Consider the following 56,278-nt stretch of genomic DNA (forward strand, 5'->3'; position numbering starts at 1 on the left):
GGCTGCTGCCCGTACCGCCCATCGCCGAGGGCACCCGACTCGAACGGCCGGGCCGGCGACTCGGCGGCCGGGACGGCCGGACCGGTGCCGGAGACGACCGGTGGGACCGGGCGCGGAGAAGGCTGCTGCCCGTACCGCCCATCGCCGAGGGCACCCGACTCGAACGGCCGGGCCGGCGACTCGGCGGCCGGGACGGCCGGACCGGTGCCGGAGACCACCGGTGGGACCGGGCGCGGAGAAGGCTGCTGCCCGTACGGCCCGTCGCCGGGCGCACCCGACTCGAACGGCCGGACCGGCGACTCGGCAGCCGGGACGGCCGGACCGGTGCCGGAGACCACCGGTGGGACCGGGCGCGGAGAAGGCTGCTGCCCGTACCGCCCATCGCCGAGGGCACCCGACTCGAACGGCCGGACCGGCGACGCGGCGGCCGGGACGGCCGGACCGGTGCCGGAGACCACCGGTGGGGTCGCGGACGGCGCCGGCCGGTGGGCGGAATCCGGGGCGGCCGACAAGGGCTGCGGACCATCGGCGGAGAGCGGCGGACGGCTGCCCGCCCCCGACAGCGCGGGAACCGGCGGTTCAGCGGACGACGGCACGTCGGAACCGCCCGGCACGGCCGCCCCGGGAGCATGCGCCGCACCTGACCGCGCCTCCCGCGCGGGTCGCGGCACGCTCGACCGCTCCCCGCCCGACGGCCCGGACACCTCCGTCGGCCCGGTCAGGCTCTCGGCGGACGCGCGCCGCGCGCCGGCGGTCTCCGGCTCGGCCGTGTCCAGCCGGCCCCCGGCCGCACCCGGTGCGCGGCGGGCGGTGCCGTCGTCGGCCGCCGCCCACCAGTCCGTGTCGCTCCAGCCGAGGGCGGCACCCGGCGCGTCCGCCGGGGCGAGGCGGAAGGCGTCGCGGAGCGCGGGGTCGAGCTGGCGGAGCATGTCCTCGGCCAGCAGGCGCAGCCGTGCTCCGCCGTCCGGGGTCCGGCGGTCGTAGAGGATCGCCGCCCGTCCCGGCGCCGCCGCCACACGGCGCACCCGGTCCCCGTCCGCGGGCTCGGCGGGGGGACGCAGCCACAGCCCGCTCTGCACCACCTCCAGGACGGTGTCCGGGGTGTAGTCGTACACCCCGGGCGAGGTCTGCGCCGCTCCCGGCACCGGTGCCCGCAGGCCCAGGAGGATGGGCGGCGAGGGGGTGCCGCCGGTGCCCGGCACGTACAGGACCTCGGTGACGAAGGGCTGCCACGCGGCCGTACCGTCGTGGTTGGGGACTTCGATGCGCAGGCCGTCGCCCGCGTGCGGCGGCAGGGCGGGCACGCCCGCGTAGAAGACGACCCGTTCGCCGACGGCGTCGGCCAGGCCCTGGCCGCAGGAGTCCACGTTGCCGGGCAGGGTGACCGGCCCGAGCTGGAGGAACCTCAACCACGCCCGGGCCGAGGGCAGCACGCTGTGCCACAGCCGCACGGTGGCGGCGAGACTGACCGGGGCCGTGCCGGGACTGCCCAGGACGACCGTCAGCGTGTCGGGTCCGGCGGGGATGCGGTCGACCAGCCAGTGCCGGGCGCCGATGCCCCGTTCGTCCTCGGTGCTGCGCAGCCAGATCCCGCCGGCGATGGGTTCCACGACGGTCCCCGGTTCGGGACTCCACGGCTCGTCCGCCGCGGCGAACTCCCACTGGGGTTTGGGGAACCGGCGGGAGTCCGGCGCGGGCGGCCGTCCCGGCTGGAAGCGCAGCCAGCCCGCGCCCTGGTCCCGCGGGACGAAGAGGCCGCCCCCGGCGAGCATGCGGGGCGTGCCGTCCGCGGCCAGTACCGCGGCTCCCGTGGTCTCCGCGACGGCCTGGCCGATGCGCCGGGTGTCGTACGACGCCGCGTGCGCGAAGACCAGGCGGATGCCGTCGGTCCGGCCGGCGAGCAGCCGGCCGGCCGCCTGCCAGTCAGCGAGCGGTGCGTCGGCGGGCAGGTCGGCGACGACGACGCGGTGGTGGGTGTCCGCCGCGATGCCCTCGGCCAGGGCGAGAGCGGCCGGGTCCGGTCCGCCCTTGCGGTGCACCAGCAGGGTGTGACCGCTCTGGCGCAGCCGCAGACCACTGCGCAGACGTGCGGCCAGCGTGCCGTCGAGTCGCACGCTCACTTCTCCTTCACGGTGGCCGTGGCGGCGTCCGGGGACAGCAGGGGGCCGTCCGGCAGCAGCTTCAGCACCCGCGTGGGCATCGCGGTGGTGGGGCCGCTGAGCCGGAGGTCCTGGGCTGCCCTGCCGGAGAGCCGGAAGAGGGTGCCCTGGTCGTCGATGAGATAGGTGCGCGGCGAGGCGACGCGTGCGCGCAGCTCGTCCTGGTCGACGACGAGGACGCCGTGCGCGGGAGCCACCAGCGCCGGGCGCTCGGTGGTGAGCACGCCGCCCCGCTCCTGTACCAGGCTGTTGGTGGTGCGGACGCCGGCCGTCGTCTGGCGCAGGCACAGCAGCGCGCCGTCCGCGCCGGGCAACGGGGCCCCGCGCAGGTCGGGGAGGGTCGAGGCGGGCCAGTGCGGGGCCACGGGCGCGGCGGCGAGCGAGGCGGCGTCGACGGTCGTCGGTGCCGGCGCTCCCGGCCGCGCGGCCAGCAGAGCGGCCTCGGTGGCCGTCACCTTCGTGATGCCGTCCTTGAGCATGACGTAGGCGGGTTCCTGGCCGGCGGAGGTGCGCAGCACTTGGCCCACCCGCACCGGGCGGCCGCCGATCCGGCCGGCCGGGTCGCCTTCGTGCGGGACGGCCGGGGCCCGCAGCGGCGCGCCGGAGGGCACCTCGGCCAGCCAGTCGTCGGGGGCGGTCACCGGCCGCCCGCCGTCCAGGCCGAGCGCGATGAGGGTGCTGTCCGTGGGCACCGGGTACTTGACGCCGCGCCACAGCACGAACCGGTGGCCCGCACGGTCGGCGACGACGGCGGCGGTGCCGGCGGACACCGGTGTCGTCCCGGCCGGCGTCAGGTCGAGAACCTCACCGGCCGGCAGATCGGGGCGCAGACAGCGGGTCCAGCCGCCGGAAACCACGTTGCCGGGGGCGGGCAGCGAGTCCGGGGCCCCGTCGATACCGATGGGCGAACCGTGCGGTACGGCCTTCAGGGCGTCCTGGGACGCCGTGCGGACGGTGCCGGAGAGCCCGGTCAGCAGCAACGCGGACGCGTAGTTGCGTACCGGCCGCAGGGTGCCGTCGAGCAGCAGGTAGCGCGTGCCCGTCTCCTTCTCGACGATGATCGATCCGGGCTGGCGCCAGGTGTCCTTCTCGACCGGGTCGATCAGGCCCCACACCGCGAAGCCCGCACAGAGCAGCAGGACGAGGACGAAGCCGAAGAAGGTGCCGACCGAGCCGCGCCGGTAGGGGCTGCCGCCGTTGCCGGGCTGTCCCGTCACCAGTGCCGCGGCCAGACGGCCCATCGCGAACTGGTAGGCCTGGAGGTGGTCCCGTTGTGTCTGCACGCCGCTCCCTCAGCTTGCCAGGTAGCGGAACTGACCGTACGTGTGCACCAGTTGCAGCAGCAGCGGCAGCAGTGCGATGGAGCAGACCCACTCGGCGATGTCGCCGGCGTGCCCCCACACGGGCAGGAGCCGCCCGCCGGGCAGCCGCTGCGCCGTCCACAGCAGCAGTACCGCGGCGAGGAGCAGTGCCGCCAGTTCCGCCGCCCACGCCCCGGTGCCGTGGCGTGTTCCCAGGGCGAGTCCGACCGCGACGGGGGCCGTGGCGCCGCCGAGAGTGGTCGCGATCCGCTGGACCACACCGGTCAGGGCGCGGGCGCGCAGCAGCAACGCGGCCCCGAAGACCAGCGGCAGCGTCCAGTCGATCCAGCCCTCGTCCAGGGACAGCAGCCACCAGGCGGCGGTGCAGATCACCGCGGCGGTGAGGGCCAGGACGTCCAGCAGCAGGACCGCCACGACGGTCCGGCGCTGGACGTCCTCCTCCGCTTCCGGCTCGATGTCCTGCTGCAACTGCTCGGCGTCGTGCGGCAGATGAGGAACGCGCAGGCGGGCGGTGCGCAGCGCGACGCGCGGAGCGAGATGGCCGAGCACGAACAGGGCCCCCGCCACCAGGGTGGTGGCCTGCGCGGTCGAGCAGCCCGCGGCACGGACCGCGCACACGGCGGCCGTGGTGACCGCGAGGGCGAGGGCCGTGGCCGGTACCAGCGGCGGCAGGGTGCGCAGCGCGAGGAGCCCACCGGACAGGACGACGAGCCAGGCGGCGGCGAGCAGCAGCCCGGTGGTGCCCGGTGCCGGGGTGAAGACGACTCCGGTGAGCAGGCCGAGGGCCAGGGCTCCGCAGCCGGCGACGGCGACGACGGCCCGGTCCGCCCGGCCGCGCTGCGCGACGACGGCGGCGGTGCCCAGGGCCAGGGCCGCCAGGCCGGCGCCGGCGGCCGTGGTGCCGCCCGGGGCGGCCAGCAGTACGGCGACCGCGGCGGCGGCGACGGCGAGGCAGGCCGTGACGAGGGCCAGCCACCGGGTCGCCCCTGGCGACCAGCGACCGGGACGGCCTTCGACGACGTGCGCCACACCGTCCGCGACGTCGTCGAAGACCAGCGGCGGCAGGGCTTCCGCCTCGGGGCGGAGGTACAGCACCTCGCCGTGCCGCAGGCCGAGGGTCTGCGGGGTGCCGTCGAGGTCCAGCGGTTCCTCGCCGAACCGCTGGAGTGTCCAGGAGGCTCCGTCACCGGACGGTTTCCCGGCCTGCCGCAACAGCACCGGCAGCAGCGCGGCCAGTGGCATGGTGACCGGTACGGCGAGGTCGGCCCGGCCCGCGAGGCCCTCGACCGTGAGACGGCACAGGTCGGGGACGGCCGGGGTCAGCGGGGGTGGGGTGGTCATGGGGTTACTCCGCTGCGGGAAGGGGTGACGGGAACGGGTTCGGGCGGGTGGCGGTCACGAGGAGGTCACCAGTCCCAGGTGCACCAGGCCGATCGAGCGCCGGGTGACCAGCTGGGCGCGACCGGGCGGCAGCAGGCGCGGCCGGGCCTCGCCGATGAACTTGCCCTCTTCCTTGGGGTAGGACAGGAGCAGGGCCGGGTTGCCCAGTTCCCACACCCGCCGCAGCAGGGGGTCCATCATGGCGCGGGCGGCGCCGGAGGAGCTGCGGGCGACGATCAGGTGCAGGCCGATGTGCTGGCCCTGGGCAAGCAGGTCCACCAGCGGTGAGGTGGGTGAGGTCATGCCGGGGCTGCTGGAGAACAGGTCGTAGTCGTCGATCACGACGAACAGCCGGGGTCCGTGCCACCAGTCGCGCCGGGGCAGCTGTTCGGGGCTGATCTCCGGCCCGGGAACGCGTTTGCCGAGCGACACCGCGGCGGACTTCATCAGTTCCGTGAGGGCGGGTCCGTCGACCGCGTAGCCGACCCGGTAGGCCTCGGGGATGTCCCGGAGCAGGCCGCGTCCGGGGTCGGCGGCCAGGATGCGCGCCTCGTCGGCGGTGTAGCGGGCGAGGACGGCACGGATGGCCAGGCGCAGGGCGTTGGTCTTCCCGGTCTCACCGTCGCCGAACACCATCAGGTGGGGTGTCGTACCGAAGTCGTGCCAGGCGGGCGCGAGACGCTGCTCGTCCAGGCCGAGGCACAGCCGTAGTTCCTCTCTGTCGGCGGGCGGCGGCGGCAGCTGGCCGGCCGGCAGCCGGGCGGGCAGCAGCCGGACCTCGGGGGCCGGGCGTCCGGTCCAGAAGGTGTTGATCTCGGCGGCGGCCGACCGGGTCGCCGTGGTCAGGTCCTCGGTCTCGGCGGAGCCGTCGATCCGGGGCAGCGCGGACAGGAAGTGGTGGCCGGACGCCACCAGGCCGCGGCCCGGCTGGTGGGGGACGGTGGCGGCGATCCGCGAACCCACCTCCGACTCCACCGAGTCGCCGAGCCGCAGCTCCAGCTTGGTCCCCATCAGGTCGCGCAGCCGTGGCCTGAACTCGGACCAGCGCACGGCGGAGCCGACGAGATGGAGCCCGAAGGCGAGGCCGCGCGCGGCCAGGTCCATCAGGACGGTTTCCGCGTCCTCGTACTCGGCGCGCAGTGTGGCCCAGCCGTCGACCACCACGAAGACGTCGCCGTAGGGGTCGTCGACGGCGCCCTCGGCACGCAGCGCCCGGTATGCGGCCATCGATTCGAGGCCGCGTTCGGCGAAGGTCCGTTCACGCCGTTCCAGCAGCTGGGTCATCTCGGCGACGGTGCGCAGCACGCGGTCGCGGTCGAGCCGGCCGGCGACGGAACCGACGTGCGGCAGACCGCCGACCGAGGCCAGGCCGCCGCCGAAGTCGAGGCAGTAGAACTGCACGTCCTGGGGGGTGTGGGTGAGGGCGAGCGACATCATCAGGGTGCGCAGCAACGTCGACTTGCCCGTCTGCGGGGCGCCGACGACACCGATGTGCCCGTTGGCACCGGACAGGTCGGTGGTGAGCAGTTCGCGCGCCTGCTCGTAGGGGTGGTCGACCATGCCGAGCGGCACCCGGGTGAGGGCGGGGGCGGAGTGTCCCTTCGCGGTCATGCCCCGCCGCGGGTCGGGCTCGATGCCCGGCAGGAGTTCGTCCAGGCTGGGCGAGACGTTCAGGGGCGGCAGCCACACCTGGCGGGCCGGCGGGCCGCTGTCCTCCAGCCGGTGTACCAGCACCTCCAGCAGGCTCTCGCCGCTCTCCTCCGGCTCCTCGGGGCCGGTCGCGGCGGCCTCGGCCCGGGACGGCACGGGGAGGGGCTCGGGTTCGGCGGCGTCCAGGCGCTCCAGCCCGAACAGGGCTATCTCCTGGGCGGGTTCGGCGGTCCCGCCCGTGGGGTCCTCGGCCGAGCGGGGGGCGGGGGCGGGCCCGGAGACGTAGGCGGCCTTGAAGCGGACCAGGTTGGTGGTGTCGATCTTCAGGTAGCCGTTGCCGGGAGCCGAGGGGAGTTCGTAGGCGGAGGAGACGCCGATGACGCTGCGGGACTCCATGGAGGAGAAGGTGCGCAGCGCGATGCGGTACGACAGATGGCCCTCGACCTTGTGCACCCGGCCCTCGTCCAGCCGCTGCGAGGCGAGCAGCAGATGCACGCCGAGGCTGCGCCCGAGCCGGCCGATCGACACGAACAGGTCCACGAACTCCGGTTTGCTGGCCAGGAGTTCGGAGAACTCGTCGACGATGACGAGCAGTGACGGCAGCGGGCTGAGCCAGCTCGCCCCGGACAGCCGGGCCTTCTCGTACTCGAACAGCGAGGAGTAGCCGGCGTCGCGCAGCAGCTGCTGGCGGCGGGTCAGCTCGCCGTTGATGGAGTCCCGCATCCGGTCGACCAGGTGGATCTCGTCGGCGAGGTTGGTGATGACGGCCGACGTGTGCGGCAGGCGGTCCATGTTGAGGAAGGTCGCCCCGCCCTTGAAGTCGACCAGGACGAGATTGAGCACCTCGGAGGAGTGGGTGGTGACCAGGCCCATCACGAGGGTGCGCAGCAGTTCGCTCTTGCCCGAACCGGTGGCGCCGATCAGCAGTCCGTGCGGGCCCATGCCGCCCTGCGCGGACTCCTTGAGGTCCAGTTCGACGACCTCGCCGTGCTCGGTGACGCCGAGCGGCACCTTCAGCCTCGCCGACTGGGCCTGCCGGGCCCGCCAGGTCGCGGCGACGTCGAAGGTGTGCGGGTCGCGCAGCCCGAGCAGCGCGGTCAGTTCGAAGTCCGCCTCCAGCGAGCTGTCGGACAGGTCGATGGCACCGCTGGGGCGCATCGGGGCCAGGGACCGGGCGAGGAGTTCGGCCCGTACCCGGCTGAGCGAGTCGGCCCGGATCCGTGCGGTGGTGTCGCCGGAGGGGTACTCGGCGTGTCCGTCGCGCACCGTCAGCCGCAGGACGCGCTCGCCGCCCGGCAGCGCGCCGGTGGCGTCCAGCAGCACCAGGTTGCGGATGCCGCCGCCCAGCAGCCTGGACGACTCGGGAACGCGGATGTCCTGGGCCACGACGACCACGAACGGCTCGGCGGTGCTCGGGGACGCGTCCGGGTCGTGGTCGGGCCGGTCCCGCACCTCCGGCCCCAGCAGCTCCATCAAGGCGTCGTGGTCGTCGGCGGCCAGGCGCACGGGGCCGGCCGCGTCGGTCTCCTCGGGGTGCTGGTTGTGGGGCAGCCATTTCAGCCACTCCCATTCCGTGGCCGCCATGCCGCGGCCGAGCAGGGCGATCCGCAGATCGTTCGGCGCGTGCAGTACGGCCAGCTGACCGACCATGGCCCGCATCAACGCCAGCACCTCGGCACCGGACCCGGCGAACTCCACGCTGGTGAAGCGGCGCAGGGCCACGGGGACCGGCAGGTGCGGCACGCGCTGGTGGGCCCGGGTGAAGCGGCGCAGCGACATCGCCGTGAGCGGTTCCAGGTCCTCCACCGGCCGGGTCTGCGGCGGCAGGAACTCCAACGCCGCCCGGCGCGAGCCGGTGCCGATGCGGATCCGGGCGAAGTCGTCGTGGTTGGGCCGGCGTTCCCACAGCCGGCTTCCCTCGGCGAGCACGGGCAGCGCGGCCGGGTCGGGGTTGTTCCACAGCAGGGCCTTGCGCTGCTGTTCGGCGGCCTCCCGGGCCTGCTGGCGCTTCTGCGCCAGGTAGCGCAGGTAGTCGCGGCGCTCGGCGCGCATCTTGCGGCGCCGTTCGCTGCCGGAGCGGCCCAGCTGGGTCAGGGCCATGCCGGCGACCGAGGCACCCATCATGCCGGACATGAGATAGGTCGTCGGTCCGGGTCTGCCCTGGGTGAACATCAGCATCATCGCCCCGCTGCCCAGCCCCATCGGGATGTACATGAGGGCGGAGGACATGTCCGTCACCACGGGTTCGCCGAGCACCGGTGGTTCGGCGAGTTCCACCTGGCCCTCGGGCATGGCGGGGCCCTCCTCGCGCGGGGCCCGCTTGGCTACGGTGGTGCTCAAGACCTGGGTTTCCTTTCGCGGGCAGGGCCGGCGGCGCGTGCGCACGGGCCGCCCTACCGTGCCTCGTACGGGCGGTCAGATGAGGCCGGAGCGGATGGCGAAGGAGACGGCGTGGGAGCGGTTGCGCAGCCGGTGCCGTTTGATGACGCCGTAGAGCACGTTCTTGATGGTGCGCTCCGAGTAGCCGAGCTGATTGCCTATGTCCTGCAACTCATGGCCTTCGGCGACGAGTTGCAGCACCTTCGCCTCCCGTTCGGTGAGTCCGCCCGGGGTGAGCCCGCGGGGGACGAGCACCTCCTGGTAGGTGTACTGCATCTGGTCCATCAGCCGGCCCTGGAGCGCCGGCGGCAGGTCCGCGTGGCCCGCGCGCACCTGCCGCAGGGTCTGGGTGAACGCCTCCCAGGTGAAACCGCTGCGCGGGAGAACGGCCCGCACTCCGAGGACGACGGCCTGGTGCAGGTTGGCGCGCCATTCCCCGCCGACCACGAGCACCAGCGACACCCGCTCCCCCACCTGCTTGCGCAGCCGGGCCACGGCCGGGGTGTCCGGGCTGTGCAGAGCCGCCACGACGACGTCGGCCGTGTTTCTGTCCGCGGTCCACAGCAGGTGCGGGCACTGCCTGACGAAGTTCTCCAGGGCGAGTTCCGAGATGGGGTCGCCGGTCGGCAGCACGCCGACCACCGGCCGTCCCGTCGCGGTCCGTCCGTGCCCTCCCGCCACAGCGGGTTCGGGCTCCGCCTGCCCGCGCTGCTCCGCCGGTCCTAAAGAATGCTCACCAGCCGCGTCGCTTGCCCCTGAACGGTGGTGGGACGGGCGTGCGCTCTCCGCCTCGTCCGCCGGGTACGGGCTTCCGGCTCTGCGGGCCACTCGGTGTGTCCGGCTGTGCGCACCGAGTCCGTGGACGGCATCGATCTCACGCGCGTGGGGTCCAGACATGGGGTCCTCCCTTCTGCAATGGCCCGGGAACCGTTCCGGCCGCACGCCCGCACGGCCTTGCCGCCGCGTGCCCGGAGCACGGTGGCGGAAGGGACGTGCTGCGGGGCCGGACCGGCCCTACGGGACCTGAGGCCGTCGGCCGCGGCGCTCAGTCTCCGGTGGGCGCGGAGGCCGGCCGGACGTTGTGGTTGCGGCGGAAGACGTTGGCCGGGTCCCAGCGCCGCTTGGCCGCCGCGAGCCGCTCATAGCGCTCGGCGCCGTACAGCCGCCGGACTTCCGCCTCGGACACGGCCTCGTCCGGGGCGACGAAGTTCACCACGTTGCGGGGGTCGGCCCACGGGGACAGGGCCGCCGCGTACTTCGCCAGGTGTTCGTCCATGAAGGGCAGGTCGGGGGGTGCGGCGACGCCGAAGGCGAAGGTGACGTACGGCAGTCCGCGCGAGGGTACCGCGTTGGGCGTCTCGGGCTCCCGGTCGAGGGCGCCGCCGAGGGCCCGCACCTCCACGGTCACCAGCGGGCAGTCGGAGCCGGGGCCGACCGCCTCCACCAGCGCGGCCAGCGCCTCGGCGGAGAACTCGCGCAGGCCGAAGCCGGTCTCGACGTACGGCAGCGGGTCGACCGGGTCGACGTGGATGGCGCCGATGTCCGGGACCGGGCGCGGGGCGATCGAGTCGAGGACGGGGGTGCCGGCGGCCCGCAGGGGGGCGAGGAGTTCCTCGGCCTCGCCGGCCTCACCGAGGTACGAGAAGCGCACGTGCAGCACGAAGGCGCCGCGCAGCGGGCCGGGCAGGGCGTCGTCCTGGGGCAGCCGCTGGACCGCGAAGGAGGTGCTCGCCGTCTCGGGCAGGGTCGGCGCCCAGGTGCGCCAGACCTCCAGCACCTCGGCCATGTCCTCGCCGGGGAACCAGAGTCCGCCGCCGTAGAAGACGGTCAGCTCGACGGCGGTGAACTCGATGCGGGTGACGACGCCGAAGTTGCCCTTGCCGCCCAGCAGGGCCCAGAACAGCTCCGGTTCGTCGTCCGGGGTGACGGTGCGGATGACTCCGTCGGCGGTGACGACCTCGATCCACCGCACGTGGTCGGCCGCGTAGCCGTGGGCCCGGCCCAGCAGCGGGCTGAGGCCGCCGCCGAGGGTGTAGCCCACCACTCCGACCGTGGGGGTGGAGCCGGCCAGCGGGGCGAGGCCGGCCTTGGCCGCGGCGGCGAGCGCCTCGCTCCAGCGCACGCCCGCGCCGACGCGCAGGGTGCGCGCGGACTCGTCCACCTCCACGCCGGTCAGGCGGGTGGTGGTGATCAGCAGCGTGTTCTGACCGACCGACGGCACCACCTGGTGGCCGGCGTTCTTGACGGCGACCGCGAGGCCGTGCCGGGTGGCGAAGGTGACGGCGTGAGCCACGTCCTCGGCGCTGGTGGCGCCGACGACGACGGCGGGCGCCGTGGGCTGCGCGAGATTGTAGGTGGCGCACTCGGTCGCGTAGGCGGCGTCCGCCGGCTCCAGTACGGGACCGGTGACAGCCGCGCGCAGACCCGCCACGTCGTCGGGCGTGAAGAGACCGTCCGCCGCGGCGGCAGCATTCTGGGACATCGCATCCATCTCGATTGTGGGGGTGGGCGGCGTGACGCCTACGGGGAAGTGGACCACACCGTCCCCTTGGACCTTAGACGCTTGGGGTCACTTCATGGGTGACCGCAAGACATCCACTTACTCAATTGATACCTGAGTCCACGTCAAGTACTGGCAAAGAGGAGACACATGCATGTAGCAAGTGAGTCAACACGCGTCGAATCGTTTCGTATGTAACTCTTGTTTCCACGCGGAGCTAACTTCGCATGTCTACGAAGGAGTACTCATGGTGGACAATCCTCGCCGACTGCCCGCTGCGGCTCTGCTGGCCGGTACCGCCGCGCTGGCGGCACTACTGACAGCCTGCGGCAACGGCGGAAGCAACCCGTCGGCGTCGCCCGCGACGGACACGGCGACGGCCACCGCCACCGCCACCGCCTCCGGCCCCCCGACGCGGACGCCCTCAGCGGGTGAACCGTCCGTGTCCGGCGGTGCGGAGTCGTCAGCCCCCGGCAACGGGGCCGAAGGTGGCCGGTGTCACACCTCCGAGCTGCGTGCCTCGCTCGGCGGAGACGATCCGGGGGCCGGCCAGGAGAACTTCCCCGTCGTGCTGACGAACACTTCCGGCCGCACCTGCACCGTGACCGGGTATCCCGGAGCCGCGTTCACCGACGCCTCCGGTCGGCAGCTGGGCCCCGATCCGGCCCGCACGCCCGGCCGGGCGACGCCGGTCACCCTCGCTCCGGGACAGAGCGCGTGGTCGGGGCTGTCCTTCACCAACCCGGGGGTGAGCGGAGCCAAGTCGGCGAAGCCCGCCTGGCTCCTCGTCACTCCGCCCAACGAACGGGACTCCCTGCGCGTCGCGTGGACGGGCGGCGCGGTACCGGTGTCCGGAACCGCCTCCCAGGCGTCCCTCACCGTCCTCGCCCCCGGCACCGGGGCTTGAAGAGACCGGTCTCCGCGCGGCGCCGGGCCCCACAGAGGGCTACGGCCGTGCCGCCCGGGCGGGCCGATGCGGCACGGCCCGGCACGGCACTGCGCGGCGTGCGGGCGGCAGGGACCGGTGCACGCCCCTTGCCGCCCGCGCCGGCACCACCGGCCCTGACCACCGGACAGGGACCGCTGGACGGGGAGCACCGGCACGGCACTCACACGGCGACACGGCGAACACCTACTGACGACGCGGCGAACACGACCTGACAACACAGGAAACATCGCCTGACTGCACGACGCTCGCCCCGGCCAGGCGGCGCTCATCCCTGCCCGGAACGGCCGCCGTTCACCGCATAGCCCCGCAGGAAGTGCGCCTCGGCCACGGCCAGCCGGCGTAGTTCGTCGACGCTGACGCTCTCGTCGGCGGCGTGGATGTTGGCCTCCGGCTCGCTCAGGCCGATCAGCAGGATCTCGGCCCACGGATACAGCTCGGCCAGCGCGCCGCACAGCGGGATGCCGCCCCCGAAGCCGCCGAGCCGCATGGTCTGCCCCGGGTACGCCGTGCTCAGGGCCTGGGCCATGGCCGTGTACGCCGGTCCCGAGGCGTCGGCCTGGAACGGCTCCCCCTGTCCCAGCGGCTCGATCGAGACACGGGCGCCCCAGGGGGTGTGCTTCTCGATGTGCGCCACCAGCAGCGAGGTCGCCGTCCGCGCGTCCTGGCCCGGCGGGATGCGCAGACTGAGCGCGGCCCGTGCCGTCGCGTGGATCGTCGGGGTGGCGCCCTCGACGGCCGGGCAGTCGATGCCCATCACGCCGACGGACGGGCGGGCCCACAGCCGGTCGCCGACGCTGCCCGCGCCGGTCAGGCGCACGCCGTCGAGCAGGCCCGCGTCCGCGCGGAAGTCCGCCTCGGGGTAGTCCAGCCCCGGCCAGTGGCCGTCCGCCGGCAGCCCGTCCACGCGGGCCGTACCGTCCTCGTCGGTCAGGGAGGCGAGGATCTTCAGCAGTGCCGTCAGGGCGTCGGGCGCCGGGCCGCCGAACTGCCCGGAGTGCAGGTTCGCGCGCAGCGTGTCGACCCGGACGCGCAGCATCGTGATACCGCGCAGGGCCGCCGTCACGGTCGGCACCCCCCGCCGGAAGTTGCCCGCGTCCGCGACCAGCACGGCGTCCGCCGCCAGCAGGTCGGGGTGGGCGCGGGCGTACTGTTCGAGGCCGCCCGTGCCCTGCTCCTCGGAGCCCTCCACGATCACCTTCACGTTCACCGGCACCCCGCCGTGCGCCTTGAGCGCGCGCAGTGCGAGCAGATGCATGACGACGGCGCCCTTGCAGTCGGCGGTACCGCGCCCGTACCAGCGGCCGTCCCGTTCGGTCAGTTCGAAGGGCGGGCTGGTCCAGGCGGTCTCGTCCAGCGCGGGCTGCACGTCGAAGTGGGCGTAGAGCAGGACGGTCGGCGCGTCCGGCGGCCCGGGCAGGAAGCCGTACACGGACTGCCGGCCGTCGGGCATGTCGAGGACGGTGACGTCCTCGAACTCCTCGGCGCGCAGGGCGGTGGCGATCCACTCCGCGGCCTTCTCCGACTCGCCGCGCGGGCTGACCTCCGGGTCCGCGACGGAGCGGAAGGCCACCAACTCGGTGAGTTCCGTCCGTGCCGCCGGGATCATCGCGGCGATCGTCCCGGCGATCGGGTCCTGGTCCACGGGGACTCCTCTCGGGCTGATGACTGGCACCGGTGAGACATTACGTCAGTCACTCATGTCATAAATGTTCAGGTCCGAACAGGTCCGAACTCAGGGGTGAGTTAGTTTTGCTCCATGACTCTGTTGATGACCTGGCCGGACACCGGTCCCGCGAGGCTCGTCCGTCGCACGTCCGATCCCGCGCGGATCGCCGCGGCCCTCGACGCGCTCGGCGTGCGCTTCGAGCGGTGGCCGGTCCTCGATGGCGTGCCGGCCGACGCGGACAGCGCGGCCGTGTTCGCCGCGTACGGCCCGCGGATCGACCGGCTGACCGCCGAGGAGGGCTTCACCACCGTCGACGTCCTCGGCCTCCACCCGGGCGACGACCCCGAGTACCCGGCGAAGGCCGAGGCCGCCCGCGCGAAGTTCCTCCAGGAGCACACGCACGACGATGACGAGATCCGCTTCTTCGTCTCCGGCTCCGGCGTCTTCTACCTGCACATCGGCAGCGAGGTGCACGCGGTGCTCTGCGAGCGGGGCGACCTGCTGGGCGTGCCGCGCGGCACCACGCACTGGTTCGACATGGGCACCCGTCCGGCGTTCACCGCGATCCGCTTCTTCCACAAGCAGGACGGCTGGACCGGCACCTTCACCGGCTCCTCCATCGCCGCCCGCTTCCCGGACCACGACACCATCGTCGCGGGGGAGGCGGTCACCCGGTCACGAACCGTGTGACGGCCTCCGCGAAGCGCTGGGGCTCCTCCAGGTGGGCGAAGTGGCCGCTGTGTTCGAAGACGACCAGTTCGGACCCTGCGATCAGCTTGTGCAGCTCCTCCGCCCAGCGCACGGAGCAGATGACATCGTGGCGGCCGACCAGGACCAGCGCGGGCAGGGCGAGCCGTGGCAGGGCCTCGCGGTCGTCGATGACGTCCGGCTCGCCGTTGTCGTCCAGGCCGGAGACGTAGACCCCGCCGGTGCTCCGCCGGAAGGCGTCGAACTCCGCCTCACGGTTCCAGTAGTCGGCGAAGTAGGCGGGCAGGAGGCCGCGGAGCGCCGCCGTGATGCCCGCGTCGTCACGGGCCGCCGGCACCGACTGGAGGGCGGCGAGCACCGACGGCAGTTCCGGCCGGTCCGCGTGCCGGGCCGCGAACGCCCGCACCTGGCGCATGGCCTCGGCGCCGTGCTCCCGCCCGGTCACCGGCGCGCTGTCGTACAGGATCACCCCGGCGACCTGCTCGGGGTGGTGCAGCGCGTGGTACTGGACGACGAAGCCGCCGTGCGAGTGGCCCAGCAGGTGGACCGGGCCCACGCCGAGGTGGTCGATCAGCGCTTCCAGGAAGCGGCTGTAGCGGGCCCGGACATAGCCGTCGGGGTGCCGGGGCAGCCTGCCGGAGGCGCCGGTGCCGACGGGCTCGACGTACACCATCGTCAGGTGCCGCTCGGCTGCCGGCACGCGCAGGTACTCCCAGGGGATGCCGGGGCCTCCCGGGTGCGCGACGCACACCGGGCCGGTGCCGTGCACGTGGTACGCCTGGACGGTGCCGTCCACCTCGATGGTGTGCGCGCCCGCGGCCAGTGGTGCGGTCGGCTGGGTGGTCATGGGAACTCCGTTCCGTGGTCGGTCGTCGGGGTCGACGCCGACAGGACGCGGTCGCCCGGGGGAAGTTCGACGCGTACGGCGTGATCGTCGTCACACCAGGAGGGCGGCTGCCTCCGGCAGCCTCGCCTGGTCCGGCCGCAGCGGCCTGGAGTGGTGCAGGCGCACGCGGCGCACCCGGCCGCCCTCGTCCAGCGTCAGCAGCCAGGCGACGGCCGGCGGGCAGTGCTCCGGGTCGTCCGGCGGGCTGATCAGCTCCATCTCCCACACGGCCAGCGAGCGCCCGGCCACGATGTGGTCGGGTCGCTGGCGGACGCCGTCGGCCAGATCGCACTCCATGCCCCGGACCAGCGCCTCCCGGCCGCCGACGCGCCGGCCGCCCAGACACAGGTCGACGTCCGGGGACCAGCGCCGCGCCGTGAACGAGCCGAACCGGCCCAGCTCGGCGGCCTCCAGCGTGTCCCGGGCCTCCAGGCGGCTCGCGGCCGTGCGGGCGGCGGCGTCGCTGTGCGCGGCGGCCGTGAGGTCCGTGAGCAGGGCGCCGAGCCGGGCCCGTGCCTGGCTCAGCCGGCTGCGGACCGTGCCCACCGGTGTCCCGCAGGCGCGGGCGATGTCCTCGTACGACGTCACTCCCCGGCTGAAGTGCCGGAGCACCAGGGGCATGCGCAGCGTCGGCGAGAGCTGGTCGATGGCCTCCCACACCCAGTCACGCAGCGCGCTGCGCTCCAGCCACCGCTCGGGATCGGCGTCGGCGGCCGAAGGCGGCGTCGGATCGCCGACGGGCTCCGTGCGCGCCCGGCCGCGCAGCAGCGAGCGGCAGGCGTTGCGCACGATCATGCGCAGCCAGGGCCCCACGGCCTCGGGATCGCGGACGTCCCCGATCCGGCGCAGCGCGGTCAGCGCGGCTTCCTGCGTCATGTCGTCCGTGTCGGGGCCCGGCCCGAGCAGGGCGAGGGCCACCGCGCGCATCCCCGGGGCGTGCCGCTCCAGGAGCAGGGCCAGGGCGGTGGCGTCCCCCCGCTGGGCCAGCCGGACGAGGTCGGCGTCCTGGCGCCGGTCCGCCGCTTCCGCATCACGCATGACGCTCCCAGGGACGCCGGAAATATGAGTCCGCTCAGCCTAACCACGTGTATGTCATGGCTGTGTACGGGTGACTGCGTACGGGAGTACGGCGACTGCCATGACCTGCCGCACGAAGCACGCGAGCCACGGGCCCGTGGGGAGCCGGGTCCATGGCTCGCGTGCGGCTTGCCGCGACGCGTCAGGGCGCTCAGGCTCAGCGCTCGCTGTCCAGCGTGGCCAGCAGGGGGGCGGCGTACCGCTCACCCGCCGCCGCGCCCGCCGGGACGGCCTCCTCGATCTCCTTCAGCGTCTCCGCGTCGAGCGTCAGCGAGGCCCCGCCCAGCGACTCCGCCAGCCGCTCCCGGCGCCGGGCGCCGACCAGCGGCACGATGTCCTCGCCCTGGGCCGCCACCCAGGCGATGGCCACCTGGCTGGTGGTGGCGCCGAGCCGCTCCGCGACCCGGCCGAGAGCCTCGACCAGGCGCAGGTTGGCCTCCAGGTTCTCGCCCTGGAAGCGCGGCGAGTGGGCGCGGAAGTCGCCGCCGCTCAGCTCGCGCGAGGGTGACCAGTGGCCGCTGAGCAGGCCGCGCGAGAGGACGCCGTACGCCGTCAGACCGATGCCCAGTTCCCGCAGCGTCGGGATGATGGACTGCTCGGGGCCGCGCGAGAGCAGCGAGTACTCGATCTGGAGGTCGCTGATGGGGGCGACGGCGGCGGCGCGGCGGATCGTGTCGGCGCCCAGCTCCGACAGGCCGATGTGCCGGATGTAGCCGGCCTGGCGCATCTCCTCCAGCGCGCCGACGGTCTCCTCCACCGGGATGTTCGGGTTGAGCCTGGCCGGGCGGTAGATGTCGATGTAGTCGGTCTCCAGGCGGCGCAGGGAGTACGCCAGCCGGTCCTTCACGGCCTCCGGCGAGACGTCGTAGGGCACCGGCTGGAAGGCGCCGTCGGGGGTGCGGCGGGAGCCGAACTTGACGCTCAGCACGACGTCCTCGCGGCGGCGCTCGCGCAGGGCGCGGGCGATGAGCATCTCGTTGGCGCCCGAGCCGTAGAAGTCGCCGGTGTCGATCAGGTTGATGCCTCCGTCGATCGCCGCGTGCAGCGTGGCGATCGACTCGGCGTCGTCGGCCGGGCCGTACAGGTCGGACATTCCCATGGCGCCCAGGCCGATGGTGGAGACCTCGGGGCCGGAGCGGCCGAGCTTGCGCCGGTTCACAGACATGGTGTTTCTCCTCGTACGAAGGGGTTACGACGGTGGGTGCGGGGGTCGCTCGGGTTCAGCGGGGTTGTCTCGGGTTCAGAGGCGGCCGAGCAGGCCGGTGACGCCCATCCGGCGGGCCAGGCGCAGCCGCAGTTCCTCGGCGGCGCCGTTGATGATCTCGGCGCCGTAGTCGGAGCCGTCGGCGATGGCCCGGCGCGGGCGCTGCCCCACGGGCAGGTCGACGACCCGGACGACCTCGTCGGCGACGATCTGCGGATCGGCGCTCACACCGTTCACCATCATCCGCTCGGTGTCCTCGCCCATCGAGGCGAGGAAGGGGGCGATCTTGTCGTACGCGGCCGTGCGCTCGGTGTCGGCGGGGAAGGCGGCGTTGGCGAAGTGGGCGGTGCCGTGGGTGAAGACGCCGGGCATGAGGATCGTGGTCTCGATGCCGTAGGCGGTGACCTCCCAGGCGGTCGACTCGGCGAAGGCGTCGAAGGCGGCCTTGGCGGCGGTGTACGGCGCGAGGAAGGGCGGGATCGCGCGGGTGGTGCCGGAGCCGATCCAGAGCAGCAGGCCCGACTCCTGGCGGCGCATCACCGGCAGGACGGCCCGGTTGACGCGCAGGGCGCCCACGGCGTTGACGTCGAAGGCGCGCAGCACCTCCTCCGGGCTGAACGCCTCGGTCACGCCGACGAGCAGGTGGGCGGCGTTGTGCACGACGACGTCGATGCCGCCGGCCTGCTGCACGACCTGCTCGACGGCGGCGGCGGCAGAGTCCTCGGACAGCACGTCGAGTTCCACGACCGACAGTTCCCCGGGGGCGCCCTTGGCCTGGTCCACCAGAGCCTGGGCCTTGTCGGCGTTGCGGCCCTGCGGGTCGCGCATCGAGGCGAAGACGCGGTGGCCGGCCTGGGCGAGCGAGACGGACGAGAGGGCTCCCATGCCGGTCCCGGCACCCGTGACCAGAACCGTGTGCGAGGTCTCAGCGGACATTTCTTCCTCCTTCAAGAGGGCGTTGACGTGCCGGTTTTCAGCCGGATCGCCGCTCACCCGTTTGATACATCGACGATAACACACCATCGATCACAGTCAAGCGTTATCATTGATTGCATGACAGCGATCGACACGACCCCGCAGCCGCGCGAGCGCATCCTGCGGGCAGCATCGGACCTGCTCGCCGAGGGCGGACGGGAGGCGGTCTCCACCCGTTCCGTCAGCGCGGCCGCAGGAGTACAGGCCCAGACGATCTACCGGCAGTTCGGCGACATGCAGGGCCTGCTCGACGAGGTCGCGCGGCGGGGCCTCGCCGCCTACCTCGCCGGCAAGAAGGCCAACCTCGCCTCCGGCGACCCCGTGGAGCAGCTGCGGCGCGGCTGGGACCTGCACGTGGCCTTCGGACTCGCCAACCCGGCTCTGTACCGGCTCCTCTACACCGACCCCCGCCCCGGTGAGGGCGCGGCGGCGATGGACGAGGCGTACGGCATGCTCGTCCAGCTGGTCACCCGGGTCGCCGAGACCGGCCGACTGCGCATGGGCGTCGAGGCCGCGGCGGCGATGATCCAGGCCACCAGCATCGGCGTCACGGTCACCCTGATCGGCGCCGCGGCGGCCGGGCGGCTCGCCGAGCACGAGGGGCTGTCGGAGAGCACGCGGGACGCCGTACTGGCGGCCCTGGTCACGGACGCGGAGCGGGCGGCCCCCGTCGAGGACCCGCGCGCCGCCCGCGCCCGCCATGCGGTGGCCCTCAAGGCCCTGCTGGACGAGGCCGAGGAAGAGCGCTCCTTCACCCCGGGCGAGCACCTGCTGCTCACGGAGTGGCTGAACCGTCTCGCCTCCACGACACCTGGCGGCACCGCCTAGCCCGTCCGTCGCTCCGGTCCGCGCCGCTCCCCGTCCCCGGCGCGGGCCCGCCCCCACTTCGCCGCACGTCCGAGGCTCCGGCCGGGCGCCGGCCCCGGCCGCCGCCCGGTGACCAGCTCGGGGAAACCCGCACTCAGCTGCCGACGCGGTCAGCGCTCGCCCTCCGGAGCCGACCCGGACCACTCCGCCGGCCGCGGCCACCGGCTCGGGCCACTCCCCCAGCGCGAGCCACCGGCCGGACGCCGGGACACCCCCGGGACGAACACCCCGGCCACGGACAGCGCCGTCGCGCGGCGCCCACCGGCCCCCGGAAAGCCCCGGCGCCCACCAACCCCCCGTGAGACCCGGCGCCCACCAACGCCCCGTGAGAAACCGGCATCCGGCGGCGGCCCCCGCGCTCATCGGTCGTCCCCCACGCTCCTGGGCGGAAGACCCGCGATGCGGTACGCGTCCGGCTCCTCCAGCGTCTCGTGTTCCAGGAGGGCCCCGGCCAGGGCGTCCAGGCGGTCGCGGTGGTCGCGGAGGCTGCGGCAGGCCTCCTCGTAGCACTGCTCGACGATCCGCCGCATCTCGGCGTCGATCACGTCCAGGGTCCGCGGCGCCGCCGACAGGCCGTACGGCTGCCGGCTGTCGCCCGGCAGGGCCGACAGCCGGCCGACCTTCTCGCTCATGCCCCAGCGCGACACCATCCCGCGCGCGATACCGGTGACCTGCTCCAGGTCGTTCTCCGCACCGGTCGTGACGACCCCGAACACCACCTGCTCGGCCGCCATCCCGCCCAGCGCGCCGATGATCCGGCCGCGCAGGTACTCCTCGGTGTACGCGTACTTGTCCGCGTCCGGCGTCGACAACGTCACCCCGAGCGCCCGCCCTCGCGGCACGATCGTGATCTTGCGGACCGGGTCGGCGCCCGGCTGGAGCATGCCCAGCAGCGCGTGCCCGCTCTCGTGGTACGCCGTCCGCCGTCGCTCCGCCTGTGGCATCACCAGCGGCCGTTCGGCACCGAGCTGCACCTTCTCCAGCGCCTCGGAGAGGTTCTTCCGCGTCACCCGGTCCTGGCCGTACTTCACCGCGAGCAGCGCCGCCTCGTTGGCGAGGTTCGCCAGCTCCGCGCCCGTCATGCCCGGGGTCGTACGGGCCACCTGCGCGAGGTCCACGTCGGCGGCGAGCGGGATCGCGCGGGTGTGGATGCGCAGGATCGCCTCCCGGCCGCCCCGGTCCGGCGGCGACACCTGGACCACCCGGTCGAACCGGCCCGGCCGGGTCAGCGCCGCGTCCAGGACGTCCACCCGGTTGGTGGCCGCGATCACGATGACACCCTCCGAGCCGGAGAAGCCGTCCATCTCGGTCAGGATCTGGTTGAGCGTCTGCTCCCGCTCGTCGTGCCCGCCCACGCTCGACCCGCCCCGCGACCGGCCGATGGTGTCGATCTCGTCGATGAAGACGATCGACGGCGCCACCTTGCGGGCCTCCGCGAACAGCTCCCGCACCCGGGACGCGCCCACACCCACGATCATCTCGATGAACTCCGAGGCGCTGGCCGAGAAGAACGGCACCCCCGCCTCCCCCGCGACCGCCCGCGCGAGCAGCGTCTTCCCGGTGCCGGGCGGGCCCGCCAGCAGCACACCGCGCGGCATCTTCGCGCCCAGCCGCCGGTAGACGTCGGGGTTCTTCAGGAAGCTGACGACGTCGTTCAGTTCGCCTTCCACCTCGTCGATGCCGGCCACGTCCGCGAAGGTGGTGCGCCTGCCGCCCGGTTCAAGACCCACCGGCTTCGGCGGCTTGCGGCCGAGCACCCCGCCCGCCCCGCCGAGTCCGCCGCCCAGTCCCCCGCCCATCCGCCGGGCGACGAACACCCATACGGCGATCAGCAGCACCGTCGGCAGCAGCGACACCAGCAGGGTCTCGCCGAGGCCCGGCCCCTGTGCCAGCGGCTCCGCCGCGACCGCCACCTTCTGCCGGGTGATCTCGGCCCACAGCTGCCCGTCGTCGGCGAACGCGGGCTTGTACGTCTTGAAGTGCGTGTACGTGTCGCGCTTGCCACCCCCGGGCACCTCACCGGGCTTCTTCAGCGTCCCCTGGATCTCGGAGCCCTGCGAGTAGACGCTCTTGACGTTGCCCGCGTCCAACTGCGCGGTGAAGGCTGTGTAGTCGACCGAGGTCGTACCGTCCCCGCGCACATTGTTGTAAAGGAAGCCGAACGCGGCGTAGACGACGAGCAGGATCACCAGTTGCACCAGGCAACCGCCCCGGGAGCGCCACCCGTTCGGCGCCGGCGACGATCCGCCCGGCATTCCTTCGGTGCGCCAGGACTGACGTGGGTCATGACGCGGCGGGACGGGATCGGTCATCGGGCTTCTTCTCCTCGGGAAGCGGCACGTGAGTCGCGGAGCGGATCGCCGCATCACAGAATTCGGTTGGCACGGCGGACCATGGCCATGGACATCAGTCCCAGCGCCAGGGCGAGCACGCCGAGGGTCACCCCGTCGACGGCCGCGGCGCGGCCCGGATGCCGGTCCACCACCCACGGCGACACGCCCATCCAGACGCCGATCAGAACGAGGGCGCCGCTCATCCCGGTCATCCGCTCCGGTGCCACGGTGAAACCGAGGGCCAGAAGGCAGATGGCGCCCCCCACGATCAGGTCGTGCACCGCGAGATCACCGTTCGCCGCGGCGAAGTGCAGAATCCAGGGGGACGCGGCGTAGAACAGGCCGACCAGGAAGACCGGCCCGTTCACCAAGGCCACGTCGTGCGCCCCGAGCACGCGGGCGTAGCGCTCGCGCATCTCGAAGGCGTCCGGGTGGCCCGCCATGTCGTCCCTGCGGTGGGGGAAGCCAGACATCCGAGGACTCCTCACTGCTGTCCGAGACCTCATACTGTCGCGGGGCTTCCGACCGGACATCACACGTTCGCGCGATAAGCAACTGATGCATGTGGGTACGACACTCATAGGCCTGACTTATGACCCGATACATGAGAACGCACTACCGGCCGCCCTGGCTGTCATGGATGTTTCCTGTATGACTACGTCGCTCACCCCACTCGCCCACGCGCCGCACTCGCACCGCCTCTCCCGCCGGTTCCTGCGGGATCTGGACCGCCCCGCCGACGTGTTCCGCAACCTGGGCCCCAACTGGTACGCCTCGGTCATGGGCACGGGCATCGTCGCCAACGCCGCCGCCGTCCTCCCGTTCCACGTGAGCGGCCTGCGCGTGTTCGCCACGGCCGTCTGGGCCCTCGCCTCCGCGATACTCGTGGCGCTGACCGGCGCCTGGGCCGTGCACTGGACCCGGCACCGGGACATCGCCCGCGGTCACGCCCACCACCCGGTCATGGCCCACTTCTGGGGCGCCCCGGCGATGGCCCTGATGACGGTCGGCGCGGGCACCCTCACCCTGGGCAAGGACTGGATCGGCGCCGAGGCGGCGGTACGTGTCGACTCCGTGCTGTGGGCCGCCGGCACCCTGCTCGGCCTCGTCACCTGCGTGTGGATCCCCTACCTGGCCATGACCGAGCACGAGGTCGGCGAGGACTCCGCCTTCGGGGGCTGGCTGATGCCGGTCGTGCCGCCGATGGTGTCCGCCGCCACCGGCGCGGCCCTGGTCCCGCACCTCGCACCGGGCCAGGAGCGGCTGACCCTGCTGCTGGCCTGCTACGCCATGTTCGGCATCAGCCTGTTCACGAGCCTCGTCATCATCACCCAGCTGTGGGGCCGGCTGGTGCGCCACAAGCTCGGGCCGGCGGCGATGGTGCCCACGCTGTGGATCGTCCTCGGTCCGCTGGGCCAGTCGGTGACGGCGGCGAACGCGCTCGGCGCGGTGGCCCACCTCGCCCTCCCGCGGCCGTACGCGACCGGTGCCGCCGTCTTCGGGATCGTCTACGGCCTGCCCACCTGGGGCTTCGCCATGATGTGGCTGGTGCTGGCCGCACGGCTCACCGTGCGCACCGCGCGCAACCGCCTGCCCTTCGCCCTGACCTGGTGGAGCTTCACCTTCCCGGTGGGCACCTGTGTCACCGGCACCTGCGCGCTGGCGGCCCGGCTGCACTCGGACGCCTTCGACGTGGCGGCCGGAGCCCTGTACGTCCTGCTCCTGGCCGCGTGGGCGGTCGTCGCCGTCCGCACCCTGCGCGGCAGCTTCCGCGGCACCCTGTTCCTGGCGCAGGCGCCCGCGCCCGCTTCCGCGCGGTGACAGCGGAGTACGGCGGCCAGGCGTGTGACCACAAGGGCCCGGCCGCCGTACGACTGTGCGGGATCAGTCTTCGTCCGGACCGTGCACCCTGCGTCCCCGCACCCAGCGAGCGTGCGAGATCGGATCGTCGACACCGGGGTGCGGACCACGGCCGTACCGTTCGGTGAACCGGTAGACGGACTCCCCGGACACCTCCCAGCCCGCCCCGGCGAGGGCTCGCGCGGAGTCCGGGCGGGCGTCCGCGCTGAAGAGCCCGCTGAGGTGAACGCCCATCTTCTCTTCCGTGTCCGCGTACAGGGAGCTGTCGCGGATCTCCTCGGTCTCCTGGTCCTCCAGGATCTCGTAGGCGATCGCGCTGCCCGGCGCCGACAAGGCCGACACCGTGGCGATCAGGCTTCGCTCCACGGAGGCGGACAGGTAGGGGATGACCCCTTCGACGACCCACGCGGCGGGCCGCAGTGGATCGAACCCGGCGGCCCTCAGCCGCTGGGCCCAGTTGCTCTCCAGGTCGGCGACGACCCGGTGGTGTTCCACGGCCGGCCGGGCGCCCATGGCGTCGAGGACGTCCTGCTTGAAGGCGAACAGGTCGGAGCGGTCGACCTCGTACACCACGCTGCCCGCCGGCCAGTCCAGACGCAGCGCCCTGGTGTCCAGTCCGGCACCGAGCAGGACCAGTTGCCGGATACCGTCCCGGTGCGCACAGTCCAGCAGGAAGTCGTCGAACACCCGGGTGCGCAGGGCGAAGTACTGTCCGCCGCGGCCCCACACAGGGTCGGCGTCGCCTCCCGCGACCTCCTCGATGGAGACGGGCAGCGGTACCGGTGTCTCGGCGGCCTTCACGAAGGCCTCGGCGTACGGATCACTGACGATGCCGTCCGGGTGCCGGGTCTCGATGGCCCGCGCCGCCGCGACCAGCAGCGCCGTCAGCGCGACGCCGGCGGAGAAGCGAGAGGGGGACCCGCCGTCATTCATGTGCGCTCCGTTCGTTCGTCCCGTTCGTTCGTCAGCGGGAGCACGGCGCCACGGCCCGGCTCCTCGCGGTGCCGCAGCCCCTCCAGGAGGAGGGACACGGCGTGCTCGCGCTGTCCGCCGGTGAGGAACGGTGACACCGCGAGGGACACCACAGCGCGGAGGAACACCTCGGCCTCCGCTCCGCAGTGGGCGGGCAGCGCCGTCCCGGCCTGCGCCAGCAGCTCGGCGACCGCCTCGGACAGCACCTTCCGGCAGGGCGACAGACACAGCGCCTCGGGACTGAACACCCCGCGCAGCGCGGCGTCCTCGGCGACGGTCCGGGTGAACCGGTCCAGCCAGTCCCCCACCGTCCGCCAGGCCTGCTCGGCATCGGTGCCCGCCGTCGGTGCCGTACTCGCCGTACGGCACAGCGCGTCGACCGTGTCGGCCACGTCATCGGCGTAGACCGCCTCCAACAGGGCCGTGCGCGTAGGGAAGTTGCGGTAGAGGGTGGCGATACCCACCCCCGCGCGCCGGGCTACGGCCTTCAGGGGAGCGTCGGTGCCGTTCTCCTCGAACTCCTCGCGGGCCGCGGCGACGAGCGCGTCGTAGTTGCGCGCGGCGTCCAGCCGACGGGGGCGACGCGGCGCGGCCTCGTCGGGTTCCGCTCGGCCGCGGGCTTCCACGGTCACGGTGTTCTCCTCTGGGTGTCCCGGTCCCGGCCACGGGCACGCCCGGCCGGGGCCCGCCACCGGGCGTGGCGTGGAACGCGTCGCGGCCGCCACCGCCGGACGGCGACCGCGACGCGGCTCGGGTGAACGGCCGGAGAGTACGGGCCGGTCCCGGACTCTCCGGGCCGCTCCGTTCAGGCGACCGGCTCGAAGACCTTGCGGGCGTACCGGGCGTAGGCCTTCGGGCCGAGGACGGGCATCAGCAGCCGGGGCACCAGCGGCGCCGTCGACAGCATCAGCTTGACCACCTCGTCGTCGGCGAGCGAGGCGAGCATGCCGAAGACGACGGGCAGCTTGTTCTTGGGCAGCGCGTTGATCGCGTGGTCCCCCAGCTCGTGCCACTCCTTGGCCGTCACGTACTCCGGGACGATCGGCAGGACGTCCTTCTCCTCGATGCCGAGGTGTTCGGTGAGCAGGGCGCCCAGGCGTTCCAGGGAGCGGGCGAGCTGCTCGCCGTGCTCCTTGGTGGGCTGGCCGCGCCAGATGGCGAGCCGCTGGGACGACTCGGTGAGCAGTGCCGCGATCTCCTCGTGCTGGCTCTCCAGCAGGTTCACCGTCTCACCGAGCCGGTCGCCCGCGCGCTCCAGCAGTTTGGGCCACAGCAGTTCGTCCTCACCCTTGTGGTGCAGGTGCAGGAAATCCTCGATGAGCTGCGCGTGATCGGCGACGACCGCGGCCCGCTCCGTGTCACCGCTGGTGACCGCCCTGACCAGCTCGGGCAGACGCGAGTAGTTCCGCCGGAAGGCCTCGTGCACGACCAGCATGTCGCGGACGTCGGCACGGTCGGTCGGTGAATGGGGCATGGCACTACCTTCTCGGATCAGGGAGTGACGCTGACGCGTCGGGCCGGCATGTCGACACATGCCGGTACAGGGGGGTGACTCACATGAGTCTAGTTGAGTACGTCAGCCCGAATGACCGAACCGGTGTCAAGGAGTGGTAGAGATTGACACAATGAGAGCCAGTCACTTCGAGAGGCCTTGAACCTATGACAGAGCGCGACGCCAACCAGCCCACCGCGGACATGGACCTCAGTGTCATGCCGGACGAGGTCTGGGTGTACGACCAGGCACGCCTGGTCGAGGCGGCGACCGAGTCGGGCACCACGGAGAGCATCGCCGTGGAGTACGACGGCACACGCGCCCAGATGGTCATCCTGACCACGCGGGGCGCGAAGACGGGCCGGTACCGCAAGACGCCGGTGATCCGGGTGGAGCACGAGGGACGGTACGCGGCCGTCGCTTCCAAGGGGGGCGCACCGACGAACCCCGCGTGGTACCACAACCTCCTCGCGCACCCCGAGGTCGAGGTGTGGGACGGGACGGAGCACCGCCCCTACCGGGCGCGACGGACGACGGAGGCGGAACGGCAGGAGTGGTGGGACCGGGCGGTCCGCGCCTGGCCCTCCTACGACGACTACCGGACCAAGACCGACCGGCTGATCCCGGTGCTGCTGCTGGAACCGGTGGCCTGACGGACGCCTATCGGTGACCGCGCCGCCACGCAAGGCCCTGGGTGTACTTATCGCGTCTCTGCACATGCTGACCGGTGGCGCCTAATCTCAGGATCTGGTGGCGTCGCTGCGGATGGATCCGGAGCGGCTCCGCCTGTTCCACTTGGGTCAGGCACTGTCGTAGGGGGCGTCTATGCACAGGCCGGAAAGCTCAAGCGGCAACCCGACCGGCGGGTGCGGACAGCGGTGCGGCTCTCCGTTCACCGCATCCGCCGGTCTCTTCAACAGGCTTGTCCGAAACCGACTTGTCTGACCGCCGGTACGCCGTTTCCAGCGCGTCGCCCGTCGTCTCCGAAATCAGCGACTGAAGCGACTGAAGCGACTGAACTTCGGCATAATGCGCTCGCCCGGCGGCCCGTGACAGGCGGATGCACGCCAGGTAACGCACGCGTGAAGTGTGTGTGAGATGTGCGTGCTCAGAGCCACAGAAGCCTACGAAATTTACTCCAGTGACTACACCTGGCTCGGTTAAGCGGCTCATCTTGACATGAACGTGCGATGCCTGTTGCCGGATGGTCGGGCACTCTCGGGTCATCGTCATGCGCCCGGGAGGAATCCGTGTCCGTGTCCCTCGCACAAGAGCCGGCTCGTACCGAGCGGAGCCGGCTGCTCAGCTTCGGCCGTCGCTGGGGCTGGCTCGCCGTCCTGCTGGTCGGCCTGCTGCTGTTCTGGCTCATCCACTCGGCGCTGGTCTCCACCCAGAACCCCAACCTGGTGCCCGCCCTGATCTTCTTCGGGGCGGCCCTGGTCCCCGCGTCCTTCGTCGTCTTCGTGGCGGGTCGGCGGCTCGACTTCGGCGTCGGCACAGGCGTCGTCGGCGCCACCGCGTTGGCCGGCGGTGCGATCGGCGTGACCACGGCGGGGTTCCTGGAGTACCGGACCCTGCTGCTGATGGACGTTCTGCCGATGGTCGCCGTGGGCGTGATCGAGGAGGCCGCGAAACTCATCGTCCCGTTCCTCCTGATGCTGGTCATCCGCGACCGGCACCCCGGTGACGGACTGCTCATCGGGGTCGCCTCCGGCGCCGGGTTCGCCGTGTTCGAGACCATGGGCTACGCCTTCGTCGAACTCATCAACTCCGGTGGTGACCTGCACGCCGTGGACGATCTGCTCGTGCTCCGGGGCCTGCTGAGCCCCGCAGCCCACATGGCGTGGACCGGGCTCACGGCCGCCGCGCTGTGGTCCGTGGCGGCGGCACGGCGCCACCGCAAGGCGGCGGTCGCCGTGTTCGTCCTGGTGTACGCCGTCGCGGTGGGCCTGCACACGGCGTGGGACAGCTTCAACAGCGACACCGCCTACGTGATACTGGCGGCCCTCAGCCTGTCCTTCCTCATCTACGCCACGCACCGCCTGGCCGCGCCGCGCCGGGCCCACGCCCGCGTCCCCGCACGGGCATAGCCCCCGGCCGACACCCGCGTTCCCGGACAGACGCAAACCGGCCCCGCCCGGAGGTGCGGGCGGGGCCGGGGTCGGCGGAGATCCGGGTCAGCGCGGGCTCAGCAGCCCGCGCTCCAGGATCTCCCGCGTCTTCTCCGTCCACGGCTCGGGTGCCGCGGTCTTCGGGTCGATCTTGACGATCACCCGTCGTCCGTGCGCGTGCGTGTGCCCGCCGGAGTGGATCCGGAAGGCGAACTCCGCGCTGGTACGGCCCAGTCGGGCGAGCCGGAACGTCACGTCCACCGGCCCGATCCGGGTGACCGGCCGCTCGAAGACCACCAGCAGCTCCCGGACCACCACATTGAGGTCGGGGTGGCCCAGCGACATGCCCAGCCCGGCGAAGTACCGGGTGATCGCCCGCTCCAGCAGGGCGGCGAACCGCCCGTGGTAGAGCATTCCGAAGGCGTCCAGGTCGTCGAAGAACACCTCGACGGCCTCGGTGTGCCCGTCGGCCTCGCCGGAATCTCCGGACGGCACCCGGGTGCCGGATTCGTCAGTCATCTCGTCCTCCGTCGCATCCACGGCCCTCGGGGTGGTCAGCTGTGCCCGCCGACGTCGGACCAGGACCGGAAGACCGCGGCCTGGCCGTGCTTGTGCCCGTCCGCGTCCACCAGGTCCCACATGCAGACGTCCTCGATCCAGAAGAGACTGCCGTCCTTGCGGACCCTGCGGCCCCGGTAACCGTCCGCGAAGCCCTGCCGGTTCACCGCGGCGACGAACGCGTCGCGGTCCTCCTGAGCGTCGGGCGCCGCGGACAGCCGGGACGGCAGACCGGTGAACTCCGCCTCGGTGTAGCCGAAGCAGCGCTGTGCGGTGCGGTTGGCGTAGATGAAACGGGGGTCCGCCGAGGTGTCGTGCGCGAGCAGCCCGAAGGGCGCCTCGTCGTACAGCCAGTCCGCCGCCTCCGCCGCGTCCGGCCACCGCCCCGGGCACAACGGCGTGCCCACGAGCCGCAGATGGCTGCCGAGGAGGAGAGCGGCGAAGTCCGCGCCCCGGGCCGTGACAGCGGTACGGTCAGACATCGCCGTCGCGCACCCAGCTCATCAGCTTGCGCAGCTGCTTGCCGGTGGTCTCCAGCAGCAGTTCGGAGTCCTGCTGCTTGTACTCGTTGTACTTCTTCAGGCCGCCGTGGTACTCGTCCATCCAGTTCTGGGCGAAGGAGCCGTCCTGGATCTCGGCGAGGACCTTCTTCATCTCGGCCTTGGTGGCGTCGGTGATGATGCGCGGGCCGGTGACGTAGTCGCCCCACTCGGCGGTCTCGGAGATGGACCAGCGCATCTTCTCCAGGCCGCCCTCGTACATGAGGTCCACGATCAGCTTCAGCTCGTGCAGGCACTCGAAGTAGGCGATCTCCGGCTGGTAACCGGCCTCGGTCAGCGTCTCGAAGCCCGCCTTGACCAGCGCGGTGAGGCCACCGCACAGGACCGCCTGCTCACCGAACAGGTCGGTCTCGGTCTCCTCGGTGAACGTGGTCCTGATGACGCCGGCCCGCGCGCCACCGATGCCCTTGGCGTACGACAGCGCCAGCTGGAAGGCCTTGCCGGAGGCGTCCTGCTCCACGGCCGCCAGACACGGCACACCACGCCCCTCCTCGTACTGCCGGCGCACCAGGTGACCGGGGCCCTTGGGGGCGACCATGCAGACGTCCACGCCCGCCGGGGGCTTGATGAAGCCGAAGCGGATGTTGAAGCCGTGGGCGAAGAACAGCGCGTCGCCGTCCTTGAGGTGGGGCGCTATGGACTCCTCGTACACCTGGGCCTGGATGGGGTCCGGGATGAGCATCATGATGACGTCGGCCTCGGCGGCGGCCTCCGCCGGGGTCACCACGCGCAGGCCGTCCTCCTCGGCCTTGGCCTTGGACTTCGAGCCCTCGTGCAGACCGACACGCACGTCCACACCGGAGTCACGCAGCGACAGTGCGTGGGCGTGGCCCTGGCTGCCGTAGCCGATGACCGCGACCTTGCGGCCCTGGATGACGGAGAGATCGGCGTCGGCGTCGTAGAACAGCTCGGCCACTGGATTCCTTTCGCGGCCCCGCGCTGCGAGGCCGATGTGTTTCATCTGAGTACGCCGCGCCCGGCTCCGGGCCGGGGCGGGGGTCGGCTACGCCGCCGGCCTGATGTTGTGGTTGCACCGGAACATGTTGGCCGGGTCGTAGACGCGCTTGAGGGCGGCAAGCCGGGCATAGCGCTCGGCGCCGTAGACATCGCGGACCTCGGCCTCGTTCAGGGCCTCGTCCGGCGACAGGAAGTTGATCACATGGTGCGGGGCCCGCCACGGGGCGAGGCCGCGGGCGTACGCGCGGGTGAACTCCGCCATGGCCGGCAGCTGTGCGGGAGAGCCGCTGCCGACCGCGAACGTCATGTAGGGAATGCCCCGGGAGGACACGGAGTTGGGCCGGGCCGGCTCCCGGTCCAGCGCACCGCCCAGCGCGCGCACCTCGACGTTCTTCATCGGGCAGCCCGAGCCGGGCCCGGTGAGTTCCATGAGGCGGTCGAGGGTGCCGGTGGAGAACTCCCGCAGGGCGAAACCCGTTTCGACGAGCGGCATGGCGCGAACGGGGTCCCGGTGGATCTCGCCTATCTCGCCGAAGAGACGCTCGGCGAGCGTGTCGAAGACCGGTGTGGCGGCGGCCCGCAGCGGCGCGGCGATCCGGGCGCCCTCCGCGCTGTCGCCCAGATGCCCCAGCCGGACGTGCAGGACGAAGGCTCCGCGCAGTGGCTGCGGCAGCGCGGCGGCGTCCGGCAGCCGCTGGACGGAGAAGGAGGTCGTGGTGTCCTCGCCGAGTTCCGGGACCAGCGCCCGCCATGCCTCCAGCACCGGGAGCATCTCCTCGCCACGGAACCACAGGCCGCCGCCGTAGAAACGGGGGAACGGGAAGACGTCGAACTCCATACGGGTGACGACGCCGAAGTTGCCCTTGCCGCCCAGCAGTGCCCAGAACAGGTCCGGGGCGCTCTCGGGGGTCACCTCGCGGACGGCTCCGTCGGCGGTCACGACCTCCATCCAGCGCACATGGTCGGCGGCATAGCCCAGTCTGCGGCCGAGCAAGGGGCTCAGTCCGCCGCCCAGGGTGTAGCCGACGACGCCGACGTGCGGCGCGGAACCGACGACCGGTGCCAGCCGGACCTTGTCCGTCTCGGCGAGCACTTGGGCCCAGGTGACTCCTGCGCCCACCCGGACGGTGCGCCGCCCGGGGTCGACGGATATCTCCTGGAGGCGGTTGGTGGTGATCAGCAGGGCGTCCTCGGCCGTGGGCAGCACCATCTGGTGGCCCTGGTTGCGCACCGCGACCGGCATGCCGAGACGGCCCGCGTGACGTACGGCAGCTGCCACGTCGTCGGTCCGGGCGGCACCGACGACGACGGCTGGAGTCAGCGCACGGGAGAGGTTGAACGTGCGGCATTCCTCCCCGTAGCCGAGGTCGTCGGGCAGCAGCACAGGGCCTTCCACCGCGGCGAGCAGCGAGCCGTGACCGGCCGTGGCCGACGTCGGCTCCTTGGTGTTGTGCACGACGTTCGATCCGTTGTTGAGCATTGAATCACCACGAGTCGCCAGAGGGGGGCGGAAGCCGAAGGCGCACGGCCCCTCGGGGACGACGGCGTCCTCACCGCTCCCAGGAGGGGAGGCAGAGAGCCGGGGCGCGACAGACTTGCTTCCGCGAACGACCCTAGGCGATCTCGTTGCGCCTTCAAACCAATTCCGGGTGGGTGTACGCAGTGGGTACACCTTCACCAGCCCCGCGGAGGCGTTCAGGCGCGGGATGTGGGTTTCCTGCGAGGAAGGTCCGGGTAGCGCTTACAGATTGCTCACGCGAGGGGCGGGTTCAGCTGGTGCCGCGTTCGGCATCCCCATGGCCCGCACCCAGGATGCCCTGACGCTCGCCGGCCGACATCCCTCCCCACACTCCGTACCGCTCCTTGTAGTCGAGGGCCATGGCGGCGCAGGACTCGACGACTTCGCACCGGCCGCATATCCGACGGGCCCGCTCCTCGCGCTTCCGCCGGTCGCGACCCCTCTCCCCCGCGGGGGAGAAGAAGACGGCACTGCTCATCCCACGGCAGGCCGCTCGTTCCTGCCACTCCCAGTCACTCAGCAAAGGCAGCAGTCGGGTTCGCATCTTCTTCCTCCTTCCTTCCCCGCACGGCCCGAACTCACGGTCGCCACACGGGGTTTCACTGGCTTTATCCTCTTTTACGCGGCAGCCGTGGAGCATCTGTCAGATGACTGACACTGGATGTGGAGGCCTTAGAAAATGGCAGGAGCATGACAAACACGCTGCTCATGCGCGCCGACGGAGCGGGGACCACGCTCACCCCTGGGAGGGGGCATGGTCCCCACGGCCCGTGGCGCGGGCGGCCTCAGCCGTCGGCCGAAGAACGGCCGGCGGGGGCGCCCTCACCGGTGTCGATTCCCGCCGGGTCCTCCCCGGGGTTCTTCTCGAGACTCATGTAGAACACCGAGTGCCCCTGCTTGAGCCGCTGCGCGCTGCTCCGGGCGACGAGCCCCTCCAGCGTGGTGCGCACCACGGTCGTCTTGATGACGCGGTCCGGGTGCGCCTCGCTCAGCGCGGCCGCGACCTCCGCCGCGGAACACGGCTCCGACTGCTCCGCGAGGTACCTCCGGATCAGGGCCACCAGAGTCGGTGTCTGCTGCTTCCTCCTCGTGGCGCCCGGCGCGGAGACGGGGGGCAGGTCATAGCCCTGAGAGGGGGACGCCATGCGGACCTGTTGCAGGGGGATGCCACTTTCCAGGGCCTGCTGCATGGTCGCGAGCACAGTGTGGTCGCGTTGCAGGGTCAGCAGACGAGCCTGAAGTGTTTCGATCTCACTTCGGACCCTGTCCTGTTCCTGCACATTCTCTTCGAGGTCTCTTGTGAGCTGGGAACTGTAATGCGTCAGCAGCTCAGTGGTGGTCAGCTCGGCGTCAGGCATGCCGCGGACCCTCCTTGGTTCGGCTCTGGGACGAAGGCTCTATGTCGATGTGTGTCATGCGGTTACTGAGGGGGCGTGTCTCAGGCGCTCCCACAGATACTACGCCTCGTCTCATTGGCTGGGCTGACCGGTCGTGCCGCGGACTGTGTTACCACCGCACGAAAGTGAACCGAGCGCCTGTTCCCCTAAGTCAACTCACTGACTGGCCACGACGCCCGCAGTAATGAACTGACATCGCTTGTCGATAGGTGAATCCCGGACCACGTCACTGGATCAGTTGCGCCAGCTCGTCCCAGTCCACGTCCGCCATCTCCCGGCCGCGCGGGACCAGGTCGTAGCAGCCGGCGAGCCACTGGGCGACCGGCTGAGCCGGCACCTCGAAGAGCGCAGTATGGCCGGTACAAGCGTTCCCCACCTGTATCCACAGGAAGCGCCGACCCTCGCAGTGGACCGGCCACATCTCCACGTCTCCGTGACCGGATCTGGCGGTGAGACCTTCTGTCAGCAAGTCGCGGGCGAACACCCACCGCACCGGATACTCCCCCTCGGAGTCGAAGATCAGGGTGACGGCGAGGGGATCACCGGAGTCGAACGAGAACTCACACATAATCGGCACGGGAAGGCGCCGGGCGATCCAGTGAGTGATCTGAACCCTGAGGTGGCACTTCGTCATTTGAAACCTCCTGAAGACCGACTGACTCGCCCGCCGCACCGCGCCGGGAATCGCCTTGTACGACAAAGTGAATCGCCCACACGAAAAATCATGTGTTACAGCGAACCGCTTATTCAGTGCAGTGGGCGCAGCACCCCGCTGCGGCGGCGAGAGGCGCCGATCGCCTCCACCAGACCGGTAAGAACCAGGGCAAAACCGGCAAGGTAGGCGAGTTGGTCGAGGGATGAGAAGGGAAAGGCGGTCATGAAAAGGCCCACCGAGACGATCAGCGCATTCAGCAGGTCGTCGTAGGCGACCACGTGACTGACCGAGGACGGCATCATCGACACCGCCATGGTGAAGCCACGAAGGAGCAGACCGAAACCCGTCCACAGGCCCAGCAGGAACACGGAGTCGGCGTGGCCGCGGAAGAAGGAGACCGCCAGGAACAGGACGAGGAGCCCGCCGGCGCTCAGGAGCCAACGCACGGGGCGCGGCACCCTCGCCTCCTGTGCGGCGAACAGCTGGAGCACGCCCTGTGCAGCGAACTGCACCCCGAAGACGATCCCCATGGTGGTCCGGGTCAGTCCCGGGGTCACCATCAGGGTGGTGCCGACGCTCACGGAGATCAGGGCTCCAGCCAGCCTGGCGGCGCGGCGGCGTACCCGGAAACCGCGGACCGCGCTCACCATCGCCCGGTGAGGAACAGTCTGGTCCTCGAACCGCGCGGTTTGCAGCTGTGCCATCTGTTCACTTCCCGTTTCTCCAGGCCGTCCGCGAGCAGCGCATCCGGCAGGGTCCTCATCGTGTCGCCGGTCCCGCCGGCCACCATCCGTTGTCGATAGTCAGTTTCGCGACCGGTCCGCCGCCCCGGCTGTAGTGCGACCTCGACACCGCCCACGGGACATCCCGGCGCTCGGCCTGGGGTGGACCCCACAGCCGGGTGGGCGGACCTGCGACGACGCCCGCGCCGTACGCTGCCCGCGGCACCCGGCGCGGGCGACGGCGAGCCCGCTGCGGAGCCGTCATGTGGGGTTGTCCCGACATCTGCCCTGGGGAGCGCCCGGACCACTTCTCAGGCGCTCTCGACAGCCAGACGGACTGGGGACTGCCCACTATGTCTGATGACGCGGGGAAGGCCACACCCCGGTAGGGGAACCGCGGCCTTGTACCCGATCGGCGGGCTACGGGGGTACGTGTACCCGTCCTGCCATCGGTTGCCGGCTCCCCCGGCACTGACGCCTTGCGGCTTCGCGCCCCCGTCGGTCGCAGTGAACACGGACCCCTGGAGGTTGCCTTGAGCCAGGCGATTGAGACCCTGTGGACGATGTCCGGCGCCGTCGCCGAGGCGGCCTCGTTCCCCGTACGCGGGCGCAGAGCGGAACAGGAGCGGCTCACCCAGTGGGTACGCCGGCATGTGCACCGCAACGGCGGCGGAGTCCTGTGGATCGAGGGACCGGCCGGAGCGGGAAAGTCCCGCATCCTGGCCTGTGCCGGGAACGAAGCGGCTCTGGCCGGGGCACGGGTGCTCACGGGAGCCGCGATGGCTCGCGGGCAGGTGACTCCCCTGGCTCCACTGCTGGACGCCCTCACCGTCGAGCCCGACGACTTCGCCCACGGACCGAGCGCCGGCGCGGAGCAGGAGGACACCTCCTACTGGCTGCTGCGGAAGGTCGCCGGCCGTCTGCGTGAACTCACCCGCGAGCGGCCGGTCGTCCTGCTCGTCGACGACGTGCACGACTGCGACGACCTGACCCTGCTGGCCGTGCGCACGCTCACGGTGCAGCTCGCCGGCCTTCCGCTGCTGTGGGTGCTCGCCTCACGGACGCACCCGGACGCACCGGCCGTGCGGGCACTGCGCCGGGACCTGTTCACGAGACAAGCGACCCAGCTCGAGCTGCCCCCGCTCGCCCCCGACGCGGTCCGGCAGATGACACAGGACCTTCTGGGCCCGCAGGCCGCCGTAGCGGCGCCCTTCCTGTCCTACCTCGACGGACTCCCGGGAACGGTGAGGCAGTTGTGCGCGCACCTCCAGGAGGTCTCCCCCGTCGCGCAGTACCCGCCGGCCGGGACGGACGACGTGCGGGAGGTGGTCAACTGGCTGGTCACCCGCCGTCTCGACCAGCTCTCCGAGGACGGGCGGGAGCTGGTGCTGATCGCCTCGGCGTTGGGCGACACGTTCACCGTCCAGCATCTGTCCCAGGTGCTGGACCGACCGGAACCCGCACTGCTCGCGCCCATGCGTGAGGCCCTGTCCGCTCAGCTGCTGAGGGCGGGAGACGACCGCTTGTCCTTTCCCCACGCGCCACTGCGCGAGGCGGTCGCGGCAACGCTGCCCCGGCCCATACGCCTCTCCGTCCGCAGGCGCTCGGTCGAGGTCCGGGCGAGGGCGGGCGTGCCCATCGTGTCGCTGGCCGCCGAGCTGATCGACATCGCCGAGCCCGGGGACGCCTGGGCGGGACGCATCCTGCGGCAGGCCGCGCAGGAGCTGGCTTTCGTCGCACCGGCCACCGCGGCCCGGTATCTCCAACATGCCATGGAGATCACCACGGGGCTGTGCCCCGAGCGTCAGCGCCTCTCGGTGGAGCTCATTCCCTTGCTGTGGCAGGCCGGTGAGATCGCCGAGGCTCGTGATCTGGCTCGCGGCGTCGTCCGGACGCCGCCCGATCCCGTCGCCCACGCACAAGCCTGCCTGGAACTGGCCCGCATGGGCAGCCAGTTCCACCTCCCGCAACCTGACGCCCACGTCCGCCACGTCCATCGCCGGCGTGACGTCCCGGTTGCGCTCAAAGACCAGTTGCTGTCGATGACCATGCTCAACCGTCTGCTCACCGGCGATGCCGACGAGGCCGGCGGCGCCGTGACAGAGGCCCTCATGCGGACGCGCGGTGTGCACCCCGTCAGTGAACTGACGCACCGGACCCTACAGTCGATCAGCGCCGTTCACCGGCACCATTGGGCGGAGGCGATCAAGCACAGCGACGCGGCCACGGCGGGCGTCGCGCAACTCGACCACGGCCGCGCAGCCGACCTTCCCGAGGTGGCCCTCGCCACCAGTTGGCGCGCCTCCCTGCTGAGTGCGACCGGAGACGACCGGGGCGCGCTGGACCTGGTGGAGGCGGCGGCCGAAGAAGCCGAACAGCGAGGCCGACGGGCGCTCACACCCCTGTGGCGGACCACTCGGGCCCGCCTACTGCTGGACACCGGGCAGTTGGCGGCCGCGGCACAGGAACTGGCGGCCGCCGAGGACGCCACCGCGGCCACCGGACTGTCCTTCACCGGGGAGCCCGCGGCGCTGTGCACCAGGGCGCGGGTGGCCTTCCACCTCGACGACGACGCGGGGGTCGAGGCCTGCGCGGCACGAGCCGAAGAGTTCCTGTCGAGCACCGAGCCGCAGCAGCGCCGGGTCGGTGCATGGATCATCGTGATCACCGCGGCCTATCGAGAGAGGGAACTGACGGAACGTCAACTATTGAGCGCAAAGGCGCACTTGATGCGCGGGTACGTTCACGCGGCCGGTATCGATCCCGGGGACGCGGTCACGCTCGTCCGTGTCGCGCTGGACTCCGGACTGCGTGAAGTCGCCGCGTCCATCGTGGAGTTCACCGAGCAACGGGCGCAACGCAACGCGCGCTTCCCGCTCTTCGAGGCGACGGCCAGGCATGCACGAGGACTCCTGGACGGTGACCAGAACAGGCTCATGGAGGCGGCCGAGCGCTACGGGAACACGCGACCGCTGCTCAGGTCGCAGGCGTGGGAGGACGTCGGCGCGCTGATGACATCGGCCGATCCCTCCGAGGCACGGGCCTGCTTCGGGCGGGCACTGGAGGGGTACGAGGCATGCGGCGCGGAGCGTGACAGCCGGCGCACGCGCAGCCGGTTGCGCAAGCTGGGCATCAAGCCCACCGCGGCCGGCGGCGCACCGGACGCCGGGTGGCGCGGACTGACTCCCTCGGAACTGGGCGTCGTACGGCTGATCGCTCGTGGGGCGACCAACCGGCAGGCGGCGGAACGGCTGTTCCTTTCACCACACACAGTGAACACCCACCTACGTCATGCCTTCGAGAAGCTCGGCGTCCGGTCCCGGGTCCAGCTGGCCCGCCTCTACCTGCGGGAAGTGGACCAGCCCGCCGATGTGTCCTCCTGACCTGCACGGCACCGCCGACGAAGGACTTGTCGGGTAAACCCCACACGAGCCGTGTGGGTGGCGCTCAACCGACTCTGGAGCCGTCTCGACAGATTGCGGTCCGTGATCTCAGCAGACTGTGGACCACGGCTTCGACACGAAAGCGAGAGCACCATGTCCCATCACCTCGACTCCCCCATCGCCCGCCAGGACCCGCGCCTGGACATCACGGACCTGTACGTGTTCCGGGGGGAACAGGGCACCGTGTTCGTCACGGACCACAGTCACTCGCTGGCCGGCGAGGACATCCCCCGTGGCCTGCACCCCGAGGGCAAGTACGAGTTCAAGATCGATTCCAATGGCGACGCGGTCGAGGATGTCACCTACCGCTTCACGTTCGCCGAGGCCGACACGAACGGCGTCCAGACCTACGAAGTACGCCGACTGGCAGGGCCCGACGCGCAGGACGACTTCGCCGAGGGCACGGTCATCGGGCGGGGCCGCACCGGCGAGACCCTGGAGCTGCCCGGCGGCAGCCGCGCCTGGGTCGGCAAGGCGGGTGACCCCTTCTGGATCGAGCCGGACGTGCTGCACGCCGTCGGCCACGCCTTCCAGGACGGGACCAAGGTCGACCTGTCCGCCTGGGACTCCCAGCGCGCGGCGAACCTCTTCGCGGGACACACCGTGTACTCGATCGTCCTGGAGGTCGCCGACGAGGAGCTGCTGCCCATCGCCGGTGAGGACCGCAAGATCGACATATGGGCCGTCGCCTCCCTGGCCACGGACGCCGGCGGCTGGCGTCCGATCAACCGGGCCGGCCTGCCGATGATCCACCCGCTCTTCACCCAGTACAACGAGACCCTCGGCGACCAGCTCAACGAGAACGTACCGAGCCAGGACGTCGAGCTGTACGGCAAGGCCCTCACCGAGTCGGTCGCCGGTGTGGTCCGCGCCTACGGCACGGCCGAGGATCCCGAGGCCTACGCCAAGACGGTCGTGGACCGGATTCTCCCCAACGTCCTGCCGTATGTGGTCGGCACCCCGGCCTCGTACGGGTTCGCGCAGTGGAACGGGCGCACCCTCACGGACAACGCGCCGGACGTGATGTTCTCCTTCGCCAGCAACACCCCGGTGACCCTGGGCATCGGCAAGGAGTCGATCACCGCGAAGCCGTCGCAGACCTTCCCGTACGTGCCGCCGGCGGCCTGACGGTCTGAACGCACCGAGCCGTGCGGACCTGGAGCAGGTCCGCACGGCTCTTTTCATGAGCGCGTCCCGGCGCCCGGCCGCGCCCGCACCCACGGAAGAGGAACCACCATGTCCGCTCCCACTCTGAGGCCACTCTCCTCCCCCGGCCGACTGTCCACAGTCCGCCGCTCGTTGACGAAGGCCGAGTGGTCGCGCCTGGGGGCCGTCTTCGCCTTCATCACCGCGTTGCACATCATCGGCTGGGGCATCCTCGTCAGCGTCGTGGCTCCCCACCACTTCACCGTGGGGCAGAAGAGCTTCGGCGTGGGCATAGGCGTCACCGCCTACGTCCTCGGGATGCGGCACGCCTTCGACGCCGACCACATCGCGGCCATCGACAACACGACCCGGAAGCTGATGAACTCCGAGAAACGGCCCCTGTCGGTCGGCTTCTGGTTTTCCCTGGGGCACTCCAGCGTCGTGTTCGCCCTCTCCCTCCTCCTGGCGTTCGGGATCAAGGGCCTCGCCGGCCCGCTTCAGGACGACAACTCCACACTGCACACTCTGACGAGCTGGATCGGCACCCTGGTCTCCGGGGCGTTCCTGTATGTCATCGCCGTCATCAACCTCCTTGCCCTGGCAGGCATCTGGAGGGTCTTCCGAGGCATGCGCTGCGGACGCTACGACGAGACAGAGCTGGAGGAGCACCTCAACAAACGGGGCTTCCTCAATCGCCTACTGGGCACCTTGATGAAGTCGATCACCCGCCCCTGGCAGATGTACCCGTTGGGCCTGCTGTTCGGGCTCGGCTTCGACACGGCGACAGAGATCGCCCTGCTGGTCCTCGCCGGCTCGGGCGCCGCCTCCGGCCTGCCCTGGTACGCCATCCTCTGCCTGCCCGTCCTGTTCGCGGCCGGGATGTCCCTGCTGGACACCATCGACGGCACCTTCATGAACTTCGCCTACGGCTGGGCATTCTCCAACCCGGTCCGCAAGGTCTACTACAACCTCACCGTCACCGGCCTGTCCGTCGCCGTCGCCCTCCTCATCGGCACAGCCGAACTGCTCGGCCTACTCGCCGAGAAGCTGCACCTGCGCGGCGCGTTCTGGGACCGGATCTCCGGTCTCGACCTCAACACGGTCGGCTTCGTCATCGTCGGCCTGTTCTTCGCCACCTGGGCCGTCGCCCTGCTCGTCTGGAAATACGCGGGCGTGGAGGAGCGGTGGAGCCGGAGCGGGGCACGGCGGCGCGTCCCGGCGGAGTGAACCACCATCTGTCTAGTCCAATGAATCGCTGTCGGCGTCGCGGGCCTGTCCACCGCGTGGCAACGCGGAACTGAAGATCTCCAGAAGATCAGTCGGCATGCGATAGCCCTGCACCTTCCCGAAGCCCGGCCCCACCGGACTGACAGGAGCACGCATCCCCTCAGGCCACCAGCCCAGGCGGACCCCACGCTCCAGCGTCTGCTTCAACGCTCCGGCATGGCCACGCAGACTCGCGTCAGGAGTGAGGCGCAATGCGTCGGCGGAGACGAAGCCGTCGCCCGCCACAACACCCTGGACGATCCGGCGAGCCCGTCCGGGCAGCGCCTCATAGAAGCGCGCCGCGCGCTGGACATCCCAGTCCATGTCCATCCGCACCTGGTCGGCGTGCTTCGCCAGCAGCACCAACAGGTCCCTCTGGAACTCTCCGCTGGGCTCCTTGACGGTCAGGATGATCTCCATCGTTACACCCGTCTCTTCGTCTCATCTCGTTTATTCACGTTTATTGTAACGGGTAGCTCATCTTGCGAACAGCAGAACCGCGCTGGAGCGGCCATCGCCGTCTCTGACGCCCTCCGGAGGGGGGATGCGAGGCCGACGAAGCCGCGCATTATTACGCCGTAATAGCCAGAGGCCCGGCTGGTAGCCGACGAGTACTGAAGACCGCTGTTGGCCGCCTGACCAGGAGCGCGCTATTACGCCGTAATAGCTCTGACTGAGGGCCGCGCTGCTCGTAGACTCCTGGTGTGGCATTCATGAGCACCCCGCACTGCTGCTTCCTGTGATCGGAAGACATCGAGGGCGACGCCTGGTGGCGGCGCCCTCCTTGGTGTGCCTGCTGCGTGAACCAGGGTGAGTTCTGAGCGCATGCACAGGCACGGTCTCTTCCCCTCATCCTTGCCAGGAGTGCCTCGTGCCCATGTCGCTTCCCCCTGCCCTCGAACCGTTCCTCGACTTGCTGCGCTGCCCGACGTGTCGCACGCACCGCCTGTACCCTGACCGCGGCGCCCTGCGCTGCCCGACGGGGCACACCTTCGACATCGCCCGTCACGGCTACGCCAGCCTGCTGACGGGCACCCGTGCCATCAGCGGCGATGACTCGGCCATGGCCCAGGCCCGGGACAGATTTCTGTCGACCGGCACATACGCGCCCATCCGCAAAGTCGTGGCTCGCCTGGCAGCCGGCTCCGCGCCTGAGCGAGCCACGGTGGTGGACGTCGGGTGTGGCACGGGCTACTACCTGGCCGGCGTGCTCAACCAGTTGCCGGGCGCCCATGGCCTGGGGCTGGACACCTCAGTGCGGGCACTGCGCGCGGCGGCTCGGGCCCATGATCGAGCCGCCGCGGCGGCTTGGGATGTCTTCCGTCCTTTTCCGCTTGCCGACGGGGTGGTCGATGTCGTGTTGGACGTGTTCGCTCCACGCAACCCGGCTGAGTTCCACCGAGTGCTGCGCTCGACCGGCCGACTGATTGTGGTCCGCCCTACCAGGCGACACCTGGCCGAGCTGCGCGGCCGGGTGCCTGCGATGGTCACGATCGACCCGGACAAGGAACAGCGCCTGCACCGGGCGCTGAATCCCTTCTTCGAGGCCGCCGTTACCGAACAGGTCGACTACACCGTGCACCTGACCCGGCAGCAGGTCCTCGCCCTACTGGGGATGACACCAAGCGCACGCCACCTGAACCGTGCAGACCTGGCCGGGACGGTCTTCTGCCCAACCAGGTCACCGTCTCGATACTGGCCACCGCCTACCAGGCTCGGTGACCCGAGCGGGCAGATGTGCCTGCTCCATCACTCGCCGATAGGTGCCCACCCTGGGGCCGGGCCTGCTTGCGCTAGTGCTGTGACCACATAGGTTCACCGGGTTCAGGCTGTAGTTTCGAGAGGGCGTCCGCCCCAGCGGATGCCCTTCTCGCTTCGGATGCGGGCACGTTCTTCAGCGGCCCGAAGTGGGCCTCGACGGGGCTCGCCCAAGAGGCGTAGGTCGGGGTGAAGCACAACTCGACCTTGTTCTTCTTCGCCCAGCAGTGGATGTCGGCGCCCCTGTGGACGGACAGGTTGTCCGGGACCACGTAGATGGGGGCGCCATCAATCCGGGCTGACCGGATCGGCTTCAGCGCGGCCAGGGGGGGCGGCACCCTTTCTGCGGCGGTTGACGCCCCACAAGCGGTCGTCGCCGATGGAGTAGCGGCCGTGGAAGTACCGCACCCCGTGGGTGCGGTGGTAGGTGGCCAGCAGTCGGTCGGGGTGTTTGCGTGCGGCCCAGGTGATGCCGTGGCGGGCGAGCAGGCCCCGTAACGCCTCACGGCCGATGAGGATCACCCGGCCGTGCACTTTCCGCAGGTAGGCGACGAGCTTGCGCAGGGACCAGCGGGGGAGGGGCTGGCCCAGTTCGGGGGGCGGGTGGTGGCCGTCTGGACGACGAAGTCTTCCTCGTCAGGGCTGAGTTCGCGGGGACGGCCTCCCGCCCACCGAGGGTCCAGGCAGGACAGGCCGATCTCGTTGAACCGCGGTCGGTCAGTCTGCGCGCACGGACAGGCTCGGCCACCGTGCCTCCAGCAGTCGGGATCGGACGTCACCACGCATCCAACCGCCGGAGCAGCCGACCGTTCCCAGTCAGAGCACTACTTCTCGCGCAGGTTCTCGACCTCGGCGGCCAGCACTGCCATCTTGCGCACGTGCGTGTACTACCTGCTCGCGTACTCGTTGTCGATCACCGGGAGGATCTTGCCGAACACGGTCGCCAGCCGCGTGAGGGCTGCGCGGTGCTGTTCGGTGAGAGGTCCTTTGAGAACGCTCGTCGCGTAGCCATAGGCGTCCGCGTCGAGCATCACCATGTCCTGATCCTCGATGTCCAGACCGCGGAAGCCGGGCAGGAACGGCATGGCCATGTGCTCGGCCGTCATCCGTGAGAGCGCATCCAACTTCTCTTCGAGCATGTCCGCGACCATCCCAGGCACACGCAGGCATCCAGGTACGGTTCACGTCACTGGATCGGACGTCACGGCACATCCGAACGCGCTGCGGACTCAGCCCAGTGAGCCTATGCGGTCACAGCACTAGATGTCGTGATCGTAGCCACGGTCGGCGGACAGCGAGTCCTGCTGGCGGCGGGGACAGCCGACCCGATCGCGGACCGGTGGAATCGCCGGTCCGCAGGACTGCGTGCAGCCCGTGCCAGACACCGGGCCCCGTTCCAGTCCCACACCCGCCGCCAGCACGTCACGCCCGAGCCGGAAACAAGATCCTGCGGCAGCGGTGACTCCAGGCGATCCCACAGTTCATCGGACACGATCCGCGGCGACGTCCCCACACGGGACCAACCGCTCAACACCGTTCTTGGAGCCGACAGCTATTACGGCGTAATAATCGACCGACCACAGTGGGGGAGAGGTAGCCCTCGGCAGGGCTGCTGCCACAATCGGGGGCGACGGCCTCGACGCGGGGTGGAGCCCGTCGCCGCGCCGCCGGCAGTCACGGAGGATCTTGTAACTCTTCCTACGGGAGAAGACTCGCCGCGGGACGATCAGGCCCGTGCTGATGTAGGTGCCGTCACCGAACACGGTCACACCCCCGCAGCGCTCGGCCGGACCGGAGTCCCGCCACGCCTTCACGACCGCGGTCGTCCCGGGCAGCGGACGGGCTGCGGCCATCACGAGTCGGGTCTCCGCGTCCACGATGACCTGCACTGGGCCATGTTCCCGGACCGCCCTCAGCAGCCGACCGAACTGATCATGCGCAGGCCGGTGAACATCTCCACCCACACACGCTCAGCCTCCAACACCCCGCCCATACATGGAAGACGCCCTGATCACGGCCTTCCGCAACACCCTTCGTATGCCGGTGTCGTCTGACGACTGTGCGGGAGATGCTGGGCCCCTGGTCCAACGGAAGGCGAGGGCGAGTCTGTGGCTTTGCATGGCCACACCACTGCCGCACGATCCGCAGGAACGGTCTGCGGCCGGTTCCCCGGTCTCCAAAGTCCGCTTCGCGCGACCCGGATGCCAGCCGTAATCGCCTCGAAGGAGGCTGCTGCGTCACCGGCCTGGCCAGCGGGGGAGGGAGGGCCAGCGCGCGGGGCGTCTGACGCTGGCCACATGGACTCTTGGCTCAGTCTCGTGAGCCCGACCCGGGGCCAACCACCGCCCGCAGACTGGATCGGCCGTGCGCTATGACACCTACGGCAAAAACGACCCCGCCCAGCTGACCGACGCCCCCGACGAGTCCCTGCGACTGTTCGACACCGCCGCACGCGAGGGGACCGTGCCAGCAGGCGCCGTACCGCCGACCGGTTGTCGGCGCTGGACCAGGACAAGGAAGCGCTGCGCCGGTACGTGGGGGCGGCCGAGCGCGGGAACGCCGGGGCGATGAACGCCGCAGCCCTCTGGGAGCGCGACGGCTTCGATGCCACACGGGACCCGGTACAGGCAGCTCGGTGGTTCCTCGTCATGCTCGCGGCTGGTTAGTGGCTGAATGGCCTTCTCCTGACAGGCCCGGTCTCGCACCCTGACCGGCCCCCCAACCGACCCGGTCGTCGAGCGGGCTCCCACTGCGCCAGAACAACCACCAGTGTGGTAAACTTCACCGCTTCTGACTGTGCAGACCGCTCTCGGCATATGACCAAACGAATCACAGCCAGCGGCAGGCAGGCGCATCCGCACAGTGCCCATCGCCCCCTCCGGTTCCTCACTCCCGATCAAGACCGCCCCCATGCCGGGATCAACGACCCGGGAGCCGGTTGGTTACGCCGGACGTGCGGGGGAGCGACTCCAGCGACCGTAGCGACCGGAAACTGAACATGTACCCAGCACGTCACTCCCGGCCCGCCGGCGTTCAGTCGCTGTCCTTGCGGCCCGTCTGCTCCCCGTCTGCCGGGAGCCGGGCAGCAGCGACTGAAGCTCAGCGACTGGGAAACCCCTTCGGTAGCTGGGTCCGCAGTCAAGAAAAGCCCAGGTCAGAGGCAGGGTGCTGTGGTCGGCAGCGACTGAAGCGACCGATGGTTGCCATATATGAAGGGATTATGCGCGTGCGTGTGCGCGTCATAGATAGAAGCCTTCAGTCGCTACAGTCGCTAATTACCCGGGTCCGACCTCTCTGACCTGGGCTTTTCTCAGCGACCCAACAGCAGCGACTGAAGTCGCTCAGTCGCTCGCCCTTCAGTCTCAGTCGCTCTGCGCGGCAGCAGACCCACCCAGTCCGACTTGCCCGCGTCTTCCCAGGTGGGCATTCCATGCTCCCCGCGCTCACGTTCGCTAGTCTGTGTGCGTCACTGGGTAGCTTCGGTCGCTGGTAGGGGGTGCGTATGTCCGCTGAACTGGGCTTTTCCACCAGCGACCCAAACCAGGCCTACCGGGAGCCTTCAGTCGCTGCCTCCGCCCTGGCGACGGCCCGCTGGTGCGCCCGCCGGGGCTGGCCCGTCCATCCTCTGGCTCCTGGGCGTAAGACGCCGGCCGCCAACTGCGCGGCCTGCCGTTCCGCGCCGCACTCCGCAGCGGAGTGCGCCTGTCTCCCGCTCGGCCGCTGGTGCCATGGCTTCCACGCGGCGACGCTGGACCAGCACCGCATCGGCCAGTGGTGGGGTGCCCGCCCGGACTTCGGGGTGGGAGTCGCCTGCGGCCCGGCCAACCTGGTGGTCATCGACATCGACGCCCACGCCGTTCAGCCGCCGGACAGGAACCGCATCCTGCCGGGCATCACCATCGGTGAGCAGGTCGATCTCAGCGGTCTGTCGAACGGGTTCCACACCCTCGCCGTACTCGCGGCGCTCCGCGACCAGGCGAGCCCCGCCGACGACGAGACGACGCTGCGGGTGCGCACCCCGTCGGGGGGGATGCACGTCTGGTACCGGGCCGGGGACTACCGCCGCTGGCAGTGCTCGTCAGGGTCCAGCAAGGGCCGTGCCCTGGCCTGGCAGGTCGATGTGCGTGCGCACGGTGGTTACATCGTTGCCCCGGGCACTGTGACCGACAAGGGAACGTACACTCCCATCGGAAGTGTCCGGGAACCTGCGGAGCTTCCGAAGTGGCTGGAGCAGGAACTGGAGCGGACCGGGCATCTGCCCGCTGCCAACATCCCGGCACCTCGTCCTGTCCCCCCCAGGGCCCAGCAGGCGGTTCTCGCGGCGGGCGGGGGAGCGACCGGTGTCGAAAGGGTGCTGAAAGCTGTCCTGGCGCCCGTGTGGGCGTGCGGGAGGCTGGCGGAGGGTGCCGGCTTCTCGGAGGCCCTCAACCGCGCCGCGTACACCCTCGGAGGCCTGGTGGCGGCCGGACGCGTGACGAAGTCGGAGGCCGAGCACATCCTCACCGAGACCGCCGAGGCAGTCAGGCCCGGACAACGCCGTCGGGCCGAACAGATCATCAGCAGCGGTCTGACGGCCGGCTCCAAACGACCCCTGTACAACGGCGGGGGACACCTGTGACATCGCCGAGCAACCCGAAACTCTTCGACTTCGACCCCGCCGCGGTCGCGGCCCAGATCCGGAGCCAGGTCGCCGTGCCCCTTCCGGCGCAGAACGACTCCGGCCGGGTGAGCGATCCCCGTGTGACCGCCGCGGGGCTGCTTCCCGACACCTTGTCGGACCGAGGCAACGCCAAGCTCTTCGTGAAGCTGTACGCCAATGACTACCGGCACGTCCCGGGAATCGGCTGGTACCGCTGGGACACCACCCGGTGGCAGATCGACGAGGACGACACGGTGCTGTGGGCGGCCGGGGACCTGGCGGAGAACATCGCGATGCAGGACCCCCGGGGTGTGTTCAGCTCGGCGTCCCTCCAGCAGCACCGCAAGCGCGCGCTGTCCACGGCGGGCATCAACGCCATGCTGGCCCAGGCCAAGTCGGCCCCCGGCATGGTGCTCAACGCGGCGCGGCTGGACGCCGACCCGTACGCCCTGTGCACCCCCGACGGGATCGTCGATCTGAAGACCGGGCTCATCAAGGCGCCCGACCCGAACAAGGACTTCCACTCCCGCTCGACCACGGTGGGCCCCCAGCATGTGCCCACCCCCCGGTGGAACCGTTTCCTGACCGACACCTTCGGCGACGACGCCGAGGGAATCGAGATGATCGATTTTCTACAGCTGTTGCTCGGTTATTCCGTCACCGGTGATGTCGGCGGTCAAGTTCTTCCGTTCCTTTTCGGTTCGGGAAAGAACGGTAAGTCGGTTCTTCTGGATGTTCTGATGCGGTTGCTCGGCGATTACGCCGATGCCGCGCCGCCCGGGTTTCTGATGGCCCGCCCCTACGAAGGGCATCCCACAGACCTGGCCGAACTCCACGGCCGTCGTGTCATCGTCTGTTCCGAGGTGAAACCCGGGGACAAGTTCGACGAGGCGCGGGTCAAGCTGCTGACCGGCGGTGACCGGATCAAGGCCCGGCGCATGCGGCAGGACTTCTTCAGTTTCCAGCCCACCCACAAGCTCTGGCTGCTCGGCAACCACCGCCCCGAGGTCGGGACCGGCGGCTTCGCCTTCTGGCGCCGTATGCGGCTCATCCCCTTCGAACGGGTGGTCTCCGACGACCGGAAGATCGACAACCTGGCCGACATCCTCGTCACGGAGGAGGGGCCTGGCATCCTAGGCTGGCTCATCGACGGGGCGCGACGCTATCTGAAGGGCTCCCGCGACCTCACGGGCCCGGAGCGGGTCAGGATCGCCACGAACGCCTACGCTGAGACGGAGGACCACACGGGCCGGTTCTTCGAGGAATGCTGCGTCCTGGCCGCCGACCTCCGCACCGAGCAGACGGGCCTCTACAAGGCGTACAAGGACTGGTGCCACAATGAGGGAGTGCCACCCATGTCTTCTCGTGCCTTCGCCGCACGGGCCCGAGAACTCGTCGGATTGGCGTCGCCGAAGGAGATGATCCTGTCCAACCAGCGGAAGTACTACCCGGGTATCGGTCTGCTCACCGGCGAAGAGAGGGAAGCCGTCGCATGAGCTCCTTGATCACCGAAGACGAGATCAGTCACGAGACGGATCTGGTCTGGTTGGAAGACATCGGACAGCTGGACTACGTTCGGCAGAGTCTCGACCGGCTGCCCACCCGGAGGGGAAGGCCGGCGTATCACCGTGACGGCCGCATGGTGGGATATGCCTGCCTGGGCACCGAGGCGAAGCCGTCGCGCTCCTCGGGGACGTTCAGGCGCCGGGTGTTCTGGCTGCTTCCGCACGACCGCGACAGCGAGCCGGAGGGCCTGTACGCCAAGGGAGCCCCCGCCGAGGCCGTCGATCCCCGCACCCTGTCGGCGCGGGTCAAGGGCTACAAGACGGAGCGCTCCGAGGGCGGACCGCCGTCCAGCGCCATGCAGGAACTCGGGATAACTCTCCCGCTCTGAGAGCGATCACCGGACATGCGAATAACGCCTGTACCAGGGTGTACGTACGGCGTCCTGTTTGGCGTGCGTGGTATCGGCGTATGAGCCTTAACATACTCGGGGGAACTGATTGACCGAGATTTCTGTAGCCGAACCCTGGTTCCTCCGGAGGAGATGCTCAATGGCCCGGGCCACCATCACCATCTACACGGATGACTTGACCGGGGAAACCGGTGACGATATCTCGGCGCATTCGTTCAGCATCGACGGTGTGACTTATGAAATAGACCTGGCTCCCGAGGGTCATCAGAAGCTGCTGGACGCGCTCGCCCCTTTCGTCGAGGCGGGCCGCCGTACCGGTAACCGTGCCCCCGGAGGACGCCGGGCGCCGGTACGGCGTGATGTGTCGAAGGCCGCCCGGGTCAGGGAGTGGGCCAGGAGCCAGGGCATCGAGGTGAACCCCCGGGGGCTGGTCCGGCAGGACATCGTCGACCAGTACGAGGCGGCCGCGGCCGGCCGCTAGGGTGCGGACCGCGGCCGCCTCCGCTCAGCCGTCCGAGGCGGCTTCACCGGAGGACGACTGCGGCGCCGCGGGCCGCCCCTTGCGCCGGTCGGTACGCCAGTCCGTCACCGCGAGGACCAGAGCCGTCAGGATCGCGAGGATGCCCGCGCCCACGGACAGGGCGACCGCGGCGGACGGACCGTCGTGCTCGCCTTTCGCCAGGTAGTACAGCCCCGGCAGGACGGCCGTACCGATGGCGCCGCCCAGCCGCTGGCCCGTCTGGAGCGCGCCGCCCGCGACTCCCGCCATGCGCAGGGGGACCTCGCGCAGGGTCATCGTCACGTTGGGGGAGATGACGAAGCCGCTGCCGATCCCGCTCACCAGGAGCGCCGGTACGACCGCCCAGATCGCGGTGTCCGCCGGGACCAGCCACAGCAGCAGCGCGGTGGCCGTCAGGCCCGCCGCCACCGCGACCAGGCCCAGGACCGTCAGCAGCCGCCCCAGGCGCTCCACGAGCCGGCTGGCCACCACGGCGGCCGCCGCGGAACCGAACGCGAAGGGGGTCACGGCCAGTCCGGACTCCAGCGGTGAATACCCCAGCGCGTCCTGGAAGTAGAGGGCGAACACCAGCCAGATGCCGCTGAAACCCACGAAGTAGACGGTGGCCAGCGCGGCCCCCGCCGCGTACCCGCGGACCCCGCGCATCAACTGCGGCTCCACCAGAGGCTCCAGGCCACGGGCGGAGACACGGCCCTCCCAGCGGGCGAAGCCGTACAGGAGCAGCGCGCCGACGGGGAACAGCCACCACATGCGGCGCAGCCCGCCGGAGTCGGCCTCGACGAGCGGCAGCATCAGCGCGAGGACACCGGCTCCCAGCAGGCCCACCCCGACGAGGTCCAGGTGCCCGTGCTTTCCGGGGGCGGACCTCGGCAGCAGCCGGCGGCCCAGGAGCAGCGCCGCCACACCGATGGGGACGTTGACGTAGAAGATCCACCGCCAGCCGTCCGTGCCCGTGGCCAGGGCGAGGATGATGCCGCCGGTGATGGGGCCGACGGCACTGGAGATGCCCACCGTGGCGCTGAACAGGCCGAAGGCGCGGGCACGTTCGGAGCCCGTGAAGAGCTGCTGGATCAGCGCGGAGTTCTGCGGTGCCAGGAAGCCGGCCGAGACGCCCTGGGCGAGCCGCGCCGCGACGACCATGCCGATGGTGGGGGCGGCGCCGACAGCCGCGCTGCACAGGACGAAGGCGGACAGCGAGACGAGGAAGATCCGCCGGCGGCCCACGGCGTCGCCCAGCCGCCCCGCGACCACCAGGGCGAGCGCGAAGGTGAGCGCGTAGCCCGACACGACCCACTGCACCGACGACGGCTTCGCGCCCAGGTCGCGCTGCATGGACGGCAGGGCCACGGACACGATCGTCACATCCAGCAGGATCATGAAACCGGCGACCAGGGTGACCCAGAGGGCGTGCCACCGGTTGGGGTCCGGTCCGGGGGCCTGCTGCGTGTCCGACTGGGCGCTGGTGCGGGACAGAGGGCTCACCGCGACTCCTTTCACCATTGGTCTCGCAGTGTGCTCCGCGCCCGTGCCATGAGGCATCGCACGAACATGTGCTTCGGGGTGCGCGTTCCGGTCCCTCGGCAAAGGCGCGCACGCCGTCAAATGACGGATGCTCCGGCGGCGGGGGCTGTCTAGGTTGAAGGGGTACGACGCAGTGTTCGCCGTGCTCCACGGGGGAGGCCCAGGGGAGCGATCCCTCGCAGGGTGAGGCAGGCGGTCGTGCGGCAGGCTTCTTACGCCACGACCTCTCCGGCCGAAAAGACCGGCGGTAACCAGTCCGGCAGGTACGCGCGTAAGCGCCGAACGCCCGCTGTCTCACTCCGCGCGGACCTCACAGGAGCACGGCCCAGTGCGTGCGACAAGCCATCCGGACACGGTGAGGACGTCATCGATGGGAAGAGCAGCGGTCGGCCGCAAGGTCGTCAGGGTGCGCCAGGGGAACGTCTCGGCGCGGGCGGACACGGTGGCCGCCGAAGAACCGCTGGAGATCCGGTTGAACGGGGAGGCGCTGGCCATCACGATGCGCACGCCCGGCGACGACTTCGCGCTGGCGGCCGGGTTCCTCGTCAGCGAGGGTGTGCTCGGCTCGGTCGGGGACCTCCGGACCATTACCTACTGTGCGGGTGCCACCGAGGACGGACGCAACACGTACAACGTGGTCGACGTACGGACGGCGGAAGGGGTCGCGCCCGACCGGTTCACGCTGCAACGCAACTTCTACACCACCTCCTCCTGTGGTCTGTGCGGCAAGGCGAGCCTCGACGCCGTACGGACCACCGCGCGCTGGCCGTTGGCCGACGACCCCTCCCTCGCCCTGTCCCCCCAGCTGCTGGCCTCCCTGCCGGAGAGCCTGCGGGAAGGGCAGAAGGTGTTCTCCCGGACCGGTGGACTGCACGCGGCCGGGCTCTTCGACGAACAGGGCACCCTGCTGGATCTCCAGGAGGACGTCGGCCGCCACAACGCGGTCGACAAACTGGTCGGACGGGCGTTCCAGAAGGGCCTGTTGCCGCTGTCCCGGTCCGTGCTGATGGTGTCGGGGCGGGCCTCGTTCGAACTGGTGCAGAAGGCCGTCATGGCCGGCATCCCGGTTCTCGCGGCGGTTTCCGCCCCCTCGTCACTGGCGTGTGACCTCGCCGACGAGGCCGGTATGACGCTCGTCGGCTTTCTGCGCGGTGACTCCATGAACATTTACAGTGGCGAAGGGCGGATTCTGCTCTGACGGCAGCCCGCACGGATCGGCCAGTGGTGGTACGGCGGTCAGAACGCTCCGGCTGCCGTCCTGCTGGACCACCCAGGCGGAACACACGGAGCGGTCCGTCGAAGCCGCCCGTAACACCAGGAAACGCGTGTCCTGCCTGTCCAGGGTGGTGAGGTTCAGCCCGCTGACCGGATACGCGAACAGCTCGTCGAGGTATCCGCGCGCGTAGTCGGGACCCACGGTGTCGCTGCGGAACAGCCGCTCGAACGCGGCGGGGTCATGTGCCCGGACGGCGTTCTCCGCCTCGGTCAGCAACTGGGCCGAGGTCGCTGCCCCGCGGGGGGCCGTGTGTGTGGTCTGCCGCTCGATGAAGTAACAGATCACCGCGAGCCATGCGGCGAAGATGCCGAACACCACCAAGGTCCACGGAATTCTCGGTGTGCGGCCAGGCATGAGGGTCTCTCTCCAGTCGTGTGCGTGGTGGTGAGGAGGCGCGGTCGCTTGAAGCCGGCCTGCCTCCGGCGCCCTAGTGCAGGGGGAAGTCGTGCTCGGGCCCGTGCTCGGCGGCCGACCGGGGGCCGAAGAAGCGCCGACCGGACTCGTTGATCTCCACGTCGTTGATGCTGGCCTCGTGCCTGCGCATCAGTCCGTGGTCGTCGAACTCCCACAGCTCGTTGCCGTAGCTGCGGAACCACTGACCCGCCCGGTCGTGCCACTCGTACTGGAAGCGCACGGCTATGCGATGGTCGTCGTACGCCCAGAGACTCTTGCGCGGCACGTAGTCGAGTTCCCGTTCCCACTTGGCGGTGAGGAACTCGGTGATCGCCGTCCGCCCTCTGATGAACTCGTCACGATTGCGCCAGACCGAGTCCGTCGTGTAGGCGAGAGCGACCTTGTGCGGATTTCGGGTGTTCCACGCGTCCTCGGCGGCCTGCACCTTGGCCCATGCGCTTTCCCTGTCGAACGGCGGGAACGGGGGGCGGGACTCCGTCATGTCTGATCTCTCCTTCGAGGGGCGGGAAGACGTGAGGGATACGAGGGGGTGTCACCGGGCACCCTTCCCATCCCTCACGAGTGCCCGGTGACCAGCCGCGGAGCCCCACCCACGTGATGCCGGGGCCCGCGGCCGACAGGGGGGTCAGGCCGCTCCTGGCCGCTGTTCGTGCTGCTGCGCGGAGGGAAGCCGCCATTCCGGGCGTACCCAGTGGCAGGTGTACCCGCCGGGATGCTTGCGCAGGTAGTCCTGGTGCTCCTCTTCGGCGGACCAGAAGGGGCCCGCCGGCTCCACCTCCGTCACCACCTTGCCCGGCCAGCGGCCGGAGGCGTCGATGTCGGCGATGGTCCGCAGCGCGGTGCGCCGCTGCTCGTCGTTCGTGTAGAAGATCGCCGAGCGGTAACTGCGTCCGATGTCGTTGCCCTGCCGGTTGCGCGTGGTCGGGTCGTGGAACTGGAAGAAGAACTCCAGAAGCTCGCGGTACGGCAGGCGCTGCGGATTGAAAATGATCTCCACCGCCTCCGCGTGGTCGCCGTGGTCGCGGTAGGTCGCGTGCGGAGTGTCGCCACCGGTGTATCCGACCCGCGTACGGAGGACGCCGGGAAGTTCCCGCAGAAGTTCCTGGGCGCCCCAGAAGCATCCGCCCGCCAGGAGCGCGCGTTCAGTTGCCATGGTTCAACACACCTTCGATCCCTTGCGCTTCTCTGGTCACGTCCGGCCACCGGGCCTGGGAACGCTCCGGTGGCCGGACGCCTTCGCGCGGCTGACGCGACGGACTCCAGATTCCCTCGTGGGCCCTGGTGCCGCGATGGAGCAGACCCCATGGGCGTCGGCTACCGCGCCTGGGGACATCCCCATGACCCCCTGGCGGATGCAGTCCAACAGACATCATCCAGCATTTGCAAAACACATGACTTAACTACCGAAGATATGGGTGGACCCATCACGTACACTCAGCAAGTGGCTATCAGTCGTATGCTTCTCACAACGGCGGAACGACCCGGTCCCCCCCGTCCGGGCCGTTCCGTCGTTTCGCTGAGTTGCCGTGGCGCCACGTGGGGGGGTGTCCCGGCCTCGGCGATCGTGAGTCGGCGGACGGCATTCCGCGTGGTGCGCGCCCTCATGCCGTCCGTCGGCTCGTCATGTCTGTCAGCCCATTCGCCGTAACGCAGGCAGGGCATCGTTGCCGTCACCGCCCAGGAGCCGGCGCCTGGATAGCATGACGCCACCTGGTCTCGTAGCCGTCGTCGATGTGCGTGTCTCACAATTTCCGCGGCGGTTGAGCAAGAGGAGTTCCAGAGTGCAATCGATCCGCATGGTCCTGCCCGCCATCCTGGACAGCGTCTCGCAGGTCGTCTGGGTCGTCGACCACCGGGGGAACATCCTCTACACCAACCCGGCCGGTGTGGCGGCGCTCGGCTACGACGACGCCGACGAGCTGGTGGGCCTGTCCAGCCACGAGACCCTGCACCCCTACCGTCCGGACGGCACGCCCTTCCCCGCCTCCGAGTGCCAGATGCTCCGCCCTGCGAGCACGGGGGTGCCGGCACACGGCAACGACGAGTGGTTCCAGCGGCGGGACGGTTCCTTCTTCCCCGCCTCCTGGTGGGCCGCCCCCATCGATCTGCCGGACGGGCGCGGGGTGGTCTACTCCTTCTTCGACGCCACGGAGAACCGCGAACTGGAGCGGGCCCGGCGGGAACGGGACGCGGCCCGCATCCGGGCGGACGAGTCGCGTGCAGCGCAGCGGCGGATCATGCAGAGCATCGAGTCGGTACGCCGGCAGACGGCCCGCGACCTGCACGACGGCGCGCAGCAACGGCTGGTCAGCCTGCTGATCGGGCTGCGTCTGACCCGCGATCTGGTGCCGGACTCCGCCACCGGGGCCGTCGGCCTCCTCGACCAGGCGATCGCCGACGCGCAGACCGCGATCGACGAGCTGCGCGAGCTGGCCTACGGCGTCTATCCCTCGGTTCTCCAGGCCAAGGGCCTGATGGCGGCCGTGGAGTCACTGGCCGAGCGCTGCGCGGTGCCGACGACCGTGGAGGGGGAGTATCCGCGCCGCCTGCCCGCCGAGGTGGAGTCGAACGCGTACTTCGTCATCGCCGAGGCACTGACCAATGCCGTGAAACATGCGGAGGCCACACATATCCGTATTTCCATCGAGCTGAAGGATGCGCTGCGCATCGAAGTGGCCGACGACGGGATCGGCGGGATCCCGAAGAACGCCGTCAGCAGCGGCCTGACCGGTCTCGGCGACCGTGTCGACACCTTCGACGGCGTCCTCGTCATCGACTCGCCGCCGGGCCGGGGCACCTCGGTGCGCGCGGAGATTCCCGTACCGGAATGAGCAGCAAATCGTGGGGCTGCCCCTATGGCCTGTCGGTCGCGATCCCGGGCATCCTGAGAAACATGTCCGTCAACATCGTGGTCGTCGATGACGACCCTGGGTTCCGTCGCATCGCGAAGACGCTGCTGACGGCGCGCGGTATGCACGTCGTCGCCGAGTCGGAGGACGGCGCTTCGGCCCTGGCGGCGGTACGTGAACACCGGCCCGATGGTCTTCTGCTGGACCTGCATCTGCCGGATCACGACGGGGTGGCCGTCGCCCGTATGCTCCGGGCGGAGGATCAGCCGCCACGGATCGTGCTGACCTCCACCGAGCAGTCGTTCTGGTCCGCGGACGAACTGCGGCAGGCGGGGATCGAGTCCTTCATCGCCAAGGACCGGCTGTTCGACGCCGACCTCAAGGGGATCTTCGGCGCGACCGCCTGAGCCCGCCGCCCCCCGGATCGCACCTACTGCTTCAGGTACCGCAGGACGGCCAGCACCCGGCGGTGCTGGTTGGAACCGGCCTGGCTGAGGCCGAGCTTCATGAAGATGCCCGTCACATGGCGCTCCACCGCCGGCACGGTCACCACGAGCTTGCGCGCGATGCCGGTGTTGGAGTGGCCCTCGGCCATCAGTGCCAGGACCTCCTTCTCCTTCGGCGTCAGCGCCGCCAGCGGATCCTGCTTGCGTTTGCGTCCGACAAGGGTGGA

Annotated in this window: 50 protein-coding genes and 3 pseudogenes (1 of these 53 cut by a window edge); 18 read left to right on the forward strand and 35 right to left on the reverse strand. The window is 70.8% G+C overall.

Annotated elements, in window-relative coordinates:
* The 6 genes from ACZ4WH_RS28800 to ACZ4WH_RS28825 all read right to left on the reverse strand — a co-directional run.
* Positions 1-2,120: hypothetical protein (locus ACZ4WH_RS28800; protein WP_468185893.1), on the reverse strand; the 2,120-nt coding region annotated here is incomplete at its 3' end.
* A complete protein-coding gene (eccB, locus tag ACZ4WH_RS28805; RefSeq protein WP_468185896.1) occupies positions 2,117-3,442 on the reverse strand; it encodes a type VII secretion protein EccB in 1,326 nt (441 codons plus the stop codon). The genes eccB and ACZ4WH_RS28800, both read right to left, overlap by 4 nt.
* 9 nt (positions 3,443-3,451) lie before the next feature.
* The gene (gene eccD, locus ACZ4WH_RS28810; RefSeq protein WP_468185899.1) at positions 3,452-4,822 is read right to left on the reverse strand and encodes a type VII secretion integral membrane protein EccD; all 1,371 of its coding nucleotides are present in this window, start codon (positions 4,820-4,822) and stop codon (positions 3,452-3,454) included.
* Between the two features lie 54 nt (positions 4,823-4,876).
* Entirely contained in the window at positions 4,877-8,851 is a 3,975-nt protein-coding gene (gene eccCa / locus ACZ4WH_RS28815; RefSeq protein ID WP_468185902.1) for a type VII secretion protein EccCa, read from the reverse strand.
* Between the two features lie 75 nt (positions 8,852-8,926).
* Complete coding sequence (locus ACZ4WH_RS28820) at positions 8,927-9,571, reverse strand: helix-turn-helix transcriptional regulator (RefSeq protein WP_468185905.1); 645 nt, start codon at positions 9,569-9,571, stop codon at positions 8,927-8,929.
* A gap of 364 nt (positions 9,572-9,935) precedes the next feature.
* On the reverse strand, positions 9,936-11,372 hold the full coding sequence (locus ACZ4WH_RS28825) for an FAD-binding oxidoreductase (protein ID WP_468185907.1): 1,437 nt from the start codon (positions 11,370-11,372) through the stop codon (positions 9,936-9,938).
* Positions 11,373-11,637: 265 nt separating this feature from the next.
* Between ACZ4WH_RS28825 and ACZ4WH_RS28830 the strand changes: the two genes are divergently transcribed.
* A complete protein-coding gene (locus ACZ4WH_RS28830) occupies positions 11,638-12,297 on the forward strand; it encodes a DUF4232 domain-containing protein (protein WP_468185910.1) in 660 nt (219 codons plus the stop codon).
* 307 nt (positions 12,298-12,604) lie between these two features.
* Here the strand turns inward: ACZ4WH_RS28830 and ACZ4WH_RS28835 are convergent, their stop codons facing one another.
* Positions 12,605-13,981: a M20/M25/M40 family metallo-hydrolase gene (locus ACZ4WH_RS28835; protein ID WP_468185912.1), complete on the reverse strand. Its 1,377-nt coding sequence runs from the start codon at positions 13,979-13,981 to the stop codon at positions 12,605-12,607.
* Positions 13,982-14,095: 114 nt separating this feature from the next.
* Here ACZ4WH_RS28835 and ACZ4WH_RS28840 point away from each other — a divergent pair, with 114 nt between their 5' ends.
* Positions 14,096-14,695 (forward strand): 1,2-dihydroxy-3-keto-5-methylthiopentene dioxygenase, encoded by a 600-nt coding sequence (locus ACZ4WH_RS28840; RefSeq protein ID WP_468185914.1) that lies wholly within the window; start codon positions 14,096-14,098, stop codon positions 14,693-14,695.
* Here ACZ4WH_RS28840 and ACZ4WH_RS28845 read toward each other — a convergent pair.
* From ACZ4WH_RS28845 to ACZ4WH_RS28860, 4 genes are all read right to left on the reverse strand, one after another.
* Positions 14,673-15,560, reverse strand: a complete 888-nt coding sequence (locus ACZ4WH_RS28845) for an alpha/beta fold hydrolase (protein WP_468185917.1) — start codon at positions 15,558-15,560, stop codon at positions 14,673-14,675. The genes ACZ4WH_RS28840 and ACZ4WH_RS28845 overlap by 23 nt on opposite strands.
* A 90-nt stretch (positions 15,561-15,650) precedes the next feature.
* Entirely contained in the window at positions 15,651-16,637 is a 987-nt protein-coding gene (locus tag ACZ4WH_RS28850; RefSeq protein ID WP_468185920.1) for an RNA polymerase sigma factor, read from the reverse strand.
* Positions 16,638-16,833: 196 nt separating this feature from the next.
* On the reverse strand, positions 16,834-17,841 hold the full coding sequence (locus tag ACZ4WH_RS28855; RefSeq protein ID WP_468185923.1) for an aldo/keto reductase: 1,008 nt from the start codon (positions 17,839-17,841) through the stop codon (positions 16,834-16,836).
* Between the two features lie 75 nt (positions 17,842-17,916).
* Positions 17,917-18,816, reverse strand: coding sequence for an SDR family NAD(P)-dependent oxidoreductase (locus ACZ4WH_RS28860; protein WP_468185926.1), 900 nt, complete (start codon positions 18,814-18,816; stop codon positions 17,917-17,919).
* Positions 18,817-18,933: 117 nt separating this feature from the next.
* Between ACZ4WH_RS28860 and ACZ4WH_RS28865 the strand changes: the two genes are divergently transcribed.
* Positions 18,934-19,683, forward strand: coding sequence for a TetR/AcrR family transcriptional regulator (locus ACZ4WH_RS28865; protein ID WP_468185928.1), 750 nt, complete (start codon positions 18,934-18,936; stop codon positions 19,681-19,683).
* A gap of 398 nt (positions 19,684-20,081) precedes the next feature.
* Here the strand turns inward: ACZ4WH_RS28865 and ftsH are convergent, their stop codons facing one another.
* Both ftsH and ACZ4WH_RS28875 read right to left on the reverse strand, forming a co-directional pair.
* The gene (gene ftsH / locus ACZ4WH_RS28870) at positions 20,082-22,034 is read right to left on the reverse strand and encodes an ATP-dependent zinc metalloprotease FtsH (protein WP_468185931.1); all 1,953 of its coding nucleotides are present in this window, start codon (positions 22,032-22,034) and stop codon (positions 20,082-20,084) included.
* A 53-nt stretch (positions 22,035-22,087) separates the two neighbouring features.
* Positions 22,088-22,528 (reverse strand): SPW repeat protein, encoded by a 441-nt coding sequence (locus ACZ4WH_RS28875; RefSeq protein WP_468185934.1) that lies wholly within the window; start codon positions 22,526-22,528, stop codon positions 22,088-22,090.
* A gap of 178 nt (positions 22,529-22,706) precedes the next feature.
* On the opposite strand from ACZ4WH_RS28875, the gene ACZ4WH_RS28880 reads away from it, so the two are divergent.
* Entirely contained in the window at positions 22,707-23,876 is a 1,170-nt protein-coding gene (locus tag ACZ4WH_RS28880) for a TDT family transporter (RefSeq protein ID WP_468185936.1), read from the forward strand.
* A gap of 63 nt (positions 23,877-23,939) precedes the next feature.
* On the opposite strand, the gene ACZ4WH_RS28885 is transcribed toward ACZ4WH_RS28880, so the two are convergent.
* The 3 genes from ACZ4WH_RS28885 to ACZ4WH_RS28895 form a co-directional block, all read right to left on the reverse strand.
* Positions 23,940-24,848, reverse strand: coding sequence for an SAM-dependent methyltransferase (locus ACZ4WH_RS28885; RefSeq protein ID WP_468185939.1), 909 nt, complete (start codon positions 24,846-24,848; stop codon positions 23,940-23,942).
* Positions 24,845-25,519 carry a TetR/AcrR family transcriptional regulator gene (locus ACZ4WH_RS28890; protein ID WP_468185941.1) on the reverse strand — a complete coding sequence of 225 codons (675 nt, stop codon included), beginning with the start codon at positions 25,517-25,519 and terminating at the stop codon, positions 24,845-24,847. The genes ACZ4WH_RS28885 and ACZ4WH_RS28890 overlap by 4 nt, the downstream gene beginning before the upstream one ends.
* 173 nt (positions 25,520-25,692) lie before the next feature.
* Positions 25,693-26,361 (reverse strand): hemerythrin domain-containing protein, encoded by a 669-nt coding sequence (locus ACZ4WH_RS28895; RefSeq protein WP_468185944.1) that lies wholly within the window; start codon positions 26,359-26,361, stop codon positions 25,693-25,695.
* 221 nt (positions 26,362-26,582) lie between these two features.
* Here ACZ4WH_RS28895 and ACZ4WH_RS28900 point away from each other — a divergent pair, with 221 nt between their 5' ends.
* Positions 26,583-27,032 (forward strand): nitroreductase family deazaflavin-dependent oxidoreductase, encoded by a 450-nt coding sequence (locus ACZ4WH_RS28900; protein WP_468186066.1) that lies wholly within the window; start codon positions 26,583-26,585, stop codon positions 27,030-27,032.
* A gap of 190 nt (positions 27,033-27,222) precedes the next feature.
* Here ACZ4WH_RS28900 and ACZ4WH_RS28905 read toward each other — a convergent pair whose 3' ends face one another.
* Complete coding sequence (locus tag ACZ4WH_RS28905) at positions 27,223-27,459, reverse strand: hypothetical protein (RefSeq protein ID WP_468185947.1); 237 nt, start codon at positions 27,457-27,459, stop codon at positions 27,223-27,225.
* Between the two features lie 176 nt (positions 27,460-27,635).
* Between ACZ4WH_RS28905 and ACZ4WH_RS28910 the strand changes: the two genes are divergently transcribed.
* Positions 27,636-28,469: a PrsW family glutamic-type intramembrane protease gene (locus tag ACZ4WH_RS28910; RefSeq protein ID WP_468185949.1), complete on the forward strand. Its 834-nt coding sequence runs from the start codon at positions 27,636-27,638 to the stop codon at positions 28,467-28,469.
* 87 nt (positions 28,470-28,556) lie between these two features.
* Here the strand turns inward: ACZ4WH_RS28910 and ACZ4WH_RS28915 are convergent, their stop codons facing one another.
* The 8 genes from ACZ4WH_RS28915 to ACZ4WH_RS28950 form a co-directional block, all read right to left on the reverse strand.
* Positions 28,557-29,009, reverse strand: coding sequence for an acyl-CoA thioesterase (locus tag ACZ4WH_RS28915; protein ID WP_468185952.1), 453 nt, complete (start codon positions 29,007-29,009; stop codon positions 28,557-28,559).
* A 35-nt stretch (positions 29,010-29,044) separates the two neighbouring features.
* A complete protein-coding gene (locus ACZ4WH_RS28920) occupies positions 29,045-29,530 on the reverse strand; it encodes an MEKHLA domain-containing protein (protein WP_468185953.1) in 486 nt (161 codons plus the stop codon).
* Positions 29,523-30,524 (reverse strand): ketol-acid reductoisomerase, encoded by a 1,002-nt coding sequence (gene ilvC, locus ACZ4WH_RS28925; RefSeq protein WP_468185956.1) that lies wholly within the window; start codon positions 30,522-30,524, stop codon positions 29,523-29,525. The genes ACZ4WH_RS28920 and ilvC overlap by 8 nt, the downstream gene beginning before the upstream one ends.
* 87 nt (positions 30,525-30,611) lie before the next feature.
* On the reverse strand, positions 30,612-32,045 hold the full coding sequence (locus ACZ4WH_RS28930) for an FAD-binding oxidoreductase (protein ID WP_468185958.1): 1,434 nt from the start codon (positions 32,043-32,045) through the stop codon (positions 30,612-30,614).
* Positions 32,046-32,334: 289 nt separating this feature from the next.
* The gene (locus ACZ4WH_RS28935; RefSeq protein ID WP_468185960.1) at positions 32,335-32,628 is read right to left on the reverse strand and encodes a WhiB family transcriptional regulator; all 294 of its coding nucleotides are present in this window, start codon (positions 32,626-32,628) and stop codon (positions 32,335-32,337) included.
* Positions 32,629-32,869: 241 nt separating this feature from the next.
* A complete protein-coding gene (locus ACZ4WH_RS28940; protein ID WP_468185963.1) occupies positions 32,870-33,442 on the reverse strand; it encodes a hypothetical protein in 573 nt (190 codons plus the stop codon).
* A gap of 265 nt (positions 33,443-33,707) precedes the next feature.
* Entirely contained in the window at positions 33,708-34,049 is a 342-nt protein-coding gene (locus ACZ4WH_RS28945) for an SsgA family sporulation/cell division regulator (RefSeq protein WP_468185966.1), read from the reverse strand.
* A gap of 179 nt (positions 34,050-34,228) precedes the next feature.
* Complete coding sequence (locus ACZ4WH_RS28950; RefSeq protein WP_468185969.1) at positions 34,229-34,717, reverse strand: DUF308 domain-containing protein; 489 nt, start codon at positions 34,715-34,717, stop codon at positions 34,229-34,231.
* 674 nt (positions 34,718-35,391) lie between these two features.
* Between ACZ4WH_RS28950 and ACZ4WH_RS28955 the strand changes: the two genes are divergently transcribed.
* The 3 genes from ACZ4WH_RS28955 to nicT all read left to right on the forward strand — a co-directional run bounded on the left by ACZ4WH_RS28955 (position 35,392) and on the right by nicT (position 40,674).
* Positions 35,392-38,241: a LuxR C-terminal-related transcriptional regulator gene (locus ACZ4WH_RS28955; RefSeq protein ID WP_468185971.1), complete on the forward strand. Its 2,850-nt coding sequence runs from the start codon at positions 35,392-35,394 to the stop codon at positions 38,239-38,241.
* A gap of 153 nt (positions 38,242-38,394) precedes the next feature.
* Positions 38,395-39,429: a DUF4331 family protein gene (locus ACZ4WH_RS28960; RefSeq protein WP_468185973.1), complete on the forward strand. Its 1,035-nt coding sequence runs from the start codon at positions 38,395-38,397 to the stop codon at positions 39,427-39,429.
* Positions 39,430-39,537: 108 nt separating this feature from the next.
* A complete protein-coding gene (gene nicT, locus ACZ4WH_RS28965; protein WP_468185976.1) occupies positions 39,538-40,674 on the forward strand; it encodes a Nickel transporter NicT in 1,137 nt (378 codons plus the stop codon).
* 12 nt (positions 40,675-40,686) lie between these two features.
* On the opposite strand, the gene ACZ4WH_RS28970 is transcribed toward nicT, so the two are convergent.
* Positions 40,687-41,133 carry a hypothetical protein gene (locus tag ACZ4WH_RS28970; protein ID WP_468185979.1) on the reverse strand — a complete coding sequence of 149 codons (447 nt, stop codon included), beginning with the start codon at positions 41,131-41,133 and terminating at the stop codon, positions 40,687-40,689.
* Between the two features lie 451 nt (positions 41,134-41,584).
* Between ACZ4WH_RS28970 and ACZ4WH_RS28975 the strand changes: the two are divergent.
* Positions 41,585-42,435, forward strand: a pseudogene (locus tag ACZ4WH_RS28975) (methyltransferase).
* A 102-nt stretch (positions 42,436-42,537) separates the two neighbouring features.
* On the opposite strand, the pseudogene ACZ4WH_RS28980 reads toward ACZ4WH_RS28975, so the two are convergent.
* From ACZ4WH_RS28980 to ACZ4WH_RS28995, 4 genes and pseudogenes are all read right to left on the reverse strand, one after another.
* A pseudogene (locus tag ACZ4WH_RS28980) lies at positions 42,538-43,181 on the reverse strand (helix-turn-helix domain-containing protein); the annotation flags it as partial.
* 177 nt (positions 43,182-43,358) lie between these two features.
* Positions 43,359-43,610, reverse strand: a complete 252-nt coding sequence (locus tag ACZ4WH_RS28985; RefSeq protein ID WP_468185981.1) for a hypothetical protein — start codon at positions 43,608-43,610, stop codon at positions 43,359-43,361.
* Positions 43,611-43,733: 123 nt separating this feature from the next.
* Positions 43,734-44,023 (reverse strand): annotated as a pseudogene (locus tag ACZ4WH_RS28990) (hypothetical protein); the annotation flags it as partial.
* Positions 43,953-44,360, reverse strand: a complete 408-nt coding sequence (locus tag ACZ4WH_RS28995) for a hypothetical protein (RefSeq protein ID WP_468185983.1) — start codon at positions 44,358-44,360, stop codon at positions 43,953-43,955. The pseudogene ACZ4WH_RS28990 and the gene ACZ4WH_RS28995, both read right to left, overlap by 71 nt.
* Before the next feature lie 603 nt (positions 44,361-44,963).
* Between ACZ4WH_RS28995 and ACZ4WH_RS29000 the strand changes: the two genes are divergently transcribed.
* From ACZ4WH_RS29000 to ACZ4WH_RS29020, 5 genes are all read left to right on the forward strand, one after another.
* Positions 44,964-45,137, forward strand: coding sequence for a hypothetical protein (locus tag ACZ4WH_RS29000; protein WP_468185986.1), 174 nt, complete (start codon positions 44,964-44,966; stop codon positions 45,135-45,137).
* Between the two features lie 836 nt (positions 45,138-45,973).
* Positions 45,974-47,089: a bifunctional DNA primase/polymerase gene (locus tag ACZ4WH_RS29005; protein ID WP_468185988.1), complete on the forward strand. Its 1,116-nt coding sequence runs from the start codon at positions 45,974-45,976 to the stop codon at positions 47,087-47,089.
* On the forward strand, positions 47,086-48,606 hold the full coding sequence (locus ACZ4WH_RS29010; protein WP_468185991.1) for a DNA primase family protein: 1,521 nt from the start codon (positions 47,086-47,088) through the stop codon (positions 48,604-48,606). The genes ACZ4WH_RS29005 and ACZ4WH_RS29010 overlap by 4 nt, the downstream gene beginning before the upstream one ends.
* Positions 48,603-49,004 (forward strand): DUF6009 family protein, encoded by a 402-nt coding sequence (locus ACZ4WH_RS29015; protein ID WP_468185993.1) that lies wholly within the window; start codon positions 48,603-48,605, stop codon positions 49,002-49,004. Before ACZ4WH_RS29010 ends, ACZ4WH_RS29015 begins: the two co-directional genes overlap by 4 nt.
* 160 nt (positions 49,005-49,164) lie before the next feature.
* On the forward strand, positions 49,165-49,506 hold the full coding sequence (locus ACZ4WH_RS29020; RefSeq protein WP_468185996.1) for a histone-like nucleoid-structuring protein Lsr2: 342 nt from the start codon (positions 49,165-49,167) through the stop codon (positions 49,504-49,506).
* Between the two features lie 24 nt (positions 49,507-49,530).
* On the opposite strand, the gene ACZ4WH_RS29025 is transcribed toward ACZ4WH_RS29020, so the two are convergent.
* Positions 49,531-51,027, reverse strand: a complete 1,497-nt coding sequence (locus ACZ4WH_RS29025) for an MFS transporter (protein WP_468185999.1) — start codon at positions 51,025-51,027, stop codon at positions 49,531-49,533.
* A 409-nt stretch (positions 51,028-51,436) separates the two neighbouring features.
* Here ACZ4WH_RS29025 and fdhD point away from each other — a divergent pair, with 409 nt between their 5' ends.
* Positions 51,437-52,264 (forward strand): formate dehydrogenase accessory sulfurtransferase FdhD, encoded by an 828-nt coding sequence (fdhD, locus tag ACZ4WH_RS29030; RefSeq protein ID WP_468186001.1) that lies wholly within the window; start codon positions 51,437-51,439, stop codon positions 52,262-52,264.
* On the opposite strand, the gene ACZ4WH_RS29035 is transcribed toward fdhD, so the two are convergent.
* The 3 genes from ACZ4WH_RS29035 to msrA all read right to left on the reverse strand — a co-directional run bounded on the left by ACZ4WH_RS29035 (position 52,160) and on the right by msrA (position 53,909).
* Positions 52,160-52,696 carry a hypothetical protein gene (locus ACZ4WH_RS29035; RefSeq protein WP_468186003.1) on the reverse strand — a complete coding sequence of 179 codons (537 nt, stop codon included), beginning with the start codon at positions 52,694-52,696 and terminating at the stop codon, positions 52,160-52,162. The two genes, fdhD and ACZ4WH_RS29035, sit on opposite strands and share 105 nt — an antisense overlap.
* A 73-nt stretch (positions 52,697-52,769) precedes the next feature.
* Positions 52,770-53,237 (reverse strand): nuclear transport factor 2 family protein, encoded by a 468-nt coding sequence (locus tag ACZ4WH_RS29040; protein ID WP_468186006.1) that lies wholly within the window; start codon positions 53,235-53,237, stop codon positions 52,770-52,772.
* A 144-nt stretch (positions 53,238-53,381) separates the two neighbouring features.
* Positions 53,382-53,909 carry a peptide-methionine (S)-S-oxide reductase MsrA gene (gene msrA, locus ACZ4WH_RS29045; protein WP_468186008.1) on the reverse strand — a complete coding sequence of 176 codons (528 nt, stop codon included), beginning with the start codon at positions 53,907-53,909 and terminating at the stop codon, positions 53,382-53,384.
* 628 nt (positions 53,910-54,537) lie between these two features.
* Here msrA and ACZ4WH_RS29050 point away from each other — a divergent pair.
* Both ACZ4WH_RS29050 and ACZ4WH_RS29055 read left to right on the forward strand, forming a co-directional pair.
* Positions 54,538-55,587 carry a PAS domain-containing sensor histidine kinase gene (locus tag ACZ4WH_RS29050; RefSeq protein ID WP_468186010.1) on the forward strand — a complete coding sequence of 350 codons (1,050 nt, stop codon included), beginning with the start codon at positions 54,538-54,540 and terminating at the stop codon, positions 55,585-55,587.
* Entirely contained in the window at positions 55,584-56,012 is a 429-nt protein-coding gene (locus ACZ4WH_RS29055) for a response regulator (protein WP_468186013.1), read from the forward strand. Before ACZ4WH_RS29050 ends, ACZ4WH_RS29055 begins: the two co-directional genes overlap by 4 nt.
* Positions 56,013-56,035: 23 nt before the next feature.
* Here ACZ4WH_RS29055 and ACZ4WH_RS29060 read toward each other — a convergent pair whose 3' ends face one another.
* On the reverse strand, positions 56,036-56,278 hold the final stretch of the coding sequence (locus tag ACZ4WH_RS29060) for a response regulator transcription factor (protein WP_468186016.1). The gene runs 417 nt beyond the window's last position; 243 of the gene's 660 nt are visible here — the last part of the coding sequence; its start codon lies off the right edge, out of view — the gene reads right to left on this strand; it ends in the stop codon at positions 56,036-56,038.

The sequence above is a fragment of the Streptomyces sp. NPDC029138 genome (genome assembly GCF_055564375.1).

Coding starts and splice junctions, on each gene's coding strand:
- ACZ4WH_RS28865 (WP_468185928.1), top strand. CDS start 18,934: ATGACAGCGATCGACACGACCCCGCAGCCGCGCGAGCGCATCCTGCGG.
- ACZ4WH_RS28985 (WP_468185981.1), bottom strand. CDS start 43,610: ATGCTCGAAGAGAAGTTGGATGCGCTCTCACGGATGACGGCCGAGCAC.
- ftsH (WP_468185931.1), bottom strand. CDS start 22,034: ATGACCGATCCCGTCCCGCCGCGTCATGACCCACGTCAGTCCTGGCGC.
- ACZ4WH_RS28945 (WP_468185966.1), bottom strand. CDS start 34,049: ATGTGTGAGTTCTCGTTCGACTCCGGTGATCCCCTCGCCGTCACCCTG.
- ACZ4WH_RS28970 (WP_468185979.1), bottom strand. CDS start 41,133: ATGGAGATCATCCTGACCGTCAAGGAGCCCAGCGGAGAGTTCCAGAGG.
- ACZ4WH_RS28895 (WP_468185944.1), bottom strand. CDS start 26,361: ATGCCCCATTCACCGACCGACCGTGCCGACGTCCGCGACATGCTGGTC.
- ACZ4WH_RS28930 (WP_468185958.1), bottom strand. CDS start 32,045: ATGCTCAACAACGGATCGAACGTCGTGCACAACACCAAGGAGCCGACG.
- fdhD (WP_468186001.1), top strand. CDS start 51,437: ATGGGAAGAGCAGCGGTCGGCCGCAAGGTCGTCAGGGTGCGCCAGGGG.
- ACZ4WH_RS29055 (WP_468186013.1), top strand. CDS start 55,584: ATGAGCAGCAAATCGTGGGGCTGCCCCTATGGCCTGTCGGTCGCGATC.
- ACZ4WH_RS29040 (WP_468186006.1), bottom strand. CDS start 53,237: ATGACGGAGTCCCGCCCCCCGTTCCCGCCGTTCGACAGGGAAAGCGCA.
- ACZ4WH_RS28920 (WP_468185953.1), bottom strand. CDS start 29,530: ATGTCTGACCGTACCGCTGTCACGGCCCGGGGCGCGGACTTCGCCGCT.
- ACZ4WH_RS28845 (WP_468185917.1), bottom strand. CDS start 15,560: ATGACCACCCAGCCGACCGCACCACTGGCCGCGGGCGCGCACACCATC.
- ACZ4WH_RS28885 (WP_468185939.1), bottom strand. CDS start 24,848: ATGAATGACGGCGGGTCCCCCTCTCGCTTCTCCGCCGGCGTCGCGCTG.
- nicT (WP_468185976.1), top strand. CDS start 39,538: ATGTCCGCTCCCACTCTGAGGCCACTCTCCTCCCCCGGCCGACTGTCC.
- ACZ4WH_RS28940 (WP_468185963.1), bottom strand. CDS start 33,442: ATGCCTGACGCCGAGCTGACCACCACTGAGCTGCTGACGCATTACAGT.
- ACZ4WH_RS28880 (WP_468185936.1), top strand. CDS start 22,707: ATGACTACGTCGCTCACCCCACTCGCCCACGCGCCGCACTCGCACCGC.
- ACZ4WH_RS28915 (WP_468185952.1), bottom strand. CDS start 29,009: ATGACTGACGAATCCGGCACCCGGGTGCCGTCCGGAGATTCCGGCGAG.
- ACZ4WH_RS28855 (WP_468185923.1), bottom strand. CDS start 17,841: ATGTCTGTGAACCGGCGCAAGCTCGGCCGCTCCGGCCCCGAGGTCTCC.
- msrA (WP_468186008.1), bottom strand. CDS start 53,909: ATGGCAACTGAACGCGCGCTCCTGGCGGGCGGATGCTTCTGGGGCGCC.
- ACZ4WH_RS28830 (WP_468185910.1), top strand. CDS start 11,638: ATGGTGGACAATCCTCGCCGACTGCCCGCTGCGGCTCTGCTGGCCGGT.
- ACZ4WH_RS29015 (WP_468185993.1), top strand. CDS start 48,603: ATGAGCTCCTTGATCACCGAAGACGAGATCAGTCACGAGACGGATCTG.
- ACZ4WH_RS28825 (WP_468185907.1), bottom strand. CDS start 11,372: ATGTCCCAGAATGCTGCCGCCGCGGCGGACGGTCTCTTCACGCCCGAC.
- ACZ4WH_RS28875 (WP_468185934.1), bottom strand. CDS start 22,528: ATGTCTGGCTTCCCCCACCGCAGGGACGACATGGCGGGCCACCCGGAC.
- ACZ4WH_RS28860 (WP_468185926.1), bottom strand. CDS start 18,816: ATGTCCGCTGAGACCTCGCACACGGTTCTGGTCACGGGTGCCGGGACC.
- ACZ4WH_RS29035 (WP_468186003.1), bottom strand. CDS start 52,696: ATGCCTGGCCGCACACCGAGAATTCCGTGGACCTTGGTGGTGTTCGGC.
- ACZ4WH_RS28840 (WP_468185914.1), top strand. CDS start 14,096: ATGACTCTGTTGATGACCTGGCCGGACACCGGTCCCGCGAGGCTCGTC.
- ACZ4WH_RS28900 (WP_468186066.1), top strand. CDS start 26,583: ATGGACCTCAGTGTCATGCCGGACGAGGTCTGGGTGTACGACCAGGCA.
- ACZ4WH_RS28850 (WP_468185920.1), bottom strand. CDS start 16,637: ATGCGTGATGCGGAAGCGGCGGACCGGCGCCAGGACGCCGACCTCGTC.
- ACZ4WH_RS29005 (WP_468185988.1), top strand. CDS start 45,974: ATGTCCGCTGAACTGGGCTTTTCCACCAGCGACCCAAACCAGGCCTAC.
- ACZ4WH_RS29020 (WP_468185996.1), top strand. CDS start 49,165: ATGGCCCGGGCCACCATCACCATCTACACGGATGACTTGACCGGGGAA.
- eccD (WP_468185899.1), bottom strand. CDS start 4,822: ATGACCACCCCACCCCCGCTGACCCCGGCCGTCCCCGACCTGTGCCGT.
- ACZ4WH_RS28935 (WP_468185960.1), bottom strand. CDS start 32,628: ATGCGAACCCGACTGCTGCCTTTGCTGAGTGACTGGGAGTGGCAGGAA.
- ACZ4WH_RS28960 (WP_468185973.1), top strand. CDS start 38,395: ATGTCCCATCACCTCGACTCCCCCATCGCCCGCCAGGACCCGCGCCTG.